The 56114-nt window shown below is 66.9% G+C and carries 56 protein-coding genes and 4 pseudogenes (1 of these 60 running past the window's edge); 15 read left to right on the forward strand and 45 right to left on the reverse strand.

The features are described 5' to 3' along the window. The 4 genes from F1643_RS05690 to F1643_RS05705 form a co-directional block, all read right to left on the reverse strand. On the reverse strand, positions 1-336 hold a 336-nt coding region (locus F1643_RS05690; RefSeq protein ID WP_206692359.1), incomplete at its 3' end, for a S9 family peptidase. A gap of 28 nt (positions 337-364) precedes the next feature. Then, positions 365-613 carry a hypothetical protein gene (locus F1643_RS05695; protein ID WP_194911675.1) on the reverse strand — a complete coding sequence of 83 codons (249 nt, stop codon included), beginning with the start codon at positions 611-613 and terminating at the stop codon, positions 365-367. 24 nt (positions 614-637) lie between these two features. Next, entirely contained in the window at positions 638-994 is a 357-nt protein-coding gene (locus F1643_RS05700) for a DUF5368 domain-containing protein (RefSeq protein WP_194911677.1), read from the reverse strand. Between the two features lie 15 nt (positions 995-1009). After that, on the reverse strand, positions 1010-2374 hold the full coding sequence (locus tag F1643_RS05705) for an FAD/NAD(P)-binding oxidoreductase (RefSeq protein ID WP_194911680.1): 1365 nt from the start codon (positions 2372-2374) through the stop codon (positions 1010-1012). A 204-nt stretch (positions 2375-2578) separates the two neighbouring features. On the opposite strand from F1643_RS05705, the gene F1643_RS05710 reads away from it, so the two are divergent. Next, positions 2579-2935: a helix-turn-helix transcriptional regulator gene (locus F1643_RS05710; RefSeq protein ID WP_194911682.1), complete on the forward strand. Its 357-nt coding sequence runs from the start codon at positions 2579-2581 to the stop codon at positions 2933-2935. On the opposite strand, the gene F1643_RS22370 is transcribed toward F1643_RS05710, so the two are convergent. The 19 genes and pseudogenes from F1643_RS22370 to F1643_RS05795 all read right to left on the reverse strand — a co-directional run bounded on the left by F1643_RS22370 (position 2920) and on the right by F1643_RS05795 (position 18990). Further along, positions 2920-3072 carry a hypothetical protein gene (locus tag F1643_RS22370; protein ID WP_255542453.1) on the reverse strand — a complete coding sequence of 51 codons (153 nt, stop codon included), beginning with the start codon at positions 3070-3072 and terminating at the stop codon, positions 2920-2922. The genes F1643_RS05710 and F1643_RS22370 overlap by 16 nt on opposite strands. 309 nt (positions 3073-3381) lie before the next feature. Then, positions 3382-4761 carry an exopolysaccharide Pel transporter PelG gene (pelG, locus tag F1643_RS05720; RefSeq protein ID WP_194911684.1) on the reverse strand — a complete coding sequence of 460 codons (1380 nt, stop codon included), beginning with the start codon at positions 4759-4761 and terminating at the stop codon, positions 3382-3384. 1 nt (position 4762) lies between these two features. Beyond that, the gene (locus F1643_RS05725) at positions 4763-4990 is read right to left on the reverse strand and encodes a hypothetical protein (RefSeq protein ID WP_194911686.1); all 228 of its coding nucleotides are present in this window, start codon (positions 4988-4990) and stop codon (positions 4763-4765) included. Continuing rightward, positions 4987-6321 (reverse strand): GT4 family glycosyltransferase PelF, encoded by a 1335-nt coding sequence (gene pelF / locus F1643_RS05730; RefSeq protein ID WP_194911688.1) that lies wholly within the window; start codon positions 6319-6321, stop codon positions 4987-4989. Before pelF ends, F1643_RS05725 begins: the two co-directional genes overlap by 4 nt. Then, positions 6318-7193 carry a tetratricopeptide repeat protein gene (locus F1643_RS05735; protein WP_194911690.1) on the reverse strand — a complete coding sequence of 292 codons (876 nt, stop codon included), beginning with the start codon at positions 7191-7193 and terminating at the stop codon, positions 6318-6320. Before F1643_RS05735 ends, pelF begins: the two co-directional genes overlap by 4 nt. Continuing rightward, positions 7151-7453 carry a hypothetical protein gene (locus tag F1643_RS05740; RefSeq protein ID WP_194911692.1) on the reverse strand — a complete coding sequence of 101 codons (303 nt, stop codon included), beginning with the start codon at positions 7451-7453 and terminating at the stop codon, positions 7151-7153. Before F1643_RS05740 ends, F1643_RS05735 begins: the two co-directional genes overlap by 43 nt. Further along, positions 7450-9147 (reverse strand): GAF domain-containing protein, encoded by a 1698-nt coding sequence (locus tag F1643_RS05745; protein ID WP_370540488.1) that lies wholly within the window; start codon positions 9145-9147, stop codon positions 7450-7452. Before F1643_RS05745 ends, F1643_RS05740 begins: the two co-directional genes overlap by 4 nt. After that, a complete protein-coding gene (locus F1643_RS05750; protein WP_194911694.1) occupies positions 9098-9523 on the reverse strand; it encodes a hypothetical protein in 426 nt (141 codons plus the stop codon). Before F1643_RS05750 ends, F1643_RS05745 begins: the two co-directional genes overlap by 50 nt. A gap of 45 nt (positions 9524-9568) precedes the next feature. Then, the gene (locus tag F1643_RS05755; RefSeq protein WP_194911696.1) at positions 9569-11122 is read right to left on the reverse strand and encodes a tetratricopeptide repeat protein; all 1554 of its coding nucleotides are present in this window, start codon (positions 11120-11122) and stop codon (positions 9569-9571) included. A gap of 181 nt (positions 11123-11303) precedes the next feature. After that, positions 11304-11729 carry a tetratricopeptide repeat protein gene (locus tag F1643_RS05760; protein ID WP_370540499.1) on the reverse strand — a complete coding sequence of 142 codons (426 nt, stop codon included), beginning with the start codon at positions 11727-11729 and terminating at the stop codon, positions 11304-11306. Then, positions 11668-14343: a tetratricopeptide repeat protein gene (locus F1643_RS05765; RefSeq protein WP_194911700.1), complete on the reverse strand. Its 2676-nt coding sequence runs from the start codon at positions 14341-14343 to the stop codon at positions 11668-11670. The genes F1643_RS05760 and F1643_RS05765 overlap by 62 nt, the downstream gene beginning before the upstream one ends. A 7-nt stretch (positions 14344-14350) precedes the next feature. After that, entirely contained in the window at positions 14351-15043 is a 693-nt protein-coding gene (locus F1643_RS05770; RefSeq protein ID WP_194911702.1) for a hypothetical protein, read from the reverse strand. Then, complete coding sequence (locus tag F1643_RS05775; protein WP_194911704.1) at positions 15013-16089, reverse strand: hypothetical protein; 1077 nt, start codon at positions 16087-16089, stop codon at positions 15013-15015. Before F1643_RS05775 ends, F1643_RS05770 begins: the two co-directional genes overlap by 31 nt. 32 nt (positions 16090-16121) lie before the next feature. Further along, a complete protein-coding gene (locus F1643_RS05780) occupies positions 16122-16613 on the reverse strand; it encodes a hypothetical protein (protein ID WP_194911706.1) in 492 nt (163 codons plus the stop codon). Continuing rightward, positions 16613-17473 (reverse strand): endo alpha-1,4 polygalactosaminidase, encoded by an 861-nt coding sequence (locus F1643_RS05785; protein ID WP_194911708.1) that lies wholly within the window; start codon positions 17471-17473, stop codon positions 16613-16615. The genes F1643_RS05780 and F1643_RS05785 overlap by 1 nt, the downstream gene beginning before the upstream one ends. Positions 17474-17565: 92 nt before the next feature. After that, positions 17566-17835 carry a hypothetical protein gene (locus tag F1643_RS22375; RefSeq protein WP_255542454.1) on the reverse strand — a complete coding sequence of 90 codons (270 nt, stop codon included), beginning with the start codon at positions 17833-17835 and terminating at the stop codon, positions 17566-17568. Positions 17836-17843: 8 nt separating this feature from the next. Beyond that, positions 17844-18319, reverse strand: a pseudogene (locus tag F1643_RS24490) (NAD-dependent epimerase/dehydratase family protein). Next, on the reverse strand, positions 18306-18446 hold the full coding sequence (locus F1643_RS22390) for a hypothetical protein (RefSeq protein WP_255542455.1): 141 nt from the start codon (positions 18444-18446) through the stop codon (positions 18306-18308). The pseudogene F1643_RS24490 and the gene F1643_RS22390 overlap by 14 nt, the downstream one beginning before the upstream one ends. 154 nt (positions 18447-18600) lie before the next feature. Then, a complete protein-coding gene (locus F1643_RS05795) occupies positions 18601-18990 on the reverse strand; it encodes a response regulator (protein ID WP_194911711.1) in 390 nt (129 codons plus the stop codon). 395 nt (positions 18991-19385) lie between these two features. Between F1643_RS05795 and F1643_RS22395 the strand changes: the two are divergent. Both F1643_RS22395 and F1643_RS05800 read left to right on the forward strand, forming a co-directional pair. Then, positions 19386-19454, forward strand: a pseudogene (locus F1643_RS22395) (glutathione S-transferase family protein); the annotation flags it as partial. 88 nt (positions 19455-19542) lie between these two features. Then, positions 19543-19956 (forward strand): glutathione S-transferase family protein, encoded by a 414-nt coding sequence (locus tag F1643_RS05800; protein WP_370540489.1) that lies wholly within the window; start codon positions 19543-19545, stop codon positions 19954-19956. A 188-nt stretch (positions 19957-20144) separates the two neighbouring features. Here the strand turns inward: F1643_RS05800 and F1643_RS05805 are convergent. The 7 genes and pseudogenes from F1643_RS05805 to F1643_RS05835 all read right to left on the reverse strand — a co-directional run bounded on the left by F1643_RS05805 (position 20145) and on the right by F1643_RS05835 (position 28915). Beyond that, positions 20145-21373 (reverse strand): annotated as a pseudogene (locus F1643_RS05805) (phenylacetate--CoA ligase family protein). Between the two features lie 195 nt (positions 21374-21568). After that, entirely contained in the window at positions 21569-22423 is an 855-nt protein-coding gene (locus F1643_RS05810; protein WP_370540490.1) for an ABC transporter ATP-binding protein, read from the reverse strand. Between the two features lie 91 nt (positions 22424-22514). Beyond that, positions 22515-23807, reverse strand: coding sequence for an ABC transporter substrate-binding protein (locus F1643_RS05815; RefSeq protein ID WP_194911712.1), 1293 nt, complete (start codon positions 23805-23807; stop codon positions 22515-22517). 53 nt (positions 23808-23860) lie between these two features. Then, on the reverse strand, positions 23861-24934 hold the full coding sequence (locus F1643_RS05820) for a branched-chain amino acid ABC transporter permease (RefSeq protein WP_194911714.1): 1074 nt from the start codon (positions 24932-24934) through the stop codon (positions 23861-23863). Positions 24935-24941: 7 nt separating this feature from the next. Continuing rightward, a complete protein-coding gene (locus F1643_RS05825) occupies positions 24942-25829 on the reverse strand; it encodes a branched-chain amino acid ABC transporter permease (protein WP_014187949.1) in 888 nt (295 codons plus the stop codon). A 227-nt stretch (positions 25830-26056) separates the two neighbouring features. After that, a pseudogene (locus F1643_RS05830) lies at positions 26057-28013 on the reverse strand (long-chain fatty acid--CoA ligase). Continuing rightward, positions 28013-28915 carry an ABC transporter ATP-binding protein gene (locus F1643_RS05835; RefSeq protein ID WP_206692360.1) on the reverse strand — a complete coding sequence of 301 codons (903 nt, stop codon included), beginning with the start codon at positions 28913-28915 and terminating at the stop codon, positions 28013-28015. Before F1643_RS05835 ends, F1643_RS05830 begins: the two are co-directional and overlap by 1 nt. A 200-nt stretch (positions 28916-29115) precedes the next feature. Between F1643_RS05835 and F1643_RS05840 the strand changes: the two genes are divergently transcribed. Then, positions 29116-30825 (forward strand): AMP-binding protein, encoded by a 1710-nt coding sequence (locus tag F1643_RS05840; protein WP_255542456.1) that lies wholly within the window; start codon positions 29116-29118, stop codon positions 30823-30825. A gap of 72 nt (positions 30826-30897) precedes the next feature. Then, a complete protein-coding gene (locus F1643_RS05845; protein WP_194911716.1) occupies positions 30898-31455 on the forward strand; it encodes a TetR/AcrR family transcriptional regulator in 558 nt (185 codons plus the stop codon). Positions 31456-31480: 25 nt separating this feature from the next. On the opposite strand, the gene F1643_RS05850 is transcribed toward F1643_RS05845, so the two are convergent. The 6 genes from F1643_RS05850 to F1643_RS05875 form a co-directional block, all read right to left on the reverse strand. After that, positions 31481-32506 (reverse strand): hypothetical protein, encoded by a 1026-nt coding sequence (locus F1643_RS05850; RefSeq protein WP_194911719.1) that lies wholly within the window; start codon positions 32504-32506, stop codon positions 31481-31483. Between the two features lie 23 nt (positions 32507-32529). After that, the gene (locus F1643_RS05855) at positions 32530-34128 is read right to left on the reverse strand and encodes a hypothetical protein (protein ID WP_194911720.1); all 1599 of its coding nucleotides are present in this window, start codon (positions 34126-34128) and stop codon (positions 32530-32532) included. A gap of 782 nt (positions 34129-34910) precedes the next feature. Further along, positions 34911-36404 (reverse strand): hypothetical protein, encoded by a 1494-nt coding sequence (locus tag F1643_RS05860; RefSeq protein WP_194911722.1) that lies wholly within the window; start codon positions 36402-36404, stop codon positions 34911-34913. Between the two features lie 270 nt (positions 36405-36674). Next, the gene (locus F1643_RS05865) at positions 36675-37169 is read right to left on the reverse strand and encodes an Lrp/AsnC ligand binding domain-containing protein (protein WP_194911731.1); all 495 of its coding nucleotides are present in this window, start codon (positions 37167-37169) and stop codon (positions 36675-36677) included. A 144-nt stretch (positions 37170-37313) separates the two neighbouring features. Beyond that, positions 37314-38924, reverse strand: coding sequence for a sensor histidine kinase KdpD (locus F1643_RS05870; RefSeq protein ID WP_255542457.1), 1611 nt, complete (start codon positions 38922-38924; stop codon positions 37314-37316). Further along, the gene (locus tag F1643_RS05875; protein WP_194911733.1) at positions 38905-39786 is read right to left on the reverse strand and encodes a response regulator transcription factor; all 882 of its coding nucleotides are present in this window, start codon (positions 39784-39786) and stop codon (positions 38905-38907) included. Before F1643_RS05875 ends, F1643_RS05870 begins: the two co-directional genes overlap by 20 nt. A gap of 1578 nt (positions 39787-41364) precedes the next feature. Here F1643_RS05875 and F1643_RS05880 point away from each other — a divergent pair. The 4 genes from F1643_RS05880 (at position 41365) to F1643_RS05895 (ending at position 43155) form a co-directional block, all read left to right on the forward strand. Next, positions 41365-42200, forward strand: a protein-coding gene (locus F1643_RS05880) for an IS5 family transposase (RefSeq protein ID WP_255542458.1) whose coding sequence is annotated in 2 segments (ribosomal slippage) — positions 41365-41749 and positions 41749-42200 — 837 coding nt in all. Because the reading frame shifts where the segments join, the coding sequence is not laid out codon by codon here. 96 nt (positions 42201-42296) lie between these two features. Next, complete coding sequence (locus F1643_RS05885) at positions 42297-42509, forward strand: hypothetical protein (protein WP_194911736.1); 213 nt, start codon at positions 42297-42299, stop codon at positions 42507-42509. Between the two features lie 8 nt (positions 42510-42517). Next, positions 42518-42676 (forward strand): hypothetical protein, encoded by a 159-nt coding sequence (locus F1643_RS05890; protein WP_194911739.1) that lies wholly within the window; start codon positions 42518-42520, stop codon positions 42674-42676. Positions 42677-42699: 23 nt separating this feature from the next. After that, positions 42700-43155, forward strand: a complete 456-nt coding sequence (locus tag F1643_RS05895; RefSeq protein WP_194911741.1) for a hypothetical protein — start codon at positions 42700-42702, stop codon at positions 43153-43155. A 95-nt stretch (positions 43156-43250) separates the two neighbouring features. Here F1643_RS05895 and F1643_RS05900 read toward each other — a convergent pair whose 3' ends face one another. The 4 genes from F1643_RS05900 to F1643_RS05915 are packed head-to-tail and all read right to left on the reverse strand — an operon-like array spanning position 43251 to position 45234. Continuing rightward, the gene (locus tag F1643_RS05900; protein WP_370540500.1) at positions 43251-44366 is read right to left on the reverse strand and encodes an IS5 family transposase; all 1116 of its coding nucleotides are present in this window, start codon (positions 44364-44366) and stop codon (positions 43251-43253) included. 40 nt (positions 44367-44406) lie between these two features. Next, positions 44407-44679 (reverse strand): hypothetical protein, encoded by a 273-nt coding sequence (locus tag F1643_RS05905; protein WP_194911745.1) that lies wholly within the window; start codon positions 44677-44679, stop codon positions 44407-44409. Between the two features lie 7 nt (positions 44680-44686). Further along, on the reverse strand, positions 44687-45046 hold the full coding sequence (locus tag F1643_RS05910) for a hypothetical protein (protein WP_194911748.1): 360 nt from the start codon (positions 45044-45046) through the stop codon (positions 44687-44689). An 8-nt stretch (positions 45047-45054) separates the two neighbouring features. Continuing rightward, a complete protein-coding gene (locus tag F1643_RS05915; protein ID WP_194912152.1) occupies positions 45055-45234 on the reverse strand; it encodes a hypothetical protein in 180 nt (59 codons plus the stop codon). Between the two features lie 477 nt (positions 45235-45711). On the opposite strand from F1643_RS05915, the gene F1643_RS05920 reads away from it, so the two are divergent. Beyond that, the gene (locus F1643_RS05920; protein ID WP_194911751.1) at positions 45712-46563 is read left to right on the forward strand and encodes an alpha/beta fold hydrolase; all 852 of its coding nucleotides are present in this window, start codon (positions 45712-45714) and stop codon (positions 46561-46563) included. A 125-nt stretch (positions 46564-46688) separates the two neighbouring features. After that, positions 46689-47093: a response regulator transcription factor gene (locus F1643_RS05925; protein WP_370540491.1), complete on the forward strand. Its 405-nt coding sequence runs from the start codon at positions 46689-46691 to the stop codon at positions 47091-47093. On the opposite strand, the gene F1643_RS05930 is transcribed toward F1643_RS05925, so the two are convergent. Further along, positions 47065-47652, reverse strand: a complete 588-nt coding sequence (locus F1643_RS05930; protein WP_194911754.1) for a sensor histidine kinase — start codon at positions 47650-47652, stop codon at positions 47065-47067. The two genes, F1643_RS05925 and F1643_RS05930, sit on opposite strands and share 29 nt — an antisense overlap. Positions 47653-47657: 5 nt before the next feature. On the opposite strand from F1643_RS05930, the gene F1643_RS05935 reads away from it, so the two are divergent. Next, on the forward strand, positions 47658-49184 hold the full coding sequence (locus tag F1643_RS05935) for a xanthine dehydrogenase family protein molybdopterin-binding subunit (RefSeq protein WP_370540492.1): 1527 nt from the start codon (positions 47658-47660) through the stop codon (positions 49182-49184). Here F1643_RS05935 and F1643_RS05940 read toward each other — a convergent pair. The 4 genes from F1643_RS05940 to F1643_RS05950 form a co-directional block, all read right to left on the reverse strand. After that, the gene (locus F1643_RS05940) at positions 49111-49608 is read right to left on the reverse strand and encodes an SDR family NAD(P)-dependent oxidoreductase (RefSeq protein ID WP_255542459.1); all 498 of its coding nucleotides are present in this window, start codon (positions 49606-49608) and stop codon (positions 49111-49113) included. The two genes, F1643_RS05935 and F1643_RS05940, sit on opposite strands and share 74 nt — an antisense overlap. A 129-nt stretch (positions 49609-49737) precedes the next feature. After that, a complete protein-coding gene (locus tag F1643_RS22400; RefSeq protein WP_370540501.1) occupies positions 49738-50184 on the reverse strand; it encodes a helix-turn-helix domain-containing protein in 447 nt (148 codons plus the stop codon). After that, complete coding sequence (locus F1643_RS22405; protein WP_255542460.1) at positions 50072-50524, reverse strand: hypothetical protein; 453 nt, start codon at positions 50522-50524, stop codon at positions 50072-50074. Before F1643_RS22405 ends, F1643_RS22400 begins: the two co-directional genes overlap by 113 nt. A gap of 197 nt (positions 50525-50721) precedes the next feature. After that, complete coding sequence (locus F1643_RS05950; protein ID WP_194911756.1) at positions 50722-51291, reverse strand: TetR/AcrR family transcriptional regulator; 570 nt, start codon at positions 51289-51291, stop codon at positions 50722-50724. A gap of 159 nt (positions 51292-51450) precedes the next feature. On the opposite strand from F1643_RS05950, the gene F1643_RS05955 reads away from it, so the two are divergent. From F1643_RS05955 to F1643_RS05965, 3 genes are all read left to right on the forward strand, one after another. After that, positions 51451-52665, forward strand: a complete 1215-nt coding sequence (locus F1643_RS05955; RefSeq protein ID WP_194911758.1) for an acetyl-CoA C-acyltransferase — start codon at positions 51451-51453, stop codon at positions 52663-52665. 2354 nt (positions 52666-55019) lie between these two features. Next, positions 55020-55772 (forward strand): ABC transporter substrate-binding protein, encoded by a 753-nt coding sequence (locus F1643_RS05960; RefSeq protein WP_194911760.1) that lies wholly within the window; start codon positions 55020-55022, stop codon positions 55770-55772. Positions 55773-55884: 112 nt separating this feature from the next. Then, positions 55885-56114: the 5' end (the start) of an ABC transporter ATP-binding protein gene (locus F1643_RS05965; protein WP_370540502.1), read on the forward strand. 475 nt of this gene lie beyond the right edge of the window; 230 of the gene's 705 nt are visible here — the first part of the coding sequence; its start codon is at positions 55885-55887; its stop codon lies off the right edge, out of view.

Raw genomic sequence — 56114 nt, forward strand, 5'->3', positions numbered from 1 at the left:
AGCCAGTGGCCGGTAAGGCACGCGATGCAGTGCGAGAAAGCGCCGCATGACGGCTTCCGGATGACGGAAGGCGGCCAGCGACACCACGGCGGCCGGCCTGCGCAGGCGCGCCGCCGTCAGCAGTGCCGCGGCGGCCCCCACCGAATGGCCGAGCAGGGCGATACGCCCCGGACCCGCCTCCGGCTGCCGTTCCAGCCAGTCGAAGGCGTGGGCCAGATCCTCGGCAAAGCGCGGCATGGAGGAATGGCCGTCCCGGTCGCTGCGGCCGTGGTTGCGCGCATCCACCAGCAGAACGCCATAGCCCGCCCCCTGCAACGGTGCGGCGACCGGCAGCATGTCCTCCGCATTGGCGCCCAGCCGTGCATCACCACCAGATGGGGAGCCGGACCGCCTCCCGGCGGCAGGATGTGCCACGCGAACAGACGGCGGCCCCGTTCCGTGACGATGGAGGCGACCGGTACGGCAGGCCGGCGTCGGCGGGCGTCCCGACCTCCGGGCGGCAGGGAATGCGGAATCCGCGATGCACCAGCGCCCGGACGGCCAGCGGAAGTCCGAGCGCCAGCGCCAGCGCGGCTCCGGTGCCGGGGCCGAGGACCGGTTCCACCCAGCTCATGGCGTCTTTCCGGTCACGCCGGCGTCAGTGCCCGTGCGGCGCCTTCCAGGCGAACAGTCCCTGGACCGCATAGGCGAGAATGGTCGCGCCGACCAGCCCCACACCCCAGATCAGGCCGACCAGCAGCCAGTCCACCGGCCCGCCGGCGTCGGAAAAGCCGGAGATGGTCACCATCGCCATCAGGCCGAGCGCGGCGAAGCCGCCCAGGACGCCGACTATCTCGGACCGGACCAATCGGCGGCTGACCAGCCCGCCTTCGTGCATCAGCACGGCGACGAAGGCGCCCAGCCCGGCGACGGCAAGCGCCGGCAGGATCCACAGAAGCGGGCCGAGCATTTCCTGGAACACCACCAGGAAGACCGCGAGATCGAATTCCTTCATGCTGTCGTCCTCCGCTTATGCCTGGCCGCGCAGCATCGACACATAGGTCGGCTTCAGCGCCATGGTCTTCATGACCCAGGTCACCCACAGTTCCTCCAGCGGCGCGATGACGCCGGGGAAGGAGGGAACGAGGTTGTCCTCGTAATCGAATTCCACGAGCATCGCCCGGCCCAGCCGCGTGATCAGCGGGCAGGAGGTGTAGCCGTTGTAGACGCTGGCCGAGGTCGTGCCCTGGATGCCGGCGATCAGGTGGTCCACCGCCACCGGCACCTGCCATTTCACGCTGGCCGCCGTCTTGCCCTTCGGGACGCCCGCCACGTCGCCGATGCCGAAGACGTTGGGGAAGCGCTTGTGCCGCAGGGTCGGCTTCTCCACCTCCATCCAGCCGTCGCCGGCCCAGACGCCCTCCTGCCAGCGCAGCGGGCTGTTGCGCACGGCGGCCGGGGCCCGCATCGGCGGGACGACATTGATGAAGTCGTACTTGAATTCGGCCGTGCCGGTCGGGGTCTTGTAGGTGGCGATCTTGCGGCCGGGATCGATCGCCGTCATCACATGCTCGTAGGCGACCTTCACCTGCCGGTCGCGGAACAGCATCCGCACCTTCTCGGAGACGATGGGAACGCTGAACAGGCCCTTGTTCTGCGCCGTGTAGACCAGCTCCGACCTGCCGCGCGTGCCATGGCGGCGCAGGTAATCGTCGGTGATGAAGGTGTACTTCAGCGGCGCGCCCGCACATTTCATCTCGGTGGCCGGACGTCCGAACAGCCCGACACCGCCGGTCTCGGCAAAGCGCGCCATCTCCTTCCAGGTCACCACGGCGGCGGCCGGACCGGCATAGACGCTGCCCAGCCCATCCTTGCCGATCAGATCGGTGTTCATGCCTTCGATGGCGGCATAGTCGAGATGCAGTCCCGTCGCCACCATCAGGAAGTCGTACCTGATGGCGCGGCCCTTGTCGGTGACGACCTTGTTCGCCACGGGGTCGAACTCCGCCACCTGCTCCTCGATCAGGGTGACGCCGCGGGGAAGATAGTCGGCGGTCGTCGAGACGACGTAGCCCTGCGGCTTCAGCCCGGCCGCCACAAGGGTGAAGCCCGGTTGATAGTAATGCTCCTTGCGGCGGTCGATCACCGTGATCGTCGCACCGTCCAGCCGTTCGGCAAGGCGGGCGGCGGCGGCCAGACCGGCGGCGCCGGCACCGGCGATGACGATGTGGGCCTTGGTCGCGACCTTCGGCGGCACCTCCGCCGCCCTGGCGGGTGCGGACGGCACCATCAGCGTCGCCGCGCCGGCACCGGACAGCGCCAGCATCCTGCGGCGGCTCAGCGGAGAGTCGAGGCCCGCGATCAGACCATCGCGCGGCGGGACTTCGTTCGTCATGCGCTTCCTCCGGAATTCAGTGTTGTCCGCGCGCCGGCCCGGCATGAGGACGCGCCTTTTATAAGAGAAATCTTATATTGCTGGATGGCAATACGATCAAGCGAATTCGGGTTAGGTCCTTATCGCTTTGCAGGTGGCTGCCCTTTGGATTAAGAGCGACAGCCTCACCGGTCCGCAGCCATCCCGAGCAGCCCCGAGCCATCGATGCCGATCGCCGATACCGAAATCGCGGACGTGGCCCGCCTGCTCGCCGTGCTGGGGGAGCCGTCGCGGCTGCGCATCGTCCGGGCGGTCTGGGAATGGCCGCAGGCGGTCAACCGGATCGTCGAAGCGACCGGGCTGAAGCAGGCGAACGTGTCGAAGCAGTTGGGTTGCCTCGTCGAGGCAGGCATCCTCGACCGACGCCGCGACGGCGTATCGGTGATCTACTTCATCGCGCTGCCGCTCGTCCGCGACCTCTGCCGGCTCGTCTGCGACGGCGTCCGGCAGATCGACGACGGGAAGGCACGGCTGGAAGAAGACGACGCCGCCGTCGCGCAGCGCACTCAGCCGCCGATGTAGTGCGGCATCAGCTTCGCCTGATCGCCGACCCAGACGCTGCAGCGGCTGTCCTGGTTGCGGAAGAAATAGACCTTGCCGGGCTGGCGCCGGTTTCTGCGGATCGACCAGATTGGCGCCGCCGGAAAAGGCGACGCCATACCGGTAATCCGGCGTCGCCGCCCAATAAAGGCCGTCGATCTCCTGCAGGAAGGCGCCGCGCCGGCACAGGTGCGACAGGGTGCGGTCGAAAGTGGCGAGGCCCTTCAATCCCTGCGGCAGGGCGTAGACGCGGCGGCTTTCGGTGCGGCGCAGGCGCGGCTCGTGACCGGGCGGCGGGGGCTCGTAGGCGCGGAACGGCGGGCGCAGATGGCCGGGGGCGGTCCGGTCGGTGGGCAGCACCTCCTGCGCTCCGGCGGACAGATGAGGCAGGAGGGCGGCCAGCGTCGCCACGGTCAGGAGGAGGCGGGTCATCGCACCGACGGGTTGTTGGCGACGAAGGCGAAATAGGGCAGCCGCCGCACCGCGTCGGCCACCATCAGATAGGCGACGGCGAAGGCGATCAGCGAGCCGAGGAAATAGCCGTAGCCGTACCATGGGAACCCCATCCGGCTGAACAGCAGGGTGAAGCCGGCATTGGCGGCCAGATAGACCAGCTGCGCCGTCAGGTTCCGCGCCCGCAGGTCGAAATAGGCGAGGATCACGGTGCAGAACAGGAACATCACCTGGAAGAAGGCGCCCAGCACGCCGAAGCGGAACATGCCGATCTGCTGGTACTGCAGGCCGATGGCGCCGATGATCGTCGGGGCGAGGAAGATGCAGACGGCGCAGACCGCCCCCTGCAGGATCACCAGATTGCGGCTGCTGTCTGCCAAGGCGGCGATGATGGCACGGTGGTTGCGGGCGATCTGGTCGAAGGTCGCGTGCTTCTGGATGTCGCGGTAGAAGCCCTGGTAATGCTCGAAGAAGCGGGTCTCGATGTTCACCGTGAACAGGGTCAGCGCCGGCAGTGTCGTCAGGTAGGCGACGAACATCGCGCCGTCATAGGCGCTGTAGATCGCCATGGCGCCCGAGACGATCTCGCGTTCCGGCGCGAACCACATGATCCATTTGTCGGTCCATACCGCGGCGTTGGCGAACAGGCCGATCAGCGCGAGATCCCAATAGCGGCGGAAATAGGTCAGGAAATCGAACAGCCGGCCGACGGGATAGGGATATTCGGCAAGCACCCGCGCGATCAATCCGAACTGGATCGCCGCCAACCCGGCGGAAAAGCCCCAGACCATGCCGGCGGCACCATAGCGGTCGCCCAGCAGCAGCGTGGCGGCCATGCCCACCGCCATGCCGACGCCGAAGGCGACGGTGACCGCCAGATAGTCCTTCAGCGCCGACAGGAAGATCGACACCACCCAGATGCCGCAGACCAGGAAGAAGTTCGCCAGCCCGCCCAGCATCACCGGCAGCGGCAGTCCGCTGAACAGAGGATAGAAGGGGCCGGCGGTCAGCCCCGCGATGGCATAGGCCAGCCCCAGCGTCGCCAGCAGCATGCCCGGCGCCGCCTCCACCTCCTTGGCATAGATGGCGTCGGCGAGATAGCGGGTGGCGACCATCACCAGCGGCCCGGTAAAGACCACCGAGAAGCAGAAATTGTAGATCACCACCACGCGGAACAGCGTCAGCTCCTCCATCCCCACCAGATCGCGGCCGATCAGGGTGATGCCGGCCAGCGCCAGGATGGTGAACATCCACGGCCCCGACGTGATGAAGGCGGAATGGGCATAGCCCTGGAGCACGCCCAGCAGATCGTCGCGCCGGGCCAACCGGCGGAGCGCGAAGCCGATGCCGGCCATCTCAGGCCGCTCCGCTCAGGTGGAAATCGGGCTGCTCAAGCGTCGGCCGGGTCGGCATGGCGATGTGCTCGTCATAGATGGCGCGGTAGATGCGGTCGATGGCGACCTTGTCGTAGGACTGGGCGACGCGCCGGGCGATGGCCTGGGCGCAGCGCTCACGCCAGGGGCGGTCGAGCAGAAGGGCGCGCAGTTCCCGCGCGGTGTCGAGCGGGCTTGCCAGCGGCGTCACCGCCCGCCCGGCCCCAGCGGCGGAACCTCGTCCGGACGGCCCAGCAGCAGCTCGGCGCAGGATCCCACGTCGGTCGCCACCGTCGGCACGCCGGACGCGCCGGCCTCCAGGATCACCAGCGGCTGCGCCTCGCTGACGCTGGTCAACGCGATGGCGTCGACCCGGCCCAGCCAGTCCGTCAGCTTGACCCGGCCGGCGAAGATCACCGTCTGCTCCAGCCCCAGATGAGTGACGATGGTGCGGCACTCCTCGACATAGCCGGGGTCCTCCTCCAGCGGCCCGAGGATCATCGCCTTCAGGTCGGGAATGTCCTCGCGCAGGATGGCGGCCGCGCGGATATAGGTCTTCACGTCCTTGATCGGCACGACGCGGCCGATCAGGGCGATGGTCGGCGGGCGCGGTTCCGGGTCGCGCCGTACCTGGGAATAGCCGGCATAGTCGATGCCGTTGGGCACGATCATCAGCTTGGCCGGATCGGCGCCCTGGCGGCGCTGGAACTCCTGGTTTCCGCCGTACAAGGTGATGATGCGGTCGCAGGCGTCGTAACAGGCCTTGGAGTAGCTGGCGAAGGTGTCCAACCACAGATCCCGCAAATCGCGCTTCTTCCTGTCGAGCACCAGGGAGGTGTCGCCGCCCTCGAACAGCCATTCGGCCATCAGGATCTCGATGCGCCGTTCGTTGGTGTAGATGCCGTGTTCGGTCAGCAGCGCCGGCCGTCCGGTCTCCAGCCGCGCCCGTGCGGCGAACAGCCCGGCATAGCCGGTGGAGACGGCATGATAGACGGAAGCCTGCGGCATCGGCACCAGCAGCGTGGCGAACAGCCCGCTCATCAGGGCGCGGCTGCCCCAGAAATACTCCAGGAAGGAGGCGTCCGGCAGGGCGGCCCTGCACATGCGCACCACCATCTGGAAGGCGTGCTCGGAGTTCAGCAGCGCCCGCTTGCCGACCCGGCCGCGCCGCGGCGCCAGCAGCCGCAGCACCTCGGCCACCTCCGCCAGCCCGCCGCCCTGCTGCAGCCGGCCGAGCGGCGTCTCCAGCGCCGCCACCAGCCGCGCCGTTCCGGGCTGCCAGCGCCAGCCGGCGGGCGGGTCCTGGAGATAGACATAGGTCAGGCCGGTGACGTTGGGCGGCAGCTCGTAGGCCAGCCGGCGGGCGCCGCGGTCGGCGACAAGGGCGACGATATGGAAGGTCAGGTCGGCGTGGGAGCGGATCAGGTCGTGGGTCCAGGTCGACACGCCGCCCGCGACATAGGGATAGGATCCCTCCATCAGCAGGCAGACGTCGGCCTTGGGGGCAAAGGGTGCTTCCGGCAGAGGCATGCTGCGGCTCATGCGGCAAGCTCCTTCGCGCCGGTCTCCGGGAATGCGGCCTCCGGTGGTGTCGGCGGCGGAACGTCGCGCCAGAGGGCGAAGACGTCGCGCAGCGTGTGGGCCAGTTCCGCCTCGTCGCCCAGCAGGTCGGGCCGGCGGCCGGGAAGCGCGCGCAGCTCGGCGAAGCGACTCAGCCGGAACAGGCTTTCGGCGTACCAGTAGAGGATGCGGCGGTCGGGCGTGCGGTCGACCAGCGGCTCCAGCCGCGCCGCCGCCTCCGCCGCCAGTCCGCAGCGCAGCAGCAGCCGGCCGAGGTCGAGGCGGATGGTGTCGTCGTCCGGGGCCAGATCCAGGCTGCGGCGATAGCCCTCCAGCGCTTTTTCCCGGATTTCAGCCTCGCGGTTGGCGTCCAGCAGACCGCAGAAGGCGTAATCGTCGAGATGGCGGGCGAGTGCGGCCAGGGCCTCCGGGTCCTCCGCCCGATCGCGCGCCGCATGGTCCAGCGCAAGCCAGCACTCGTTGAACTCATGCTCCACCCGCGCGGTGGCGGTGGCGGCCTGGACGCGGACGGACGGGTCGGCGTCGGCGAGGCCGGCCTTCAGCGCGGGCGTGAAGGCGGGACGGAAATGGCGGGCGACGAGCGCGATCACCGCCTGCTTCTGCTGCGGCGAGCCGATCCACATCACGTCGGTGAAGGAGTCGCCGGCGGCGAGATGCGCGTTCTCCCGCCCCGTCACGATCAGCTCGTACAGTTCGCGCGCCGGTCCGGTCTCGCTGTCGGGGAAGAGGGAGAGATACCAGTCCTGGAACCCGGTTGCATAGCGGCTGAACAGCGCCAGCAGCGCCGCGGTCACCACGGTGCAGGCGGCGCCGACCGGACCCAGCGGCACCATGGTGACAGCAGAAGCCCGGCCAGCCGCAGGTCCCGCCCGCGCCGCACCAGCCCGCGCAGCCACAGCCCGACCAGGGCGCAGAGCGCCAGATGCAGCGCCGCGCCGATCGGCAGGGCGAAGGGAAGACCCGAGAGGGCAAATGCCGCCACCGCGGCGTCGAGCAGACCGGCGGCCGGCGCCACCAGCAGCAACTCGCCCACGCCGGCGGATGGCCGGTCACCGGGAAGACCATCGAAAGCGGCGGGGGGCGAGGCGCTCATCGCACCTCCTGCCCGTCAACCCGGCTCTCCGCGGGGGCTTGGATCCGCCGGGTTGTGAAGCCGATGGTGATGTCGGCCAGTGCCGCCGGCAGCGCTTGCCGGACGGCGCGTTCAAGCTTCGCCTCCACCAGCCGGGCGCCGTCCAGCGGCGTGCCGGCCAGCACGACGCCGAAGGACGTGCCCTGATGGCCGAAGTCGCAGGCGAGGTCGGTGTCGCGCAGGCTGCCCCGCACCGCCTCGCCGATGGCGGCGGCAAGCTCCGCCCGCTGGCCCACCGACAGCCGCGCGATGCCGGTCGGACGGATGGTGATGGCCGTCGTCTCGAACCCCATGCGGCGACCGAGCAGGGCCAGGAACTCCGCCTGACGGCCGATGTAGCTGGAGGAATAGAGCGCGTCGTCGGTGAACACCCGCTGTTCGTTGGCGGCGCGGTACTGGCGCGCCTTGGCCAGTGCGGTGCCGATCCATTCGCACAGGATGCGGAAATTCTCGACCGTGTTGACGCTGAGGTCGGTGAAGCCCAGGCTTTCGATCTTCACCATGCCGACCACCTCGCCGGTGTCGCTGCTGACCAGCGGGCCGGCCAGAACGCCTTCGCCGGCCAGGATGCGCTCGTCCTCCACGCGGCTGACGCAGACCTGGCGCTGGCGTGCGATCACCTGCTGGAACAGGGCGGTGCCGCTGTCGAACCAGCGCGCATAGGTGTCGTTGTCGTCGTCCCAGCCCTCGTTCGTCACCGATTCCAGCACGTCGTTGTTCAGCAGGAACAGCGAGAACTTCTCCGGCTTCATGACGGTGCGGACGAGGTCGGCGACGCCCAGCATCACCTCCCCCTCGTCCAGCCGGTCGATGGACTTGGCGGCCTGATAGAGGGTGAAGACGGTGCGCAGCTGGCCGGCGACGCGGGTTTCCAGGCTTTCCTTCACCGATTTCAGCGCGCGGTAGGACCGGGCGATGGCCTCCGCCTCCTGCCGGGCGGTGGCAAGGCCGGCGCGCAGCTCCTCACGCTCGCGCAGCTGGCGCATGCGCAGCTCGCCGAACAGCACGGCGGCGACCAGCCACAGGATCGGTTCGCGCGTCAGGGTGAAGAGATGGTCGTACAGGTCCTGGGTGATGCCGGCGTCCGGCACGTTGCCCAGCCGCAGCGCCACCGACGCGGCCAGTGCCGCCAGCACGCCCTCGTTGGTGCCGTACTGGATCGCCAGCAGCAGGACCGGGATCCAGAAGGGATGCGGCTGCACCCCCTCGAACCGCAAGCCGGAGCCGAGCCAGACATCCAGCCCGAGCGCCACGGCGAAGAACAGCACGAGTTCCAGCAGTGCCACCGGACGCAGGCCGAGCCAGCGGCGGCGGGGCGCACCGTCGGCGGGGATCGTGGCTGCCGGGACGGCGGCGGGCTGGCTGCTCATCGTCGGACCGAGCCTCAGGGCGTGGCGGCGACAACCGGCCGCAGGCTGTCGATCATGGCGCGTCACCACGCGCTGGGCGACGTTGTTGACGCTGTCGCGGCTGAAATAGCCGCGTCCGGCCTCCGACTGGCTGGAGGTCCACAGAACGGCACCGTCGGATACCCGCACCAGCCGGGCGTTCAGCCCGACCACCGGCTCTTCCCGCAGGCCATGCTGATAACCGTATTCCGATACGCTACCGGCCAGCACCGCGTCCACCTCCAGCGCCCGGCCGGCGGCCTGCACGTCGAGCGGGGCATCGGCGGAAGTTTCGGTTGCCGTTGCCGCATCCGCGTCGGTGGACTTCAGGGCCGACAGGCGGCTGCGGACGCGGCCGGCCTCCACCGTGGCGGACGTTGCCGACGCCGTACAGCTCGGTGGAGACGAGATCGGCGGCGATCTGGCCGGCGTTGGGGTGGTTTGTCAGGTTCTCGAACGGCAGAACGGCGACGGTGGCGCCGGCCGGCAGCGTGGCACCCGGCTGGGCGAAGTCGCGGCTGTTGATACGCCCGACGCTGCACCCCGCCAGCAGCAGCCCGGCCAGCAGCAGCGCGCCGCAAGCCTGTATTCCCCTGGCTTTCATCCCCATGCCCGTCGGCCCCATCGCGTCACGCCTCCCCATTCCGCTGTTTCCCTTCCTTTAACCATGAAGACGTTGACACAACCGTCAATAACGCCAGACCAGAGTGACGCCTGCGCTGTTCACCGCACTGGCCGTGCCGCGGGCGGTGGAGCGGGCGTGGGCGGCGCGAATCCCCAGTTCCAGCCCGTCCGCCGGCTCCCAACCCAGGGAAACCGCGCCCTGCGGGCCGCTGCGCCCCCGCCGGTCATAGGCGTAGCCGAGCTGCGCGGCATAGCGGACATAATCGGTGACATGGTCCTCGACGTTGATCTGGAGCGCGTGGACCTCGCGCGTCGCGGCCGGCAGCGGGACATAGGTCTGTCCGTCCGCGTTCTGCCGTTCCTCGCGGTGACCGACATATTCGGCATCCAGCACATAGGCGACGCTGGCGAGCGGCCCGGCGGCGTTGAGGGTATAACGCAAGGAGCCCTCCACCGTGGCGCTGCGCGCCAGATCGGCGGCCCCGGCCAGCCCATAGCGGTTGTATCCGGCGCCGAGCGACAGCGACCAGCGCTCCGACAGCCGTTCCTCATGCTGCAGGAAAACCCGGTCGCGCCGTCCGCCGCCGACGATGCCCTCCAGGAAGGCGAAGTTGGGCTCGCTCCAGGCGAAGCCGGCGCGGGTTTCCGACTCCTCGTCGCGCCAGCCATGGGTGTAGCCGGCGCCCAGCGTCCGCGGCGCGGCGTAGATGGACAGGGTAGAGCGCTGCAGCTCCGGCCAATCATGGACCAGCGCCGCCTCCAGACGGGTGCGCACGCCGTGGAAGGGCTCCAGCCGGCCATCGGCGCGCTGGGCGGCGTCGACATCCACCTCGCGCCGTTCCAGCGCCCAGGTCAGGCTGGTGGAACGGCCAAGCTCCTGCACTCCGGCGAGCCGCGCGATGCGCTGCATGTCGGCGTTGCGCACCTGCTGCCAATCGACGTCCAGGCGAACGCGGTCGGCATTCGCATGCAGAAGCAGCGCCTTGGCCTGGACCAGCGACGGTTCGTCGGGCGTCAGCTCCAGCGCGCCGTCATAGGCCGTCGCCGCCTCGCGCCAGCGGCCGAGCCGTTCCTCCGCCTGGGCCAGCAGGGCGGTGGACTGGGCATCCCGCGGATCCTGGGCCAGCAGGTCGCGCAGCAGCACCCGCGCCGGACGGACCTCTCCGCCTTCCATCAGGGCCAGGGCGCGGAAATAGTCGATGCGACGCCCGGCCGCGCGGTCGGCCGCCGCGGCCTGCGGCGTCGGGCGCGCGGCGGGGGCGCGGGCCAGCGTGACGGTGACGCCCTTGGGGTCCGCCGCGATGTCGGCGGTGACGGCGGCGGCGAGGACCAGGACGACGCTGTCGTAGCCGTAGAGGATGTTGTCGATCCAGGACTCCAGCCGCTCCGGCACGCGGTCGAGCGCCACGTCGCCGAGCGGCCGGCTGAAGCGCAGCACGATCTCACGGCCGTTGCGCTCCACCTCGGTCACGACGGGAGCGGTCCAGCCCAGGGTGAAGCGGGCGGCGCGGTCCTCCCGCACGGTTTCGACACGGGCGGAGGGCCGCGCCGGCTGGGCGTGGATGGGGGTGGCGGCGAGGAGGAGGGCGAGGAGAACGTGAATGCCGAAGCGCTTCACCCCCTCTCCCGCCCCGGGAGAGGGAAGGGGCCCATGGCGCAAGCCATGGGAAGGGTGAGGGGTGATCCAAGGAACCATGCGGTTCGGGATTCTTGCCCCACCCCTCACCCTCCCCACTACGTGGGTCCCCTCCCTCTCCCGGGACGGGAGAGGGCAAATCGCGCGGAAGACGGTTAAGCCATCACGGAAGAGCCAGGACACGGCGGGCCTCCGGCAGTCGTCCGTTTTCGATCAGCATCGATGCATAGTCCGCCTTCAGCTGCCGGTCGCCGGGGCGGCGCTTGCGCAGGGAGTCGAACAGGACGACGGCGTCATCCACCTTGCCCAGCCGATTCAGCAGGTTCGCCTCCGCAAGAACCGCCGCGTCGCCCCGGCCGCCGCGGGCGCGGAGCTGGGCCAGCGCGGTGCGATAAAATGGCACGGCGGCGGCCGGGCGCTTCAGGGCGGTAAGCGCCTCGCCCAGGAAGTAATGCGCCTCGTAATCGTCGGGACCGCGCGCGGTGTAGCGGCGCAGCAGGCGCTCGGCGTCGGCGAGGCGGTTCTCGTCATAGGCCAGCATGCCCAGCTGGCGCAACGCGTCGGCATCTTCCGGCATCCGCGCCAGCAGAGCCGTCCAGGCTTCCCCGGCGGCAGCGCGCTGGCCGGTCTGTTCGGCGAGGCGGGCATAGCGCCGCAAGCGGTCGGGCGCGGTTTCCTCGCGCAGGGCGGCGCGGACGGCGACGGCCAGTTCCTTGCCCTTGCCGGCCGACGCCAGCGCCTCGATATAGGGCGCCTTCAGCGCCGGCTGAACCGGCGGACCGGCTTCCGTCGCGAGACCGGCGGCGACGCGGGCCCCGCCGCCGAGTTCGGCCAGACGGTCGTACCATGCCGCCTGTGCCGCCGGGCCGGCCGGCGCCTTGGCCCGCGCTTCCAGCCAGTCCAGCGCAGCCTGCGGCGGGCGCGGACCCCAAAGATAGGCCAGCTGCTTGAAATCCTCGCTCTGCGGCCCCTGCCCGGCCGCCAGCCGCTGCAAAGCTAGCGTTGCGCCCGCCTTGTCGCCGAGCGCCAGCAGGGCAGAGGCCGGTTCGCGCCGCCGATCCACCGGCAGGCGGTCGTCGCTGGCGCGGGCCAGCAGGTAGCGGCGCAGCTCCGCCTTGCGGCCCAGCGTCTCCAGCGTGCCGCGATAGAGCGAATCCTCCGCCTCCGCCAGCGGCGCGTCGGCGGCCTGCCGTTGCAGCAAGGCAGCAAGGTCGGGCAGCGCGTTCGCCTTGGCGGCGGCATCGGCATAGGCCGCCAGCCAGTCGCCGCCCAGCCGTTCCGCCCGCGCCCGCAGCAGCGGCAGCGCGGCGCGGTAGGCCTTGTGGTCGAGCAGCAGGTAGGCGATGCCCTGCTCCTCCGCATCGGTCAGGCCGCCCTTCGCCAGCTTGGCGGTGAGATGGCGGGCCAGTTCCTCCGACCGGCCGGCACCGTCGAGCGCCGCGATGTAGGGCGGCCTCCACCTCCGCACCGCCCTGGTCGAGCAGCGGGGCCAGCAGCGGCAGCGCCGCGGCCGGCTTTCCCGTCGCGGTCAAGGCGGCGGCGACGGCCAGACGGCTGCGCGGCGAGGGGTCGAGCGCGAAGGCGCGCTGCGCGGCGGCCAGCGCCAGCGGAGCGGCACGCCGGTCGGTGACCGCCCGTTCGGCTGCGCTGCCGGCGATGTCCTGCAGCAGGGCGGCGGGCAGCACCGGGCGGGTGGCCAGCCAATCGGCGACGGCAACCGGATCGCCGGCCTTGGCCGCCAGCCTCGCCCAGCCATGGTCTGCCGCCGGAGAGGGCTTGCCCTGCCGGCGCGCGACGAACCAGTCCAGGCCGGCCGGCGCGCGGTCGAGGTCGATGTACAGGACGGCCAACTCCTCCAGCTGGTCGTCGGGCAACTGGCCGTCGGACAACTGGCCGTCGGACAACTGGTCGTCGGGGAGAGAGTCCGACAGCACCAGACGGTCGAAGGCCGCAGCCGCGGCGTCACGACGCCCGGCGCGGTCGAGGATGCGGATGGCGGCCAGACGGTCGCCGAGGGTCAGCGCGCTCCCGGCCAGACCACGCTCTGCCCAGCGCGCGGCGGCATCGGCATCGCCGCGGCCGAGCGCGATGTTCGCCGCCAGCACCGGATAATCGGTCAGGAACCCCTCGCCCAACTCGCGATGCAGGCGGTCGAGGAAGGGGCGGTCGCCGTCGCGCAGAGCCGTCTCGGCCAGCCCGGCCAGCACCCAACCCGGCGCCAGACGCAGATCGCGGCCCTTGGCGGCCCGCAATGCCTCCTGCGCCTGCCCGGCACTCATCTCCAGCGCCAGCAGCCGGCCGAACTGGGAATCCTCCACCGGGCCGGACAAAGCCGACAGACGGGTCCGCGCCTCCTCCCGGCGGTCGGCGGCGATCAGCAGGTCGATGTAGGTCAACTCCAGCGCCAGCGGAGGTTTTTGACCGGTCACCTGCGGCCCGATCACCTGCGGTTCAAGCAGCCGCAGGCCCAGGTCCGGCCGGGAGGCCGCCGCCAGCTGGCTCGCCAGACCGATCATGGCGGCGATGGTCGGCCGCTCGCCGAGCCAGCGCCGGGCGCGGCCGAAGGCATCCTCCGCCCGGCCGAGGTCGATCAGCAGGCTCATCAGCAATTCGCGGCTGTCGGCGCCGATGTTGCCCCGGGCGCGGTCGTCGGCGCGCAGAAGCCGGTCCACCGCGCCGGCATGGTCGCCACGCGCCGCAAGCAGGGCGGCCAACTCCTGCTGGGCCTCGACATCCTCGGGCGCCAGCGCGCAGTAGCGGGCCAGCGCATCGGCCTTCAGCACCATCCGGTTGCGGAACCCGGCGGCATAGGCCAGTTCGCGGTAAAGGTCGGCGCTGTGCCGCAGCTCCGCCAGGACCGTCAGGTTTTCCAGGTAATCGCCCGGCCGCTGGGCATCCTGGAAGAGGCGGTTCAGCAGCTCGCGCGCCTCGATGGAGGACGGCTCGGCAGCGACGAACTCCTCGGTCAGGGCGATGGCGCGCTCCACGTCGCCCTGCGCCAGCGACAGGCGGGTCAGCGGCATCACCGTGGCGCCGCCGCGCTCGCCGGCGGCGTAGCGCTCCTCGTAGACGGCGCGGGCGCTGTCGTAATCGCGGTCGCGGAATTTCTGCAGGGCAAGCTCGGCGCCGCGCGGAATCAGCAGCAGGCTGGCGCCGATGCCCGCGAGCAGCACCAGCAGGACGACCAGGATGTTCGCGCGCATCGCCGCCCTACCCCGCCACACCACCGGTGGGGCGAAGCCGCAGCAGCAGCGGGGCGATGCCGGAAACCGGAACGGTCAGCGTCAGACGGCCATCCTCATCCGCAGTCGCGCTGCCGGTCCACAGAACCGCGCCGTCGCGTTCCGCCGTCACCGTCCAGGGACCGGAACGGGGAACCCGCCAGACCATGGAGCCCTCGCCATAGCCGGTGGCGGCGACGCGGAAGCCTGCGCCCTCCCCCGCCAGCGCCGAGAAGGCCCAGCGCCCTTCGACCAGATAAGGCACGGACGCGGGCGGATCGCGGTCGGCGCGGTCGACCTCGGCGAGCGCCACCACCGGCTCCGCCACCGCGGGATCGAGCGCGACATAGAGACTGCCCTGGCTGTGGCGCTGGCCCAGAACTCCGGCGGAACGGGAGAAATCGACCGCGGTGGCGCTGGCCCGGTCGAAACGCAGCGTGTTCAACGCCCCACGGTCGCGCACGCGCCAGCGCCGCCCGCCCTCCAGCGGTTCGAACCGCGCGGTGTAGAAACCTTCGGCGATGCGGGCATAGGTGGAGGCGGCGACCGGCGCCAACTCGGTCGCGCGGGCGGCGGTCAGCACCGAAACCAGCGCGTTCAGGCTGGCCGCCTTCTGGCCGCTGTACATGTGGTAATAGACGTTGAAGGGCTTCAGCCGGATCGGACCGCCGGCATGCCGCATGGTGTTGACCAGATTGCGGTAGCCGTAGAAGCGGTTGGTCCACAGGTCGGTGTAGGTGTTTTCGTTGCTGCGGCGGCATAGATTTGGCGCTCCGCCCCCACCGGCAGGCCGACGGGCGGCAGGCCGGTGATGGACGGGAAATCGGCGTCGAACCGGGCGTCGCCGCCGTTCATGTTGACGCCGCCCGCCTTGCGCACCGCCGCCAGCGCCGCCTCGAACGGGGAGGTGTCGCCCGACCATTGCACCAGAACCGCCCGCTTGCCGGCGGGCGCCAGCCGGGTGAAGTAGTCCAGCGCGCCGCCGATTTCCCGGTCCAGGTCGAAGGGCTGCTGCAGATAGGCGCGCGGAACGGCGTAGCGGCCGATGTCCGACACCTCGCCCGCCGTCTCCGCCGCATGCTCGTCGCCCTTGGCGGGGCGGTAGGTGCCGTCGCGGTCGAGGAACGGGGCTTCCTTCTGCCGGCTGTAATCCTTGAAGAAGGCCCATTGAAAGGGATGGGTCCAGGTGTGGCTGGCCGGTTCGACCTGCGGCAGGGTGAACAGCCGCTTCGCCGCTTCAACGGATTGCGGCGTGCCGCTCCAGGTCGGGTCGAGGTCGCCGACGATGGGGGCGACGGTCACCGGCAGATCGGGAAAGGGCTCGATGGCGGCGATGCGCACCATGTCGGCGGACAGGACGCGCTTGGCGGCATGGGGCGCCACCTCCGTCACGTTGCGCCAGCCGTCGCCGTCGATGTGGCTGAAATAGAGCCGCCGGCCCGACAGCGTGGTGACATCGGGCTTCGGCAGGTCGTCCGTGGCGAAGGCGTCGCCGAAAAAGGCGAAGGGATCGACGATCCATTGGCGCCGGTTGTACTCGGCGTCGAAATGGCGGCTGTAGCCTTCGGCCGCCAGCCCGCCGGCCGGGCCGGTCACCACCAGATGGCTGTCGCTGGCCGGATCGTCCGCCCGCCGCATCACCAGATGGGAGACAACGCGCGTGTCGGTCTTGCGGAACAGCGGGTAACCGGGCAGCACGCCCGACAGCGGCCGTTCGAAACCGATCATCCCATCGGCCAGCGCCGGCTTGGATTTATAGGTCAGGTCGAAAAGCCGTCGTCGTCGCGCAGCCCGAACCTGGCGAAGAAGCGGTTGGCGAGCGCCAGCGGCACCTGCCTGCCGCCGCTCTCCTGCCGCACCCCCGGCTGGCCCAGCACGGCGAAGCGGACGCCGCGGTCCATCGCCCGCCCCACCCAGTCGATGTAGGCACCGACATCGGCGAAGGGATCCCCCGCGAACCAGGTGACGACGCCGCGAAGGCTCGGATAGCGCGACAGGTCGGGCAGGCCGTCGGCGACGTTCCAATAGACGACGGACAGGCCCAGATGGTTCAGCGGAAGCTCCGCCATCGTGTGGATGCGGCCGAGGCGGATCGTTTCCTCCTCGCGCAAGTCCACCAGTGCCAGGATGGTTCGCGGCATCTCCTGCAAGGCGGTTGCGGCCGCAGGCGGCGCGCCGGCCGCCATGGCGGGCGCGGCCCACGGCAGCAGCAGGCCGAGCGCCAATGCCGCCGTCACTCTGGTGATGCGCATCACCGGGGCGGCTCCGGGATCAGGCGGTCGAGTTCGACCGTCGAGACATAGGGGGAAAAGCCGTTGGCCCGCTGCAGAGCATAGATGGCCCGGACGCCCGCCGTATCGGCCGGATCCCAGTAATCGAGCGTGAGCAGGCCGAGCCGCGGGTTCAACGCGCCGGCGGACTTCAGCGCATCCACCTGGAACCGGTAATCCTCGGCGTTCTGGCGGTGCGGGCGCTTGGCGGCGAAATCCCAGCCGGCATAGACGCTCTCCCCCAGCACATGGCTCAGCAGCGGCGCCGTCTGCGGCAGGATCTCGTAGGCGCGGTTCTGCATCAGGCCGATGTCCGGCCAGTTGCGGCGGATGGCCCGCACCAGGGCCGCCGCCGCATCGGTCATGCCACGCCAGCGCTTAGGCTCGGTACGCTCCAAATGCGGCGGATTGTCGAGCGTGTCGAGGAAGACGCCGTGAAAGCCTTCGCGCAGGATCGCCGGCACCAGTTCCTCCACCACCAGCTTGACCCAGCGGCGGTCGCGGACATCGACATAGAAGCTGCCGGGCCAGTTGGGGTTCTCCTGGTCCAGGATGCCCCAGCCCTTCACCCGGCCGAACCAGGGACGGTGCGTCTCCACCTCCCCCACGCTGAGATAGCCGAACAGGGTCTTGCCGCGGTCGGCCAGCGGCTGGAGCGGCGGATGGGTGCGGCTGTCCAGAACCAGCAGCCGATAGGGTTGGAAGGCCGACAGCGGGGCGGCATCGGCGTAATAGACCGCCCAAGGAGAGTTTGAGGATGAGCGGCGGAGGATAGAGAGCCGGAAGCTTGGCCGGTTTCGGCGGCCCGCAGGGGCGGTTGGGCAACGCCAGCGACGCCGCACCCGACACGAGCCCCACGGCGACAGCGCGCCGCCCGATCAGACCACCGATCACGCCAGCCGAACCCTTCCCGACGCTTACCCGACCTGAACGGTCAGCCCAGCCACGCCAGCGTCTCGCGCAGCCCGTCCTCCAACGGCGTGTCGCAGCTCATGCCGAAGGCGGCGACGAGGCGCGACGGATCGCCGATGGACACCCGGATGTCGCCCGGCCGCGCCCCACCGTATCGGCGGTCGAGCGGCCGGCCCGACAGCTCCGCCAGCACCTCCGCCAGCCGATTGACCGAAGTCGGACGGCCGGTGCAGACGTTGAAGACCGGTGCGCCGGACCTTGGGTTGTCCATCGCCGCGGTCAGGTATCGCACCAAGTCCTTTACAAGATGAAATCGCGGACCTGTTCGCCGTCGCCGTTGATGGTGATCGGCTCCCCCCTCACGATCCGGCCGGCGAAGATGGAAATGACGCCGGAATAGGGTGATTTCGGGTCCTGGCGCGGCCCGTAGACGTTGAAGAAACGGAAGCCGGTGGTCGGCACGCCGTGCACGATGTCGGCCACCCGCGCATGCAGTTCGCAGCCCAGCTTGTCGGCGCCATAGGCGGACAGCGGCGGGTCGCCGCGTCCTCGGTCAGCGGAATGGCCGGGTTGTCGCCATAGACCGCGGCGGAGGAGGCGTAGACCACCGGCACCGGCCCCTTCGCATTGGCGCGGCGGGCGGCGTCGAACACCGCGACGGTGCCGGACAGGTTGGCATGGTGGGTTTCCAGCCACGCCTCGCGCGAGCGGTCGACGGAGGCGACGGCGGCCAGATGGAAACAGCCGTCGACGCCGCTGCCGTCAGGACCGGCCATCGCCGCTTCGACCACCGCGGGCGTCGGCGACGTCGCCGACCGTCACCGCCACTGACGGAGGCAGGTTCTCGCGCTTGCCGGTGGACAGGTCGTCCAGGACCCTGACCTCGTGCCCGGCGTCCAGCAACCGCTCGATCAGGTGCGAGCCGATGAAGCCGCAGCCGCGGTGACCAGATAACGCGCCATCGCTGCGGCTCCCTCCGCTTTTGAGAATTTGGTGGAAATTTCGCGAGGATCGGGATGGCGGACCTCATGCCACTGCGGAAATCGCGTGGACCCGCTCAGGCAGCGGCCAGGAATCCGGCGACCGAAGCCTGGAATTCCTTGGGCTTGATGGGCTTGGAAACATGACCGTCGAACCCGGCATCCGCCAGCCGGCGCTTGTCGGCGGGGGTGGCGAGGTTGGTCACCGCCAGCACCGGGGTTGCGGCGAGGTCGCCATCGGCGCGGATCTGCTTGATCAGTTCCAGCCCCGACAGGCCGGGCATGACGATGTCCATCACCACCAGATCCGGCGTCATTTCGCGCATCAGCGCCAGCACCGAGGTGGCGTCCGACGCCTCGACGACGGCGAAGCCGCCTTCCTCCAGGCAACGGACGAAGAGCTTGCGCATCAGCACATTGTCTTCGACCACCAGGATCGTCCGCGTCTTTTCGACCGTGTCCACCATCTCGCCATCCGGACCTTGGTTCCGCGCCCCGTGCCGCCTTGCCATGCGGCGCCGACCGGCGCACAGGACCACACACGGCATATCCACGCGGTATTTCACATGTAACTCAGTATCTACGGCTTTCGGTTTCGCCGGTCAAGCAGCCCACAGCTTTGGAGAAGGGCACTTTTACCGATGTTGTGTGAAACTTGTTGCAGGAGTGCCATGAATAGTGGGGCTGCGCTTTCCACTGGCGCGGCCGGTCCGGTTGAGGCCATCCTTCCGGCAAAGTCGGAGATCGATTTTCCGCAAGATCATCCGGCGGGACCATCCGGGTCCGCAAACCAGGGAGACCGAGCATCGTGACAGCGCCCTTCATCCTCTACGGCAACGTGAATTCCCAGCCGGCGACCCGCGTGGCGCTGTTCTTCCGGCTGGCCGGCATCCCGTTCCAGTACCGGCATGTCGATCTGCGCAATGGGCAACAGAAGTCGCCGGAATACCAGGCGATCAACCGCTTCGGCCGGGTGCCGACGCTGGTGCATTGGCGACCATTCGATTTCCGAATCCAGCGTGATCCTGACCTATCTGGCCGAACAGACCGGGCAGTTCGGTGGTCGCGACGACGCCGAGAAGCTGCGCATCGCCGAATGGCTGAGCTGGCTGGCCGACGTGCTTCTGCCGGTCCAGCGCGCCCGCGCCGTGCGCAAATTCAACGGCGACGCCAACGCCCTGCCCTGGCTCGACGCTTCCGCCGCCAGCGGCATGAAGCTGTTCGACGAGCATCTGGCCGGCCACAGCTTCATCCAGAGCGAACGGCTGACCATCGCCGACATCTTCGCCTTCCCCTGGATCGACCTGCTGAACGAATCGGCCATCGAGGCGAAGGACTACCCCAACGTCCAGGCCTGGGCCGACCGCATCCGCGCGCAGCCGGGCTACAAGCCGCAGTACGAGCTGATGCCGTCGGCGGATGCGGAGTGCTGAGGTAGGATTTTCTTGCGGCGTAAGCCCCCCACCTAACCTCCCCCGCTCTCGGCAGACCTATGGTCCGCCTGACGCGTCAGCACAAAGCATAGCTTTGTGCGAGAGCTGGGCGGGGAGGGACTGCCGCCGCTTTACCAAACAGGCGCTTGTCCCCTCCCCGCCCAGCGGGGGAGGGTTGGGGTGGGGGTCTAACTCCGCGTATCGTCGATCACCTTGCCGTCGTTGGGCAAACTCCCCGGCGGTACGAACTCCACCGCCCCTTTCAGCTTGGTCACCGACGACAGCGTCTCGCGGATGGCGGCGGCGAGAGCGTCTCCGGTCTCCTCCGCCTCGCAGCGCAGGGTCATGGTGTCGCTGGCGTCCCGGCGCCCGACGACGAGGCGGCCGCGGAAGAGCTGGGGATGGCGGCGCAGCACCTCGGCGACCTGTCCCGGATGGACGAACATGCCCTTGACCTTGGTGGTCTGGTCGGCGCGGCCCATCCAGCCCTTCAGCCGCATGTTGGTCCGGCCGCAGGGGCTGGTTCCCGGCAGCACCGCCGACAGGTCGCCGGTGCCGAAGCGGATCAGCGGATAGGCCGGGTTGAAGATGGTCACCACCACCTCGCCCACCTCGCCGTCCGGAACCGGGTCGCCGGTGCCGGGGCGGACGATCTCGACGATGCAGCCCTCGTTCACCACCAGACCCGACCTTGCGGCGGTCTCGTAGGCGACGATGCCGAGATCGGCGGTGCCGTAACTCTGGTAGACCTCCAGCCCGCGCGCCTCGTAGAAGGCGCGGGCGTCGGGCAGATAGGGGCCGCCCGACACGGCGGCGATACGGATCGACGACACGTCCAGCCCCAGCGCGTCGCCCTTCTCCAGGATGATCTTCAGGAAGTCGGGCGTGCCGATATAGCCGCGCGGCTTGAGGCTGGCGACGACCTGCGCCTGCATCTCGGTGTTGCCGTGCCGGCGGGGATGACGGCGCAGCCGACGGCGTGCGCGCCCGTCTCGAACATCGAGCCGGCGGGGGTCAGATGATAGGCGAAGCAGTTGTGGGCGAGGTCGCCGGGGCGGAAGCCGGCGGCGAACAGCGCACGGGCGCTGCGCCAGGGATCGACGCCATGCGGCTCCGGATCATGGATCGGGCCGGGCGAGGCGAAGACGCGGGCCAGCCGCCCGATCTCCACCGCCGCCAGACCGCCGAAGGGCGGGTTCGCCTGCTGCAGCGCGATCAGGTCGGCCTTGCGCGTCACCGGCAGGGTGGCGAGCGACGCGCGGTCGTGGATCGCCGCCGGATCGATCTCCGCCAGCAGCCGGCGGAAATAGGGAGCCGCATCCCTGGCATGGTGCAGGTGGGCGGGCAGCGCCGCGAACTGCTCGGCCTCGCGCCGGTCGGAGGAACGGGTTTCGAGGTCATCGTAGAAGTCGGTCATGGTCGTTCGTCCGTTCAGGGGTCGGCCGAGGTGACGCGGGGGGTGCACGTGCTTGCGCCGGCTGCCCCCTCCCCATCCCTCCCCCGCTTCGCGGTGGAGGGGTAGGAGCTTTGCAGGAGTGCGGCGGAGTTCCCTCTCCCGCGGAAGCGGGGGAGGGTTAGGGAGGGGGCATCGAAGCCGACGCCTCCGCTCCCCTCAAATCCAGCGCTTGCGCCGCTTGAAGCTCTTGAGGTTCTTGAAGCTCTTGCGCTCTTCGTTGCCGCCGCCGAGGTAGAATTCCTTCACGTCCTCGTTGTTGCGCAGCTCTTCGGCGGTGCCGTCCAGCACGACCTTGCCGTTCTCCATGATATAGCCGCGGGAGGCCGCCTGCAGCGCCATGCGGGCGTTCTGCTCCACCAGCAGGATGGTGACGCCCAGATCCTTGTTGATCTGCTGGACGATGCTGAACACCTCCTTCACCATCAGGGGCGACAGGCCCATGCTGGGCTCGTCCATCAGGATCAGCTTCGGCCGGGCCATCATCGCGCGGCCGATGGCCAGCATCTGCTGCTCGCCGCCGGAGAGATAGCCGGCAAGGCCGGTGCGTTCCTTCAGGCGGGGGAAATAGCTGAAGACCATGTCCAGGTCGTCCTTCACACCGTTGTCGCGGCGGGTGTAGGCGCCCAGGCGCAGGTTTTCCAGGCAGGTCATGTCGGCGATGATGCGGCGGCCCTCCATCACCTGGAAGATGCCCTTGCGGACGATCTGGTCGGGGTCGATGCCGTTGATGCGCTCGCCATTGAAGGTGATGTCGCCGCGGGTGACCTCGCCGTCCTCGGTCTTCAGCAGGCCGGAGATCGCCTTGAGCGTCGTCGACTTGCCGGCGCCGTTGGCGCCCAGCAGGGCGACGATCTCACCCTCCGGCACCTCCAGGCTGAGGCCGCGGAGCACGAGGATCACGTCGTTGTAGACGACCTCGATGTTGTTGACGGACAGCATCATCCGCTTCGCAGCCGTGACGGGCGGTACAACGGGTGCGTTGGTCGAAGCGGCCGTGGCGGTGGTCTGCATGCGGCACCTGAACTTTCCGAAAGATGGACCGGTCGGAAGAAAGGGGGGCGCCCCCGCCGGAAACGAGCGGAGGCGCCGGGTACTCAAGGACTTACCAGCCCAGCCATTCCGGCTTGCGCGGGACGTCGACGGTGGTCAGCTTGTCCAGCTTGATCGTGCCGGCCTTGACCAGCTCGTCCACGCCGGCGCCGGTGTCGCCGCCGACCTTGGCGCGGTAGATGTTGACCGCCGTCATGCCGCGGTGGTCGTTCTCGGTCCAGGTCGAGGGAACGCAGACGCCCTCGAGACCGGCCGGGACCCAGTCCTTCTTCTGGTACATCGCCTTGCGGATGTTCGGACCGGTGACGCCGCCGTTCGCCGCCGCCCAGTCCATCGCCTCCTTCATGTAGAAGGCGGTGCAGACGCCGGCCATGTAGTGCACCGGGCGATAGGCGGTGCCGGCCGCGTCGGACATCTTGGAAATGTCCTTCAGCGTCTTCATGCCCGGCACCTCGGCGTTCCAGGTCACCGCGGTGCGCATCGGGAACACCACGCCGTCGGCGGCGGCGCCGGCGGCCTTGGCGGCGTTCTCGTCCATGCCCCAGACATTGCCCATGAACTGCACCTTGGCGCCGACCGTCTGGCAGGCCTTCAGCACCGAAATGTTGGAGCCGGCGGTGTTGCCGAGATAGGCGTAGTTCACGCCGGACTGCTTCAGCGTCAGGCACTGGGCGGTGTAGTCGCCGGGGGTCAGCGCGAACTGCACGGCCGGCAGGACTTCGAAGCCCAGCTCCTTGGCCAGCTGCTCGCCGGCATCCTTGGGCGCGTTGGGATAGGGGTGGTTGGCGCCCATGTGGACGTATTTCGGCTTGCCCTGGCCGCCCTGCTTCTTCCAGTCCTCGGCCGCCCACATCAGCATGCCACGCAGCGCGTCGGAATAGGACGGACCGTAGAAGAAGTTGTAGGGCGCCGGCTTGGAGCCGTGCGGGCCCTTGCCGGTCGGATCAGTCAGGTGACCGGAGTAGGAGCCGGAATAGGCCGGGATCTCGTCCTTGCCGACGAAGCCGGTCAGCGCCTCGGTATCGGCAGTGCCCCAGCCCTGCAGGGCCGCGATCTTGTCGCTGCCCGACGACCATTTCTTGTACTGGCTGATCGCGCGCGGCGCCTGATAGCCGTAGTCGACGCTGTCGACCGCCAGCTTGGTGCCGTTGACGCCGCCCTTGGAGTTGATGTAGGCGAGCGCGTCCGACACGCCCTGCGCATAGGGCACGCCGACGTCGGAGGTGGCGCCGGACTGGTCCGCCAGATGGCCGACCGGGATGTCGGCGTAAGCAGTGGCGGAGGTCGCCAGCAGGAGCGCGCCAGTAACGGCAGTGGTAGCGAAAAGCGCGGTCTTGATCGACATGGTGCGTTGACTCCCCATTCTATTCTGTTTGTTGACCGGCAAAGCGTCGGGACTTAGTGCGAGAAGGGATAGAGCTTCCAGTACGCCTTGATCTGCTTCCAGCGGTGGGCCAGCCCGTCGGGCTCGAACACCAGGAACAGGATGATGACGAGGCCGATCGACATCTCGCGCAGGAAGGCGATGTTGTCCTTCAGGTTCAGCGCGGTATCGATGGCGGTGCCGCTGACCATCTTGGTGAGCGCCTGCATCGCCTCCGGCAGGAAGACCATGAAGGCGGTGCCCATCAGCGTGCCCATGATCGAGCCCAGCCCGCCGATGATGATCATGCCCAGGAACTGGATCGAGAAGAGGATGGTGAACCCCTCGACCGACACGAACTGCAGGTAGTGGGCGTACAGCGCGCCGCCGATGCCGGCATAGAAGGCGGAGATGCCGAAGGACATCGTCCGGTACTTCGTCAGGTTGATGCCCATGATCTCGGCGGAGAGATAATGGTCGCGCACCGCCACCAGGGCGCGGCCGTCGCGGGTCCGCATCAGGTTGGTGGCGAGGATGTACATCACCACCAGCGCCACCAGGGCGACGTAGAAGTAGCGCTCGTCGGTGTCGAAGGCGAAGCCGAAGATGGTCAGCGGCTCGGCGATGGTGCCGGCGGTGCCGCCGGTGAACCAGTCGGCGCGGGCGAAGAAGTCCTGAAGGATGTACTGCGCCGCCAGCGTGGCGATGGCGAGGTACAGGCCCTTCAGCCGCGCCGCCGGCATGCCGAACAGCAGCCCGACCAGTGTGGTGACCACGCCCGCCAGCGGGATGGCCAGCGCCACCGGGACGCCGACACTGTTGTTGAGCCAGGCCGAGGCGAAGGCGCCGAAGCCGAAGAAGGCGGAATGGCCGATGGAGATCTGGCCGGTGAAGCCGACCAGAATGTTCAGGCCGAGCGCGGCGATGCCGAGATAGCTGATCTGGATCAGCAGGCTGAGCCAGTAGCGGTCCATGAAGGCCGGGCAGGCCAGGAGCAGAACCACGCCCAGGATCGCAAAGTTGCGGCTGGTCTTGGTCGGGAAGATGGTGGTGTCGGTCCCGTAGGACGTCTTGAAATCGCCGCTCGGGATGATGCTGATGTTCGCCATTTGGGCCTCACACGCGCTCGATGTCTTTGGTGCCGAACAGGCCGTAGGGCTTGATCATCAGGATGGCGATCAGGACGTAGAAGGGCGCGATCTCGTACATGTTGCCCCAGTTCAGCCACTGGCTGTCCAGGTAGTGCGCCATGTTCTCCAGCACGCCGACGATCAGGCCGCCGACCACCGCGCCGATGACGCTGTCGAGACCGCCCAGGATCACCGCCGGGAACACCTTGATGCCGAAGAAGGACAAGGCCGACGACACGCCGTTGACCACGCCCACCGTGACGCCGGCCACCGCCGACACCATGGCGGAGATCGCCCAGCTCATCGCGAACATGTGGCGGACCGAGATGCCCAGCGACTGCGCCACCTGCTGGTCGAAGGCGGTGGCCCGCATGGCGAGGCCGGTCCGCGAGTATTTGAAGAACCAGCCGAAGCCCGCCATGATCAGGATCGAGATCAGCAGCGACATCACGTAGACGGTCTGCACCTCCAGCCCGAACAGGTTCATGGTGGGGCTGGCGAAGATCGGCGGGAAGGGCTTGGCGAAGACGCCGAACATCCACTTCATCGCCGCCTGGAAGACGATGGACAGGCCGATCGTCACCATGATGACGGAGATGATCGGCTCGCCGATCATCGGCCTCAACACGACGATCTGCAGGATGACGCCGAAGGCCAGCATGAAGACCAGCGTGATCGGGAAGCCGATCCAGAAGGGCAGCTGCCAGCTGGTCAGCAGCCACCAGCAGGTCCAGGCACCGATCAGCAGGAATTCGCCCTGCGCGAAGTTGACGATGCGGCTGGCCTTGTAGATCAGCACGAAGGACATGGCGACCACGCCATACAGCGCGCCGACGATCAGGCCGTTGACGAGAAGCTGAAACAGAAGGGTCATGGCGTGGCCTCGCCGAGATGGGATCCAAATCCCCCTCTCCCCCCCGGGGAGAGGGTCGGGGTGAGGGGGACGCGCGGCGAGGAGCGTCCGGCAGGCGGAACCCCCTCACCCATCCTCTCCCCGCTTTCGGCGGACCGAAGGTCCGCCTGTCGCGTCAGCGCAAACTTCGTTTGCGCGTGAGCGGGGGGGAGAGGGGTTTTAAGCGGTTGCATCGCTACGCAATCTCCTCACGCCGCGACCGGCTGCCGCGGCGCCGTGGCGGCGGTCGGAGCCAGGTCGATGACGGTCAGCGTGGTGCGGATGCGCTGCTTGGTGCCGTCCTGGAAGGCGATCGTGGTGTCCACGTCGATCTTCGGCTGGCCGGCATAGATGCTGTCAATGATGGTGCCGTATTTCTCGGCGACGACGCCGCGGCGCACCTTGCGGGTGCGGGTCAGCTCGCCGTCGTCGGCATCCAGCTCCTTGTACAGCAGCAGGAACTTGGAAATGCGCTGAAACTCGGGAAGCGTCTGGTTCACCCGCTCCACCTCCGCCCGCAGCAGGTCGTAGACCTCCTGCTTGGACGACAGGTCGGAGTATGTGGTGAAGGCGATGCGGTTCTTTTCCGCCCATTTCGACACGATGGAGAAGCGGATGCAGACGATCGCCGACAGATACTCGCGCTTGTCGCCCAGAATCACCGCCTCGGCGACATAGGGGCTGAACTTCAGCTTGTTCTCGATGTATTGCGGGCTGAAGCGGTCGCCCTGGGCGGTGGTGGCGATGTCCTTGATGCGGTCGATGATGACCAGATGGCCCTTCTTGTCGAAGAACCCGGCATCGCCGGTGTGCATCCAGCCGTCGCGCATGTCGGCGACGGTCGCCTTCTCGTTCCGGTAATAGCCGGCGAACATGTTGGGGTGGCGGGTGACGATCTCGCCGACGCCGTTATGGTCGGCGTCGATCACCTTCACCTCGATGCCGTCGTCGAACGGCACGCCGACCGTGTCGAAATCCACGTCGGTGCCGCGATGGACGGTGTAGGCGCCCATCGTTTCGGTCTGGCCGTAGATCTGGCGCAGCGGGACGCCCAGCGCCTGGAAGAACTTGAAGGTGTCGGGGCCGAGCGCGGCACCGCGGTCGCCGCCGATGTCAGGTTGGTGAAGCCCAGCCGGTCGCGCAGAGCCTTGAACAGGATCGCGTCGGCCACCGCCGACCGCTGCCCCTTCGCCAGCGCCTCCAGCCCCAGCTTCATGCCGAGTTCGTACATCTTCTGCTTGAAGGGCGAGGCGTCCATCATCCGGGCGCGCACGTCGGCGGCGATGGCCTCCCACAGGCGCGGCGCGAACAGGACGAAGGTCGGCCCGATCTCGCGGAAGTCGTGCATCATCGTCTCGGCTTCCTCGACGAAGTTCACGCGCATCCGCGACACCACCCCCATGCCGACCGCATAGACCTGCTCCATGATCCAGGACAGCGGCAGGACCGAGACATACTCGTCCTCCGGCCCCTTGGGATCGGCGGACAAATAGCTGGCGACATGGCGGATCAGGCGTCCCGCCGGCAGCATCGCCATCTTCGGGTTCGAGGTGGTGCCCGACGTGGTGCAGAGGATGGCGACATCCTCGCCCTTGGTCTCCGCCACCATGCGGTCGTAGAGGTCCGGCTGCGCGGCCAGCAGCTCCTCGCCCATGCGGATCAGGTCGGTGACCGGCATCAGGCGGGGGTCATGGTATTTGCGCATGCCGCGCGGGTCGGAATAGATGATGTGCTGGAGCGTCGGAAGCCGGTCGGCGAGGTTCAGCAGCTTGTCGACCTGCTCCTCGTCCTCGGCGAACACCACCTTCACGTCGGCATAGGTGATGAGGTAGGCGACCTCCTCGTCCAGCGCATCGCGGTAGATGCCCAGGCTGTAGCCGCGCAGCGCGTGGGTCGCGATCTCGCCCATCACCCAGTCGGGACGGTTGTCGCCGAGCAACCCGACCACCTCGCCCGGCACGACGCCCAGCTTGTCATGCCCAGCGCGAAGGCACGGACGCGGGCATGCACCTGGCCCCAAGTGAAGGTCCGCCAGATGCCGAAATCCTTCTCGCGCATGGCGATGTCGCCGCCATGGTCGCGGGCGTGCAATGCCACCAGCTTCGGCAGGGTGTCGTAGACTCTCAGATCGGGAAGGGCCAGATCAGGCAGAGTGAGGTTCGACATCACGCGACCTCCTTGCGCGGCGGCACGGCCGCGGCAGGAGCCGCCGGCGCCTCTTCCTCGTCGTCCTCGCCCAGATAGGCGCGGCGGACGCGGGGATCGGCCAGGACCTCTTCCGGCCTGCCTTCGGCGATCTTCTTGCCGAATTCCAGCACCATCACCCGGTGCGAGATGTCCATGACCACGCCCATGTCGTGCTCGATCATGACGACGGTCATGCCGAACTCCTCGTTCAGGTCGACGATGTAGCGGGCCATGTCCTCCTTCTCTTCCAGGTTCATGCCGGCCATCGGCTCGTCCAGCAGGATCAGGTCCGGCTTCAGCGCCATGGCGCGGGCCAGTTCGACCCGCTTGCGCAGGCCGTAGGACAGGGTGCCGGCGGTGGCCTTGCGCACATGCTGGATTTCGAGGAAGTCGATGATCTCCTCCACCTCGCGGCGGTGGGACAACTCCTCCTTCCTGGCGCCGGTCAGCCAGTAGAGCGACCCGGTCAGGAAGTTGTTCTTCAGCAGGTGGTGGCGGCCGACCATGATGTTGTCGAGCACGGTCATGTGCCCGAACAGCGCCAGATTCTGGAAGGTGCGGCCGATGCCGAGCGAGGCGCGATGGTTCGGGGTCATCCCCGTCACGTCGCGGCCCTTGAAATAGACCTTGCCGTCGGTCGGCCGGTAGCGGCCGGAGATGCAGTTGACCATAGAGGTCTTGCCGGCCCCGTTCGGGCCGATGATCGAGAACAGCTCGCCCCTGCGGATGCCGAAGCTGACGTCGGTCAGCGCATGGACGCCCCCGAAGCGCAGGTTGACGCCCCGAGCCTCGAAAATGGTCTCCGCCTGGGTGGTCGGCGAATTTTGGCCAAGGGAATTTTGGCCAGGGCCGGGGTGTGGTGCGACGGGCGCGCCTGACATTTCCTCCTCCGTTGCTGTTGGTACCGCTTCTCGGGGTCACGACCCGGCTCTTTGGTGGCCGGCGAGGTCCATATTGTGGACCGTTTCATGAGCAACTTCCGCACTATATACCGGGTTCCGGTCTGTTTTCAACACTGACATTCCGCCAGTGCATGTTTTTTGACGCGACAAGCCGCCGCGCGGTCCATATGATGGACCTCATGAGCAGTCACGCCGACATCGCCACACCTTCTGCCGTTCCGAGCGCGGCGGGCGGCACCCAAAGCCTGGAACGCGCCATCGCCCTGCTGCGCGCGGTCGCCGACGCGGGCACCGACGGCGCGCGGCTGGCCGACCTGATGGCCGGGGTCGGGCTGTCGAAGGCGACCGCCCACCGGCTGCTGATGGCATTGGCGCGCGAAGGGCTGGTCGAGCAGGACGGGCGCAGCAAACGCTACCATCTGGGGCCCGATCTGGTGACGCTGGGCGATCTGGCGGCGCTGCGGCACCGTCCCCCTGCCGCCGTGCTCCCCACCCCTGCCGCGCCCCCCCCGCCGCCCGCCCTGATGGTGCGGCCGTCTGCCTTCCTGCGGCCGGAGTATCGCGGCCTGTCCATCGCGCTGGCTTCGCTGTTGTGCGACCGTCATGTCCGCGCCGCCGACGGCGCGCGGGCGGCGCTGCTGCATGAAAGCGTCGCCGGACAGACGACGGAGCTGAGCTTCGCCCGCCTCGCCCATGATTCGGCGCGCTTCGCGACCGTGCTGGCCGGCATGGGGGTGGGCCAGGGAGATCGGGTGGCGGTGCTGCTGCCGAAGGGTCCGGAACTGCTGATCACGGCATTGGCGATCTGGCGGCTGGGCGGCGTCTACATGCCGCTGTTCACCACCTATACCGCATCGTCCGTGGCCTACCGGCTGGCCGACAGCGATGCGCGGGCCATCGTCACCAACGGCTTCCTGCGCCGCAAGGTGCCGCGCGACAACACCCGGCCGGTTGTGACGGTGGAGGGCGACGAGGCCTTCGGCCCCGACGCGGTGCCCTTCTGGTCGTCGCTGCACGAGGCCGCACCGCTGGCCGAGGTGGCGCGCTATCGGGAAGGCGACGCCTTCGCCCTGATCTACACGTCGGAATCCGAGCCGACGCCGCTGGGCGTCTCGCTTCCGGTCAAGGCGCTGTCGGGGATCGAGCAGTACATGCGCATCGGCCTGGACCTGCGCGACGACGACATCTATTGGAACATGGCCGACCCCGGCTGGGCCTATGGCGCCTATTACGGGCTGGTCGGGCCGCTGCTGCTGGGGCGGACGACGATCTTCTGCGACGGCCCCTACGACGTGCGGCAGGGCTATCGGATGCTGACCAAGTTCGGCGTCACCAACCTGACCGCCGCGCCGTCGCAGATCCGCGCCTGGCACGGCGCCGATCCCGGCGTGTCGCACCAGTTCGCGCTGCGCATCCTGTCGGTGGTGGGCGAGCCGCTGCCGCCCGACCTGATCGCCTGGGCCAACCGGACGGTCAAGGTCCCGCTGCTCGACCAGTATGGCCAGCGCGAGACCGGCATCTTCATCGTGAACCGCTACGATCCCGATGGAATCGGCCGTTACGAGTCCGAGGAGGTCGATGGCGGCGAGCCGGCCCAGCCGCCCAGCGGTTCGCTCGGCCGGCCGATGCCGGGATTCCGCGTCGTCATCCTCGACCCCGACGGGCGGGAGGCGCCGGTGGGTGGCGCCGGCGAGATCGCCATCGACGTGGACCATTCGCCGCTGTTCTGGTTCGAATCCTACGCCAACAACCCGGAGCGCACCGCCCAGCGCTTCCGTCATGGCCGGCGCTATTACCTGACCGGCGACCGCGCCTTCCTGGATGGCGACGGCAACATCCATTACCGCGGCCGGGCGTCGGACGCGATCCAGATGCAGCAGGGCGAATAGTCATGGACCGCCCTTTTCGGGTATAGATCGCCTCCGGAGATGCGGCAGCCGGAAAAAGCGCGAAGGACGGGTATGGAATCCAAGACGAAGAACCGCGAATCCTGGCTGGCCGCCGCCTTCGCGGCGCTGGCCGAAGGCGGCGCCGACAAGGTGCGGGTGGAAGTGCTGGCAAAGGCCCTGAAGGTCACCAAGGGCAGCTTCTATTGGCATTTCCGCGACCGCACCGACCTTATGAACGCCCTGCTCGACAGCTGGAAGCTGGGCCGCATCGCCGCCATCAAGGAACAGACCCGGCTGGACGGGCGCGAACCGGCGCAGCAGCTGCGCGACCTGCTGGCGCTCTATGGCGGCAGCAAGCCGCGGGGCATGGCGATCGAGTTGGCGGTGCGCGACTGGGCCCGGCGCGATCCCGAGGCGGAAAGCGTGATCGCCGAGGTCGACCGCGAGCGCCTTCACAGCGTCGCCGGCCTGTTCGTAGCGCTGGGCCTGCCCTCCGACCAAGCCTTCGCCCGCGCCTATCTGTTCTACGCCTTCGCCTTCGGCCAGGGGCTGCTCGCCCCCGGCGCCGCGGCCGACCGCGCGGAGGTGGTGCGGGCGATCTGCGCCGACGTGCTGGTGCCATCAGGGTGAACAAAGGCACCCTCAAGGAACTCCGTTAGAAAATGCCGGTTCTTGGTTCGTAGTAATAAAAGTACTCTCCGACAGTCCAAAGCATTTTCTTGTACATCGCCTTGTCAGTCGCACCCGTTTGGTCAAAAACACGAACAAAGAAACGGCAATCATGCTCCTCTCCCCACCGTTGCAAAGGGAGAGCAGCAGCGCGAAATTCAGATACGGTTATTTCATTCAAGTACTGGAAGCCATGGATGGACAGCGCTGCCTGCTCGTCGGCTCTTTGAGGAAGCGCGTTGTCCCGTACGACCACCCCACCGGTACGAAGAGCAACATCGAAGATATATTCTGGCTTGCCGGCCTTCGTTGCCCAGCAGGCTGGCTTCTCCGTCCCACGCCCGGCATCCGCGAACATTTTTTTCATCTGCGCCAGCTGACCCTGAAAGTTGTCGGCCCTGCGACGCTCTTCGGCGGCGGCCTTCGCCGCCTCCGCGATCAACTTCGAAGTATCCTTACCCTCTCCTGCGGCACGCTCCGCCACCATGCCGAGCGTCACAAGTTCAGCAAGCCGGCCCGCTAACGTGTCTGGTGGAAAGCGTGGCTCTCCCATCGCTTGTTGAACTCTACGGACGATCTGGTCATGAGCTTGGAGTTCCTGTACCTGCTTTTCCAGGTCTTCTGCCCTGGCGGCTCGCTCCCTCACCGCCTCAACGCTCTTGGCCTTTTCCGTTAAGCCAGCAATTTCATTACGGAGCCGAATGTTTTCCTGCTTAGCAAGCACAAGGCTCTTAAATTCTTCATCAAAGCTGTTCAGGTTGGAAAGATATTTTCGAAGTGGCGCAAGTTCTTCCAAGGCTTCCGACTTCTCCTTCTCAGCCGCCTCCGCCCGTTGCTCTGTCTCTGTTATCCTGTCTTCCAGAGATGCGATCTGATGTTCCTGCTTTTCCATCTTGACCGCAAGCGCGAGCAGCAAGGCGAAGAGGACCAGAATGACCACCTCGGCCATCGTCAGCCCAAGCACCACGCCACGACGGTAGGATTTCTCCTGTTCCAACAGATTGACTGACATTCGTCGCCTCCTACAATCGGCCGTTATAAGCGCCAGAAGCGCGAACCGAATGTCCGTGGATCCTCTGTGGCCTGACGCTCGATATGGCGGAGCAACTCGTCCACCCGGTTGGAAGTCGATTGGGTGGCGGCGATTTGCTGTTCAATTGCCTCACGAAGCCTGTCGACCGCTGACACCGACTTCTTCACCACGTCGGCGGCTGTCACGGCAAGCATCTCCTGTCGGGTGTTGGCAACGTCCATCGTCTTTGCCAATTCAACCGTCGCCGCAGCCAGCGCTCCAGCGGCGGCAGCCATCTGCTTTGCTTCCGCGGAAGCGGCAGCATCCAGCTTCTCCTCCGCAATCTGCCGCTCCCGTTGTCGCCGCAGTTCCTCCATGCCATCGGTGGCCCTCCGGGCGGCGGCAACCTGCTGCTCGATAGCCCCACGGAAGCTGTCCACGGCGGATGCCGAGCGAACCACCGCGTCGGTGGCGGATTCGGCAAGCATATCCTGCCGGTTCTTCGCATCGGCCGTCGTCTTTGCCATTTCTGCTGTGGCGGCAGCCAGTGTCGCGGCGGCGGCAGCGAGCCGCTCCACTTCCGTAGCGGCCGCTGCCTCGCGCTTTGCCGCGGACCGGATGGCGTCGCTCACCTCTCCGACCGCACCACGCAAATCGGCAAGCATCGCCTTGGTTTCGCCGATCTGATCCCGTCGCGATGCATCCATCGCTCCCATACCCAATTCCAGGCGCTTCGCCGATTCAACCATGGATGCCAATGCGGCGTTCAACTGTTCGACTTGTCCGGCTTGACCGGCAACCCTGCGCTCCGCCGTCTCAACGATCCGGGCGATCCCCTGGGTGGCCGGTTCAATCTTTTGCTCCAGAAGATCTTCCGGACTTCGGATGGCATCCACACGATCGGCCAAACGACCGACGGCCGCAACTGTCTTGCCGACGGCCTTGTTGAGGGAAGCGGCCTCTCCCGAAAAGTCTCCAAGTGTCTTTTTCAGGTCCGCGGCAAGGCTATCGGTGGTTTCCTCAAGTTTTTTGGCATGCTCCGTCAGCAGGGCGTTTACTTTTTCCGCCATCTCGTCCATTCCTTCCTGAAGAGACTGCTGCGTGCTGCGGCGAAAGCTATTGAGATCCACGACCGAGTTGTCCAGTTGTCCCTTCAGCCGGGATACGGCGTCGCTCAAAGCCATTCTGGCTTCGCGCTCGACCTCCACCGGATCCTGACGCATCTGCGAAAGAATGACGCGGGCAGCAACCCCGGCGATCGTCGTGGCCAGGGCGATGCCGAAGTTCGTGATGATCCCCCTGGTGTCGGCGTCACGAGAACCGAATTGCCAGAGGGACATCGCTAGCGACGTCAGTGTGTAGAGAAATCCCAGATAGTACGCATTGTCACCAATCCGATCCTCCCGGAGGCGATAGCTGCGCGTGAACCGGGCGATGAGCACGTAAGCGACGAGTACCACGACAGGCACAGCCGTAATGACGAACTGCTCATAGCTCAAATTCTTCAGGGCAATGATACTGCCACTTCCAAACAGAAGTGCGACAAAGAATAGATTTTTGTCTACGATGTCCTGGAGGCGGTCCAGACGTGGAAGGCCAGGCTGTTTGCTGATCGATGACATCGGAAATCAACCCTCCACCGCGTCCACAGCGGTCAGTACGCCGTTGGACTCTTTTATGAATTTCTGCCAGAACTCCACGAGCGCCTTGCCCTGGATAGTTTTTTGCGGTCTCGCGTCGAACCAGCAGGACTTCGACGCGCGCGCCATGCAGGTCCGAGCGCAACTGCCTGAAAGCTACGGCGTTGCGGGACTGTTCGAAGTTCGGCACGCCTTTGTAGACACTTGCCACACCTGAATGTTGGAGCATGTCCGACACGATGATCAGTCGCTTCTCCCGATCATGCGCGTCATGATCGGAGAACGCTGTAATCGCGAGCGACTGGATGCTCTCCATGATCGGAGACGAACTGGCCTCGTCGGGCGAGACGGCACTGACGAAAACCTGATCCACTTTATCGGCGAACCGGGCACGCCAGAGGCGCTCAGCCATTCTCTGATTGTCTGTCCATTTCGACGCATCCTTGGGATTGCCGGGATTGCAGACCTTGATCTCGGGAGAAAGAACAGCCTTTACGACGGGCGCGACGACATAGACTTCGATGGCACCATGCTTTGGCACTTCGCGTTTGACATGCTCCAGCCGCTTGCGAATCTCCGCCTGCTGTACCGGATTGAAAGCATCGGTGCGGTCGATCAATACAGCTGTAATGCTTGTAGGGCCGCTGGTGGGGCAGAGCGTCTGATCATTGAGCGGTACATGTGCCTGAATGGCGCTCCAGTAGAAATACCCGATGGTAGTGGCGGCTACTAAGGCAATGGCCAGCAGAATTTTACCGAGCCGATCAGCACGCTTCTTGCGCTGCTGGTTGCTCAACGGCTTTCTGACTGCCGTTCGTCCGGCCATTATCCATATCCTCCGCGGTCAAATGCTCAATCTGTTCGAATGTCGCCACGGCATGGTCGAAAGCGGAATGAACAGTGGTACGCCGGGCTTCGAATTCTTCGAGTGCTCTCACGATCTCAGTTTCCGGCGCGGTGTCCGGCGCGGCATCGCCGGCTATGTTTGGCCGGGCCATTTTCCAGCGTTCTGAGAAATGCCGCGGCGCTGGGGTCGGACGGGCACGCCTGTTGGCTTCCCGATAGGTTTGCAGGAGATCGTTTCCGACCTGTTCCAAGTGAGACAGGTATTCGTCGAACTGTCGGAACAGGCGGATTCGCCCCTCTTTGATGGACCGAAGTTCACCCTTGCGCTCGTCGATCTCGCCCGCCGCATTGGACATCTCTTCGAGCGCATTGTCGCGGGTTTCAGTCAAACCATCGAAGATTTCAGACTTGGTCGCGTAATAATTTTCCGCATCGGCTTCATGCCTACGAGAAATCCTGCCATATCCTGGATAAGGATCATCGAATTTCCACCCATCAATGGCGGCAATGATCCAGAATGTGAGAGTCATCAAGGCCAGGAGCCATGATTCCATCGTACCTAGACGAACCATGTCGGCGGAAAACGCGATGCGCTGGATCAGTTCGACGGCGTATTTTCCTGGGGCATCCAAGGGTCCTGACACCATGGCATCGCGGTAGTGCGCGACGACCAAAGCCAGAAACAACTCCACCGTCACCATCACGGGAAGGCTGAGAAATCCTAAAACGCGTTTCCACATCCCCACACAAATCGTAAGCGGAGCGATCCAGCGGCCGACGGCAAAGCCATAGGCGAGGTTCAACGCCGCGATCAGCCCGGCAAGAATCATACCCCCAACAAGGCCGAACTCGTTGCCTTCCGCAAGGAAAGAGCCGTTCATGATTGTTTCAACAATAACGATGGTAAATATAACCCCTATATGAAAAATCCATGAGTGGGGGTGCCGCGAGTGCCTTGTCAGTCGGTGCTTCGTACGGAAACGTTCCAGTTCACGCGAACTCAGCACGACGGCCTTGCGCGCTTGATAGAGCCGGTCCCGTTCCAGGTTCTCCAGTTTCTTCAGGTCGCCAACCGCCTTGTCCGCTGCGGAAGCAAGCTTGTCCAAACGCTGGCGGAAGCCGAGATTTGCGGCGCGTTCCCGATAAGAGCGAAGTTGGTCGATATAAACATTGTGCGACTCGCGCCGATCCGTCTCGATGCGCGTGACGATTTCCTGCTCAACATCGTCAAACCCAGTCATATCCTCCGGAGGGCTTTGCTGGGTGCCGCGCTCCTTGCCCCTCTGTTCAAGGCGCATGCCCTTCTTCAGGGCGACAATGTCGAGTTCGTCAAATGCCCCCGGCGCACCGGCATAATCCGCCCTGTCGGGCGTGGCACCTGATCTGGAGCCGAACAAACCGAAAAAATTCACTGACCACAGCCCCCGGCATGGTGCGTGTGCCTTGCGTCCAATGCACCCGGTCATACGACCGTGCGGGCGCTACCTAGACGACAGCAGCGTCGATCATGTTAGCGAATTCAATCTAAAATTAAAACTATTTCTTAATCGAATACGTAAAGGTGAACTTACCCGGTGACGATCAAGGCGATAGGTCTCGCACAAGCCCCCCACGGCACATCGGCCAGTCGCGATTTGGTCAAAGCGTTGGTTGTGCGGGACGAGGCGGTGCCATCCGCCCGGTCAGCTGCGCAACGAACCTGCGGACAATCCATCGAGCGGAATCGCGGTGACGCTTTTGACCTCTTCCATCACCGCATAGGTATGGGTTTCCCGCACGCCGCGCGCGGTGGACAGCAGTTCGCCCAGGAACAGGCGGTATTCGTTCATGTCGCGCACCCGCGCCTTGACCAGATAGTCGAAGCCGCCGGCGACCATGTGGCATTCCATGATCTGCGGCATACGCAGCACCGTGGCCTTGAAGTCGTCGAAATTGTCGGGCGTGGTGCGGTCCAGCACCACCTCGACGAAGACCAGCATCCCCGCTTCCAGCCGGTGCGGGTCGAGCAGCGCGACATAGCGCTGGATGATGCCGTCCGCCTGCAGCCGCTTCACCCGCTCCAGGCAGGCGGCCGGGCTCAGGTTGATGCGGCGGGCCAGCTCGACATTGCTGAGGCGTCCATCCTCCTGCAGTTCACGCAGGATCTTGATGTCGGTGGAATCGAGGCTGCGGTCCATCGGCGGCTCGGAATGCTGTTCGGCAGGCCGCCCCGATCTTCGGGCAAAGAACGGGGCCACCCCGGAACCGACCATAGCAGGAACGGCGCCGACCGCGCCACTCCGAAGCCTGTTTGCCGGTGACGGCCCCCGTCATGCGCGCCGTCACGCCGCCAGCGGCAGCATCACCGTCATGCGCAGTCCGCCGGTCGGGCGGTTTTCGGCGCTGACGCGGCCGCCGAAGGCGTCGATGTTGCGGCGGACGATCCACAGGCCGATGCCGAAATGCGCAGCCCCCGCCTGATGGGCGGCCGATTCGTCCTCCGGCATGCCGCGGCCGGGTTCGCGGTGGGAGAAGTAGCGCTCGAAGATGCGTTCCAGGTTCGCCGGATCGACGCCCGGTCCCTCGTCGTCCACCACCAGCTCGGCCCAGCGGCCGTTGCGGGTCAGGCGGACGCTGACGGCGGAGTCGGCCGGCGAGAAGCTGACGGCGTTCTCCACCAGATTCTCGACGATGGTTTCCAGCGTCTCCTCGCTGGCCCGCACCACCAGCCCGGCATCGATGCGCGAGCGCATGTGCAGGCGCCGTTCGGCCAGCAGACCGGTATAACCGCCGGCCATCCGCTCCACCAGCGACGACAGGTCGACGCGGCGGCGCGAGGGGGCCAGCAGGTCGGCCGCCGCCTCGTCCATGCGGCGGGCGAAGGACACCAGGCCGTCCAGCTTGTCCAGCGACTTCTCGATCATCGTCAATGCGCGCTGGCTGCGGGCGTTCTCCGCCGGCAGGGCGCGGCGCAGCGGCTCCACCGACTGGCGGATGACGGCGATCGGCGTCTTGAAGGCGTGGGCGTTGTCCTCCGCCGCACCGGCGCAGCGACTGGGCGCTGTCGCGCAGCGTGGAAACGAGCCGGTCGAAATCCTCCGCCACCCCGGCCAGTTCCGGCACGGTGTTGCGCGCGGCGAAGGAGGCGTTTCGGCCTTCCTGGTCGGGCACCATCCTCGCCGCCGACGATGCGGCGGGCCAGATCGCCGAAGCGGTTCAGGTTGCGCCAGACGCCGGCAAGCACGGCCAGCACCAGGGCCGCCATCGCCAGATAGATCGCCGCGGCGGCCTGGACCGCCGGCGTGCTCCAATAGGGACGGCCGATGGAGGAGGAGATGTAGGCCTCGGTCGCATGGCTGGTCACCAGCGCCCAGCAGCCGAAGCTGGTCTTGATCGGGGTGATGGAGGACAGCACCTCCTCGCCGCCTTCGGCATGGGGAACACGCATCGCCAGCGTGGAGTTGCCGGCACAGCTCGACCCCAGCCGGTCCAGCCACGCCCTGTTCGAGCAGCAGGCGCCGTTCGGCATCGATGTCGGCGGTCGACAGGCTGGGCGCCGCCGCGACATAGAAGAAGGGTTCCGGTCCGGTCCTGAGCGCCGCGGCCCCGGTGGCCGCCACGCGCGGACGCACCAGCAGCTTCAGCCGCGTGCGGTCGTCGCCGTAGCGGGCCAGCGCGCTGCTGAGGCTGGGAAGGGCCGTGCGGTCGACGCCCAGAAGTTCCGGCTCCAGCGCGCGGGCGATCAGTTCACCCTGGCGCTGGGCGCTTTTAAGCAGGAGCTGCTGCGAGGCCTCGTCGGCGCGCTGGAACTGGTCGTAGAGCAGAACCGGCACGGCGACGAAGACGACGGTGAGCAGCACCAGGCGGCTCGCCATCGAACGCCACAGCCAAAGCAGGCGGGCGGACGCTTGTCTGGGCGCCCGCATCGCGAGGTCACTCGGCAGCAGCGCCATTGATCAGCATGTCCTCGCTCATTCCACCGCGCTGGCCACCGCGCTGGCCATTGCGCGTGCCGTTGCCCGGGGCAGTGTCCACGCCGTCCTCGTCGCCGCCCTGGGCCGGGTTCTCACCCTTGCCCCAGCGATAGCCGAAGCCCGGATAGTTCTCGATGCAGGCGAAATTGGCGTCGACCGAGCGGAACTTCTGGCGGATGCGCTTGATGAAGGCGCGGACGTTGGCGCGGTAGCCCGACGGTCCGTAGCCGGCGACGAAGCCCTTGCCGTGGACGAGGTCGTAGATCTCGCGGTAGGACACGTCCTCTTCCGGGCGGGTCGACATCAGCTTGACGATGTTGAACTCGGTCAGCGTCAGGTCGATGCGCTTGCCCTTCCAGAAGGCGCGGCTGTTGTCCAGGCGCAGTTCCAGCTCGCCCAGGCGATGCATGGTGGCGTTGCCGCCGGCCTCCGCATCCTCGGCACCCTTGACCGCATCGCCCTTGGTGCCGTCCAGGATCAGGCGCATGCGCTTCAGCAGGATCGACAGGCTGCGCGACTTCTCCACGAAGTCCAGCGCGCCGCCGGCCAGCGCCGCCTCTTCATAAATCTGGTCGGACAGCACGGTCAGGAAGATCACCGGGGTGGCGATGCCGCGGGCGCGCATCTGGCGCAGGACGTCGATGCCGTCGAGCTTTGGCATGCGCCAGTCCAGCAGGACGATGTCGACCGATCCGTCGGCGGCGAAGAAATCGAGCGCCGGCTCGCCGCGGTCGAAGGTGATGACCTCGTATCCCTCGTCGCCGAGGTTGAGGCTGAGCGACTCACGGAACAGATCGTCGTCGTCCACCAGAGCGATGCGGGCAATGGTCGGTTCGGTCATTGCGGACATTCCCTTGTTCGACTCCGCCTTACTGAATCCCGGGGCGGACAGGGCGCCCTGCGTCAGCGTGAGCGAGGAGTTGGGCGAAGCATCGGTGGTCGGCGTCAGGGACATTTTGGCTGCTCTTCATATCGTAGGAGAGGGCGCGGAAGTCCTGGGACGAGGTCATATCCATGAAGAAGAAGACCTTGAGGGTGCAGTCACCCTTGGAATACCGCCAGATCTTGGCGGGAGGCGCCTCTTCCCTTGCAACAGGGGACCCCAGGAGGTTGAGAGTCTGGACTTCGTCCAGCCCGACAAGACTGTCGGGGTCGGCGTTGGTGGTTGGCGGGAGGGGTGGGCGTCAGCCCCACGGCCGGCCCCACGGCCGGCATGGCCGAGGCGTTCGCCGTCCGGGGGTCGATGGCCGCCAATTGGGTGGCGGCGGTATTGGCGTCGGTGCTGGCCGCCGCCACGTCGCCGTTCGTCACCGGCGGGCCCGGCTGCGGCATCGGCAGGTTCGGCGCCAGCGATGCGGCGTCGGCAATCTTGCGGACCGGCTTCTGCCTGGGCACCGGCGGGGAAGCCGGACGGGCGTTCGGGTTGGCGCCGACATATCGGGTCCGCCCCATCCCGGCCCGGCCGTGTTGGCCGGGCAGCCGGCCAGCAGCAGGACCGCGACCAGCAGGCCCGCATGTCGGCCCCGGCCGGCGGCGTAGGCGCCGAACTGCGCCACATCGCGGAGGACTGCCGGCACGGTCATGGGGGCGAGCCTTTCAAATGCTGGAGGGCAAACACTGGAGGGACGAACACGAGATGGTCGGCTATAGCGGCATTAACACGGAACCGGCCGTTTCCATCTGACCGCAAAGTTTACTTCGCGTCTGAGTTGGAGTTGACCGCGTCTGATGACCCTAAACTCAGTCCATTCTGGTTAATGGCGCGTTAAAGCCACAGCAGATACCCCCATTTTGCGAAAACCTACCAATATTTTGCGGATTTTCGTTTGAATTTCGAGCGAATGCGTCAGGAGAACTCCCTGTGCTTTGCTCAAAAGTGGTACATAATTGGGTCAGGTCCATTCTGCGTCGACCGCTTTGTGGGGTACAGGCGGAGAGCGACAGGACGTGACAGGAATGAGGCAGGAAGATGGCCGGGATCGGACGGGAATGAGGCCGTCGTGGGCCAAAGCCCAAAAAAACAATCGGCGGCGGAGCCACCCGGGTATGGCTCCGCCGCCGCTCAGCCGGACGGGCAACAGGTCATGTGGCGGCGCGCATGACAGCGGCCGCAGGGTGTTGCCTCTGGAACTCCAGCCGTGGTTCCGGCCGGCCGTCAAGCCGGTCGGCGTCGTGGGAACAATGCATTTTCGGCACCATCCATCACGGTCGCCATCATGCGCCGAACGGACGGCGCAGTCAAGTTTGCATTACGTACAATTTAGTATTTCCATTATTCGGGCGGTTTGGGGAGTTGGACTTTGATCTTGCCCTGGCTTCGGTGGACACGGGTTCACGCAGATCTTAGAGCCCGTCCGAGAAGAAGTTGAATCGGATGAATCAGTTGTGATTCAAAGGAGCCTCCAAGACGGAGGTGAGGATGTGGAGGCCGGAGAAGCGGGAGCGCCATAATCGTAGCATGCTGCGTTACCCGAGCGACCTGAGCGATGAGGAATGGCGGATCGTCGAGCCGCTGATCCCGCCGGCACGACGCGGTGGCCGGCACCGCAGCGTCGACGTCCGGGCGGTGCTGAACGGTGTGCTGTACGTCTTGGAGACGGGTTGCCAGTGGCGCCACCTTCCCAAGGACCTGCCGCCGCGCAGCACGGTACACGGCTATCTGCACCTGTGGGCCTGGGATGGCACGCTGGAGCGCATCCATCATGACCTCTACCAACAGGTCCGCGAACGGGAAGGCCGCGAGGCCAGCCCGACCGCCGCCGTCGTGGACAGCCAGAGCGTCCGCACGGCGGAAAAAGGGGGCCTGCGGCGGACCCGGTCGGCTATGACGCGGGCAAGAAGATCAAAGGCGTCAAGTACCACATCCTCGTCGATACGCTAGGCCTGCTCCTGAACGTCGCCGTCCACCCTGCCGACATCCAGGACCGCGACGGCACAGCCCTGGTCCTCGACAAGGCAACCCGCGCGCTGTTCCCCTTCATCCAGGTGATCTTCGCCGATGGCGGCTACCAAGGAGAGGTCGCGGCCACCAAGGTGAAGGAGGCCGGTAACTGGCAGTTGGAGATCGTCAAACGCTCCGATCAGGCCAAAGGCTTTGTCGTGCTCCCAAAGCGATGGCTGGTTGAGCGAACGCTGTCATGGCTCACCCGCTGCCGACGCCTCGTCCGACATTACGAGCAGTACCTCCGCACCTCCGTTGCTTTCATACGCATCGCTATGATCCGCCTGATGCTCCGGAGGCTTGCTCGGAAATAATCTTTCAGGACAGACTCTTAGAGCGTCTCGCCTGAAATCGGGATCGAGGGTTGCGTTTGGACGGCTGTCATGATTCACCGTCGTTGGAGGTGGATCATGGGTCGCAGCTATTCGCCGGACCTTCGGGTCCGGATTTGCGGAGAGATCGAGCAAGGCGGTTCGCGTCGGGCGGCGGCGCACCGGTTCGGTGTGAGCGCGAGCACGAGCATACGGCTCGCCCAGCGGATGGCGGCGACGGGTTCGCTGGAACCGGCCCGGCAGGGGGTCCGCCCGGTGGCGGCAAGCTGGCGCCACATGCCGATTTCCTGATCGGCTGGGTGGAGAAGCAAGGCGACATCACCATGCCCGAACCGGCGGTCAAGCTGAAAGCCGAGCGTGGCGTCACGGCCCACCCGGCTTCGCTGTCGCGTTTCCTGCTCACCCGTGGCTACAGCGTCAACAAAAGCGCTGCTGGCGAGCGAGGCCGGTCGCGCTGACGTCGCAGAGGACCGCCTTCACCTTGGCGCGTGCCGCCTGCGCCTCCGGCGGCAGCTTCGCCCTGGCCCCGTTGCGCGCCCAACTGCTGGAGGGCGATCTGCGCTGCCTCTATCTCGGGTGGCTGCTCGCCGTGCAGCGCGGCGAGGTGGGTGAGGACGATGCCGAAGCGCCTCGGCCTCCAGGCCTATCGCGGCTCGACGACGCCTTGCGCGCCTTCGTCGAGTACGTCCAGCTGGATCAGGATCTGCTCGCTTCAGCGGCGGAGGGAGACGAGCAGAGCACCGACCCGCTCGCCGATGGGGCGCTCGGCGTATTCATCCAGGCTCTCCCCGTCGCTGAGAAGGACGCGCTTCTGACACGGCAGGCGCGTGGCGACGGCGCGACGCTGCCCAGTGAACTGCGCCGCCGCTGCCGGGAGGCTCTAGCAGGGCGCGGAAAAACGAACATATTCGGGCCTTTTTCCCCCGCTGCGGCTTGAGAATGGGAGTTCTGACGCCCGTTTTCATCAGAATAGAGCGCCTTTTCGCGCTCTGCGGCTCCCGGAACCGCCATTCAGGCGGATTCCGGGCGTGATTATGCCGCCGCCAGCAGCTTGGGCAATCGGATCAGGTTGTAGGCGGTAGCGGTCAGGGTGAACATCCAACCGACGCGGGCCGTGCCGCGATGACGCGTCTTGCGCAAGCCGGCTCCCTTGATCCAGCCGAACACCTCCTCGATCCGTTTGCGGACTCTCAGGCTGACGGCGTAGCCGGGGTGGCGGGTGGTCCGGCCGTCGATCGCCGAGCGGCGGTTGCTCGTGTTCTGCGCAACATGCGCAGCGGCGCCCAAGCTGCGCATGTTCGCCACGAAATCCTTGGTGTCGTAAGCCTTGTCGGCGCCGACTGTGATGCGGTGGCGGCCGGGGATGGCCTCAATCATGGACACCGCCGCTTCGCGTTCAGCCAGACCGGTGGCCGCGGTGAGCCGGACATTCACCACCAGGGCGTGACGGTTCTCCATCAACGCATGGCCCATGAAGGCCAGCTTCGCCGGCTGCCCGTTGCCCTTGCGGTACAACCGCGCCTCGGGATCGCTGGTCGAGGCATGGGTCTCGTTGGACCGCTTCTCGCCATGAAAGTCGCGGTCGCCGTTGCGCCCCGGCCCCGGCGGCTCGCCGCTGCCGTCCTTGGGCCGAAAGCTCTTCACGCTGGCCCAGGCTTCGATCAGCGTGCCGTCCACCGAGAAGTGCTCGTCCGACAGCAGCGCCTTGACCTTCGGCTGACCCAGCACGGTGGCCAGGAACGTGGCCGCCACATCCCCGGCCAGCAGACGCTCACGGTTCTTGGTGAACACCGTAACGTCCCATACCGGGGCGTCCATCGACAGGCCGACGAACCAGCGGAACAGCAGGTTGTAATCGAGCTGTTCCATCAGCTGGCGTTCCGAGCGCACCGAGTAGAAGGCCTGGAGCAGCAGAGCCCGCAGCAGCTTCTCCGGCGGGATCGACGGCCGCCCGATCTTCGAGTACAGGCCTTCGAAGGCGGGCGACATCACCTCCAGCGCTTCATCCACGATGGCCCGGATCGGCCGCAGCGGGTGATTGGCCGGAACCCGCGCCTCACAGCTCACGTAGCTGAAAAGACCCTCGCTGCGTTCGTCCGATCGCGCATCATCCCCTCTCCGACCGCACCCTGTGCCAGCAGAGAGAATCACGAGAGCCCGCCGCAGCACAGCCTTTTTCCGCATCCTGCTAGGCGGCACATCCGATCCGGCACCGCCTGCACGCTGTGTCGGCGATCTGCTGTCCGCGGCGGAAGCCCGTGCCGTCGACGGCGCCTTGACGGCCTTCATCGCGTCGATCGACGCCCTGCGGCAGGAGGAGAGGCGCCTCGCCGCGGAACAGCACACCACCGCGTTGGCAGCCCTGCAGAGTGACAGCGCGGCTTGCCGGAGCGAACTTCACGCTCTGACGGCCGAGATCGCCGAACAGGAGCAGGGCTACGAGGATTTGGCGCAGGAGCATGACCGGATCACGGAAGACCGCAACCAGCCGGCGGTGACGGTCGCTCGCCAGCGCGGTCCAGACGACGAAGGGACGGCGCCGGTCCAGGCGATCCGAAAGAAGCCCGGCCAGCGGAAGCCACCGCCAGCATCGTCGCCCCCGCGACGCAGCCCGTCAGGAAAGCGGTCTGGGGCGGCAGCCCGACCATCCGGATCAGGTAGGTCGGCATGAAGAAGATGTTGACGTAGGTGGAGGCGGTGCCGCCCATGATCGTAAGAGCGCCGATCAGCAGCTTCGCCCGGTGACGGGCCAGCAACTCTGCCAGGACGGCGTGGCCGGGATCGGGCCGTGCCGTTTCCGGAAGCAGGCGGCGCAGATGGAGGCCCACCGGAACGATCAGCAGCAGCGACCGAACTCCGATTGGACCGGGAAGAACAGTTTGCCGATGGTCAGGGCGAAGAAGCTGTAGATGGTGAAGTCGTAAAGCTCCACCGCATTGCCGATCGACAGCGCCAGGATGGCGGCGGGACGCGATGGCGCGGGCGGACTGCCGCCAGCGGAATTCGACGATGCCATATCCCTTCCCCCTCTTTCGACCATCCGGAGCGTGCGAAGCATTCATAAGAATTCCGTCAATTAGCCTTCGCAAAAAAAGGGAGCGGCACATCTGAGATACCGAATGGAGAGCATTGCATCCCTTTTTGCAGCAGATCTGCAAATCAAGACACAAAGCAATCTATATCAACCCCTTGGACATCCCGGTTATTTCCCTGGAAATATTAGTAATACCTAGGGATAGCTTTGAAAAGCGCCCAATTCCTGTAGCCATTGGAGCACCGGCGAACCGCGGCGCCAATCAGCCGAACCGTTGACGCACATATGAGGACTTGAACCACGCGATCCGAAGACACGACGTCGGCGCAGGATGCCACGCGCCGCAGCTTCATCGTCGGCACCGCGATCGCCGCGGCTGCCGTCGCGACCACCGCCGCGGCGGCCGAACGCCAGCCCGCCGGCAACAGCTCTGTCCAGCAAAGGGAAGGGAAACGGACGATGACCATAGGCAAGACCGAAGACGGGTTCGTCACCGCCAAGGACGGCGTCTCGATCTATTACAAGGATTGGGGACCGCGCGACGCCCAGACGATCATGTTCCACCATGGCTGGCCGCTGACCGCCGACGACTGGGACGCGCAGATGCTGTTCTTCCTGAACCAGGGCTACCGCGTCGTGGCCCATGACCGGCGCGGACATGGCCGCTCCACCCAGACGGCGACCGGGAACGAGATGGACACTTACGCCGACGACGTGCTGGCCGTCGTCACCGGGCTGGAACTGAAGAACGTCTTCCATGTCGGCCATTCCACCGGCGGCGGCGAGGTCTCGCGTTATCTGGGGCGCCACGGCACCTCGCGGGCGGGAAAGGCGGTTCTGCTTGGTGCCGTTCCGCCGATCATGGTCAAGACCGAGGCCAATCCCGGCGGCCTGCCGCTGGAGGTGTTCGACGGCTTCCGCGCAGCGCTGGCCGCCAACCGCGCCCAGTTCTTCCGCGACATCCCGTCCGGCCCCTTCTACGGCTTCAACCGCGACGGCGCCCAGGTCTCGCAGGGCGTCATCGACAACTGGTGGCGGCAGGGGATGATGGGCGGCACCAAGGCCCACTACGACTGCATCAAGGCCTTTTCGGAGACCGACTTCACCGAGGATCTGAAGAAGATCGACATCCCGGTCCTGGTGATGCACGGCGACGACGACCAGATCGTGCCGATCGCCGATTCCGCCCTTCTGTCTTCCAAGCTGCTGCCGAAAGGCACATTGAAGGTCTACAAGGGCTTTCCGCACGGCATGGCGACCACGCATGCGGAAACCATCAATGCCGACCTGCTGGCCTTCTTCAAGGCCTGAAGCTGCTTCGCCCCCGCAGGGCCGCGCCCGGCGCTGCGGGGGGTCAACCCATACGCAGGTATGAATGCCGCATCCTGCTCCACCTGTTGAAATGAGTCGGCCGCAAGGGAGGTTGTTGACGGGCCGTGCCGCGGCTGGAGTGCGATGTTGTGCTGAGTGTTCCCACCATCTGTGTCGTCGACGATGATGAAAGCATCCGGGAGAGCTTGGACAGCTTCTTGCGGTCGGTCGGAATGCAGGTTCGCACCTTTTCCTCGGCGGAGGAATTCATCGCCTACGACGACAAGGCGGACTGCCTGATCACCGATCTGAACCTGACCGGCATGGATGGACTCAGCCTGCATATGGTGCTGCTGCAGCAAGGCCGCAGCCATCCCGTGATCGTGATGACCGCCTTCGCCACGCAGGCGGCCCGCAGCCGCTCGCTTGCACAGGGGGTCAGCGCCTTTCTGACCAAGCCGCTCGACCCGGAAAGCCTGCTCGTCCTCATCGAAAACGTCCTCAAGACCGAACGGGACCGCGCCCAATGACCGGCCAGCCTTGCCGCAGCGACACCACCGCCGGAGGATACCACTTCGCCGGCTGAGCCGGCCCCGCCACCGGCAACGAAAAGGACAGGCTGGCGCCGCCCGGCGCGCCGTCACGACCGTTGGTCGCCCACAGCCGTCCGCCATGCTCCTCCACGATCGTCTTGCAGATCGACAGGCCGAGCCCCATCCCCTCCTGCTTGGTGGAGAAGAAGGGATCGAAGATCCGCGGCAGCACGTCGTCCGGAATGCCGGGTCCGCTGTCGGTGACGGTGAAGGTCACGGCATCCGCCCCGTCCGCCGCCGCGGCGATGGCGATACGGCGCTCCGGCGACTTCGCCGCCTGCATGGCCTGGATCGCGTTGTAGGCGATGTTGACGATGACCTGCTGGATCTGCGTGCGGTCGCCGATGACGGGCGGCAGATGCGCAGGCACGTCGATGGCGATCCTGGTCTTCTGCCGACAGGCTTCATGCTCCACCAGAGTGACCGCGTCGGCGATGCAGTCATGCGGCTTCATCGGCGTGGTGGACAGTTCCCCCCGCCGCGCAAAGGAGCGCATTTTTCGTGACGACCCGCACCGCATGCTGCGTGCTGGCGGTGATGCGGTTCAGGCTGGTGGTCGCCAACGAGGCCGCGGTGGCGGCGATGCCCGGCGTCCATTCCGTCCACAAGCTGCCGGGTGCGGTGGCGGTCGCCGCCGACAGCTGGTGGCGCGCCCGCAAGGCGGTGGAGGCGCTGTCGGTGAGCTGGTCCGCCCCCGCCACCACGGGATTCGACACGGTGGCCGCCGACTATGCGTCGGACGGGCTGCTGGCCGCGCTGAAATCCTCCACCGAGGCCGGGCTTCCGGCGGAGACGGAGGGCGACGCCGCGGCCGCCTTCGCCAAGGCCGCCAAGGTGATCGAGGCGGACTACGACGCCCCCTATCTGGTCCACGGCCAGCTGGAGCCGCCCTCTTCCATGGCGCGCTTCAACCCGGACGGCACGCTGGAGCTGTGGGCACCCAACCAGATGCCGGAGCTGTTCCAGTCGGTGGCGGCCCAGACCGCCGGGCTGGCGCCGGAGAAGGTGATCCTGCATTCGCCGATCCTGGGCGGCTTCTTCGGCCGGCATTTCCTTTATGGCAGCGCCAACCCCTTCCTGCAGGCGATCCAACTGGCGAAGGCGACCGGCCGGCCGGTGAAGGTGCTGTGGTCGCGCGAGGAGGAGTTCCGCATGGACGCCTTGCGCCCGCTGAGCTTCAGCCGCTTCCGCGCCGCCATCGGTGCCGATGGGCGCCCCACCGCGATCCAGGCGCGCACGGTCGGCGAAGGGTCGCTCGGCCGCAGGTTCGGCGCGGTGTTCAAGGACCCGGTCGACAGCTCGGCGGTGGAAGGCATCACGGAAAAGCTCTACGCCATCCCCAACCGGCGGATGGAGTACGTCAAGTTCCCCCATCCCGTGACCATCGCCTTCTGGCGCTCCGTCGGCCATTCGATGAACGACTTCTTCTATGAAGGCTTCCTGGACGAGATCGCCGATGCCGGCGGCCAGGATCCCTTCGCCCTGCGGATGGAGCTGCCGAAGGACAAGCCGCGCCATGCCAAGCTGCTGGAGACCGTAGCGGCGATGTCCGGCGGCTGGAAGCGCGGCCCCTACGAAGTGGACGGCAGCCGCCGCGCCCGCGGCGTCTCCATGGCCTCCCCCTTCGGGTCGGAGACGGCGACCATCGCCGAGGTGTCGGTCCAGGGTGGCGAGACGCAGGTCCACAATGTCTGGGTCGCCTTCGATCCCGGCAGCATCGTCAACCCCGCCATCGTGAAGTCGCAGGTGGAATCGGCCGTTGCGCTCGGCCTGTCGGCCACGCTGTTCGAGGAACTCGTCTACAAGGACGGCGTCCGCCAGTCGCACAATTTCGACGACTACCCGATCCTGTCGCGCCGCTCCATGCCCGCGGTGCATGTCGAGATCGTGGAAAGCGGCGCCCCGATGGGCGGCGTCGGCGAGCCCGGCCTGCCCGGCGTCCCGCCGGCGGTCGTCAATGCGGTGGCGGCACTGACCGGCCTGCGCATTCGCAGCCTGCCGCTGGCGAAGAACAAGATCGGGGTCTGAGAACGTCCCTGCCCCGCCGCGCGTGAATCACCGCCCGCGGCTGCGCCTTCAGATGCTCGATCAGTGCCGAGGTCATGCGGAAGGGACCGAGCAGGTTGGTGGTGATGATCGACTGGGCCTGCGTGTCGTCGATCGGGCCGGAGGCATCGTCGAACGGCATGATGCCGGCGTTGTTGATCAGGACGTTCAGCGTCGGGTTCTCGGCGACCAGCCGTTCGGCGGCGGCCTGGATGCTGATCGGGTCGGTGATGTCCAGGTCGATGCCCTTCATGCCGGGATTGGCGGCGGTCACCTGATCCAGCAGGGCCTTGCGCCGGCCGGCGATGATGACCTTATTGCCCAGCTTGTGGAACGCCTCGGCCAGACCGCGGCCGATGCCGGAGGTGGAGCCGGTGATGAATATGGTGTTGCCGGTGAGTTGCATTGAGTAAAGCCCGTCCTTGTTTGAATTTTGGCAAGGGACGGCATTCGGGGAACGGAAGTATTCCCCAAGGAAGCTCTGTCCTGGATGATCTGAAAATCTACCGCACCCGGCGTCCCGGCGGAGCCATATCTAGGTATTAGCCGCCTCGGCACAGGTCCGGACGCCGCTTACTCCAGCGCCGAAGTGCGACTGCTCTCCACAGCGCGGCGAACCACCTGCGGCGGCTGGCCGTAGGCGCGCAGGAAGGCGCGGCGCATGCGCTCGCGGTCGGCGAAGCCGGTTTCGCGGGGCGATGACGTCCATCGAATGGCGCCCCTCCTCCATCATCACGCGCGCCGCCTCCAGCCGCAGATGCTCGACCGCCTTGGCCGGGGTCTGGCCGGTCTCCTGGCGGAACAGGCGGCTGAACTGGCGCGGGCTGAGATTGGCCACCTCCGCCAGCTCCTCCACCGACAGCTCGTTTTTAAGGTTCTCCTTGGCATGGACCAGCGCCCGCCGCACGCGGTCGGACCGCGGCTCCAGATCCAGCAGGGCGGAGAATTGCGACTGTCCGCCGGGCCGGCGCAGATAGACCACCAGCTTGCGCGCCACCGCCTTGGCGACAGGCTCCGGTGCAGATGCCGGCGACCCGGCGCGGCTCCCCCGCCGCCTCGCGCAGATAGGCCAGAAGGCCGGGGGTGGACGGCTTGACCCGCAGCGAGCCGATGGTGACGGTGGTGTCGAAGAAGCCGTTGCCGAAGGGCCGGGTTTCCACGGCAAAGCCCAGCGAGTTGCGCACCGGTCCGCCCTGTTCCGACAGGACATGGACCTGATAAGCCGGCCGGCCGAGCACGAAGTTCGCCATCTCGAACGCCGACAGCGCAGCCAGTCCCATCACCTGGAAATCGTCGAACACCAGGAAACCGATGGTGAGCATGTCCCGCCCCGCCTTGTCAGCCTTGTCATGCCCGCAAGCCGCAAGCCTGTGGATGCGGCGGGACCCAGACTATGCCGCAGTCGTCTTGTCTGGAATGTCAAAGATACCACGATTCCAGACATCGCCGCCGGACGCGTTTTCCCGAATTGCTCTGTCCCGGCCGAGGCGGCGGATTGCCCGGATCGCCCGCTCAGGGCTCACGGCTTGGTCAGGCTGGTGCGTGCCGCCTCCAGGATCTCGTCCGACAGGTCGGGGTCGTCGACGGCACGGGCGAGGATGAGGGCGCCGACCATGCCCGACAGGGTGGCGAGCGCCGCCTTGCGCTTCGCCTCTTCCGAGCGGCCCGGCACCAGACGCTGCAGCATGTCGATGAAGGGGCGCAATCCGCGGGTGAAGGCGCTGCGCGCCACTCCGCCCTGCCGGGCCACATCGACGCCAAGCGCCGCGATGGGACAGCCGGCGGCACTGTGGGCGCGGTGACGCGGCGACAGATAGCTTTCGAGCATCACCGCCAGCCCGTCATCGCCCTTCGTCCCCGGCGCCTCGGCCCAGCGCCGTGCCGTCGCCTCCATCGCGCTGGCGCAGGCCTCCGCAGCCAAATCCTCCTTGGACGCGAACTGCCCATAGAAGCCGCCATGGGTCAGTCCGGCCTCCTTCATCAGGTCGGCGACGCCGATCCCGTTGAAGCCGCGTTCGCGGAACAGCGCGCTCGCCACCTCCACGACCCGGCGCCGGTTCTCCGCCGCCTGTTCCTTGCTCACCCGCATGATTCACCTTCCGTAGCCGGAGCCCGGCCGGTGTCTCTCGCAAAAATCTCTCCGGGCTCCATCGCAAAATTATATGACGGCCATCATCAATTATGCAAACATGATGATCATCATGTAAAACTCCGCCCACGGGGCTCGACCGATCCGGAGACCGCGATCATGCAGAACGACCTCAGCCGATCCCTTTCCATCCAGGACCCCATCGTCATCGTGTCCGCCGTTCGCACGCCGCTCGGGCGGTTCCAGGGGGACTTGGCGGCGCTGCCGGCAACCTCACTCGGCGCCCGCGCCATTGCCGCGGCGGTGGAACGCGCAGGCCTGCCGCCCGCCGGCATCGACGAGGTGCTGATGGGCTGCGTGCTGCCCGCCGGACAGGGACAGGCGCCGGCCCGGCAAGCGGCCCGTGGAGCTGGACTGCCCGATGCGACGGGCGCCACGACGATCAACAAGGTGTGCGGGTCCGGCATGAAGGCCACCATGCTGGCCCATGACCTGATCCGTGCCGGATCGGCCGACATCGTGGTGGCCGGCGGCATGGAATCGATGTCCAATGCCCCCTATCTGCTGACGAAGGCGCGCGGCGGCTACCGCATCGGCCACGACCGGCTGCTGGACCACATGATGCTGGACGGGCTGGAGGACGCCTATGAGGGCGGCCGCGCCATGGGCGACTTTGGCGAGGCAACGGCCGATTCCTACGGATTCACCCGCGCCGAACAGGACGCCTATGCGGCCGAGACGCTGACCCGCGCCCGCAAGGCGGTGGAGAGCGGCGCCTTCGCTGCCGAGATCGTGCCGGTCGCCGTCCCGGCCAAGGGCGGGGAGCGGGCGGTCGAACAGGACGAGAACCCGCTGAAGGTCTCCCCCGACAAGATCCCGGCGCTGAAGCCGGCCTTCCGCCGTGATGGAACGATCACCGCCGCCAGCTCCTCCGCCAATGCCGACGGCGCCGCCGCGCTGGTACTGACCCGGCGGTCGGTTGCCGAAGCGGCCGGCCTGCCGATCCTGGCGGAAGTCCGCGGCCATGCCACCCACAGCCAGGACCCTGCCTGGTTCACCACCGCCCCGATCCCGGCGATCTCCAAGCTGCTGGACAAGGTCGGCTGGTCGGTGGGCGATGTCGACCTGTTCGAGATCAACGAAGCCTTCGCCGTCGTCGCCATGGCCGCCCGGCGTGACCTGGGCATCGCGCCCGACCGCCTGAACGTCAATGGCGGTGCCTGCGCGCTTGGCCATCCGATCGGTGCCACGGGGGCGCGGCTGATCGTGACTCTGCTGCACGCGCTGGCCGCACGCGGGTTGACCCGGGGTGTCGCGTCGCTGTGCATCGGCGGCGGAGAAGCCACGGCCATCGCCATCGAAAGGGTCGGATGAGGCGCCCGGAACGGCGTCCCAAAGACGGGCGCATCCTTCTATATCTCGCCTGCACCGGGACGTAGCGTGGCCCCACCAAGGCGAAGCACAGGGAGAGCGTATGGCCCGACGCCAGCGCTTGCTCCACCGCTTCGTGGATCGCCTCCCGCGCCCGGTCCGGATGGCCCTGGATCCAGGATATGCGCGCCATATGGGTGTGGGAGACGATCCGCTGTTCGAACTGGTAGCCTCGCAGACTCGATCCGGTGGTCGGGGCCGGTGCACTCAGGCACCGCTCGGCGAAACCGCGTGCACGGTCGAACTCGCCCACCGTGAGGAGGCCGAGGGCCATCATGCGCTGATGCATGGACTCTGCCCCCGGATCGACGGGCGTTCCCAGGAGTTGGCCGAAGCGCTCCGCCGCCTCCAGCGCTTCCTGGTCCTTCTCGAGGGCCAGATAGCAGAGCCACAATCCCCACAGGGCGCGGCGCTGGTATCCGTTATTGCCGAGCTGCTGCGAAAGCTCAACTCCACGCAGGAGCACGGCCTTGACCTCCGGTGCCGGGCCGAGCGAATTCCAAAGCGCCGGGCCCAGATGCGCCGTGATCGACATTTCGGACTGCAAGTCCGGTTCCGGTTGTCGCCGGACGGACTGCAGCACCGTCTCGGCGTGCCGGCGGAATTCATCGGTCAGCGACAGCTGGAACCACATCGGGGCCGACGCGACGGTCAGGTCGACGGCGGTCGCCAAATCGCCGGCAGGCGACAGGGACCATTCCAGTGCGCTGCGAACATCGTCCACCCGGGTCCCGTACACGACGTTCCAAGCCATCGTGTTCGTCGACTGCGACCCGGCCAGCATCCGGCACAGATGCCGCGCCCGATTGCGGAAGACCACGTCAGCCTCGCCGCTTTCCTGAAGCCGCTCCGCCGCATATTGGCGCGTGGTTTCGAGCAGGCGGAACTGCACGCTCTGCAGCCGGTGCTCGACGGACAGCAGCGACTTCTTCGACAGCTCCGATATGCCCTCGACGACGCCCTCCTCCGAAATCGCGCCGAAGGCCGCGACGCCGATGGCGAGGTCGCCGGTGAAAGCCCCGCGGATAACCGAAAGCCGGCGCAGGACAACGCGTTCGCGCTCGTCCAGCAGGCGGTGGCTCCACTCCAGCGTCGCCCGAAGGGTCTGGTGACGGGGCAGTGCCGTGCGACGGCCGCCGCGCAGAACGTCGAAGGCCCGGTCCAGACTCGCCGCCAGACCATGGATGCCCGGCAGGGGCACCCGGGCCGCCAATTCCAGCGCGAGCGGAACACCGTCCAGGTGGCGGCAGAGCTCCGCGGCGACCGGTGCGTCCGCATCCGACAGGCGGAACATGCTATCCCCGGACGACACCCGTTCGACGAACAGCTCCACCGCCGGGAAGGTCAGTGCCTGCTCGGCAGTCAACGTGCTTTCCTGCCCCGGCGGAACGGACAAGGGCGGCAGGCGGTAAACCCACTCGCCTTGCGCGCGCAGGATCTCGCGGCTGGTCACCAGGATGTCGATGTCCAGAGCCGTGGCCAGGATGCCCTCGACAACGATGGCGACCTCTTCGATCAGATGCCCGCAGTTGTCGAGAATCAGCAGGGCATCCAATCCCCTGACTGCCCCGAGGAAACCGTCCAGGGCACCCTTGCCGCCACCGGGCAGATTCATCACCTGGGCGATGGTGGTGCACACCAGCGTCGGGTCCGACAGCGTGCTCAGATCCACGAAATGGACGCCGTCCCGGTGGCTGCTCGCTGCAACCTGCGCCACTTCGATGGTGACGCTCGTCTTCCCGATTCCACCGACGCCGGTGATGGTGACGAAGCTCTTCTCCGCCAACTTCCGCACGATGTCGTCGATCGTCTCGTCGCGACCGATCAGCCGGTCGATATTGCGGGGCAAGAGAGTCGAAAGGTCCGCAGGCGGTGCGGACGGATGCGCGACAACCCCCTCCGCGGCCTCCTGCGGGAAAGGCGTCCGGATGGTCCCGACGAACCGGTAACCCTGCGCCGGGATGTTCTCGATGTAGTCCGTGCCGAGGTCGTTCTTGCCCAGCCAGGCGGACACCGACCCGCTCCGCCGTCCAGACGCCGGTTACCGCATCGACGGACGTAGGAGACGTAGGTGTTGATCTCCAGCTCGCCGAATGCGTGTGGCTGCATCGCAAAAGCTTCGGCTTCGGACCAGGTCTGGTGCGGCGACATCGACGGCGCACCAGCGTCATGGGCGGAAAGGTGAGCCATGGCCCCTGCTCCTGTCTGAGTTGTTCTGAGGAGAGTGTGGCCGGGCGGCGGCCCGTAAGCGAATAAAGCGTTGTAAAGGCCACTGCCCCTTTACGCGCATCGGCGCCATGGTCCTCATGCTTCCGAAGGAGCTTGGCAATCAGGCCGAAGCTCCGCAATATCCTTTTGTATGCAAGCGCCAACGGGATCCCGACTCTCCCTGGTTCGTGGTGAGCTTGCAGGACAAGCCGGTGACCGGGCCGCAGGATATGGCGAACCGGACCATTGGCATCCAATCGGTCGGCGGAACCACGGAAACGCTGCTCGACATCATGCTGGCCGCCCGCGGCGTCGATCGCGCCGGCGTCCGGAGGGTGGTCGTGGGCAACTCGCCGGCTGGGGTCGATCTGATCCGCCAGGGCCGGATCGACGCCTATCTCGTGACTGCCAGCATCGCGGTGGCACTACAAAAGAGCGGCCAACCCGTTCACCTATGGAACACGGACACGGTCGCCCCGACGCCGGGCTTCTGCTACTCCGGCAAACGCGACGTGATCGAGCGGCATCAGCCGTTGATCCAGCGCTATTTTCGCGCCGTCCGCACGGCACTGCTCGACCTGATCGACGGCAAGGTCGCCATCGCCGATGCACTGAAGGCCATGGAGCGCTACGATATGGCCGAAGCCCGGAATCCGGAGCTTGCCGCCGCCATTTACAGGGAGAACATCGCCTTCCTGCTGGCGGACGGCCGGGAGAACCTTCTGCGCAACGTACCGGTGCGCTGGCAGAGCGCCTACGACCTCATGGTTTCCTGCGGGTTTGCACCGCCCAACCTGAAGCAGGAGGAACTTTACACCAACCGGTTCATCGACGCGCTGTGACCGGGACCGGCGGCAGCAGCGGGCGGGCGGCCCTGATCGCCTTGACGGAGATCGGCAAGACCTTCGATGTCGGCGACGGAACGGCGACGGCGCTCCTGCCCAGCAGCCGTCGATTGCCGACGGCGAGTTCGTCGTGTTTCTCGGGCCGTCGGGCTACGGCAAGACCACCCTGCTGCGCATGATCAGCGGGCTGCTGGAGCCGACCTTCGGAACCATCGCCATTGCCGGAAGCCCCCTGTGGGACAAGGGCCGCTGCCGGAAGGACCTCCGGTCCCGACTGGGGCTCGTTTTCCAGGAATCGTCCCTGCTCCCCTGGCTGACGGTGGAGGAGAATGTACGGCT

It is taken from the genome of Azospirillum sp. INR13, assembly GCF_015390205.1.
Taxonomy (GTDB): Bacteria; Pseudomonadota; Alphaproteobacteria; order Azospirillales; family Azospirillaceae; genus Azospirillum.

Excerpts from the sequence above, each read along its gene's own strand:
- F1643_RS05870 (WP_255542457.1), bottom strand. The coding sequence starts at position 38,924 with ATGGCGCTGCTGCCGAGTGACCTCGCGATGCGGGCGCCCAGACAAGCG.
- F1643_RS05955 (WP_194911758.1), top strand. The coding sequence starts at position 51,451 with ATGCAGAACGACCTCAGCCGATCCCTTTCCATCCAGGACCCCATCGTC.
- F1643_RS05850 (WP_194911719.1), bottom strand. The coding sequence starts at position 32,506 with ATGTCAGTCAATCTGTTGGAACAGGAGAAATCCTACCGTCGTGGCGTG.
- F1643_RS05845 (WP_194911716.1), top strand. The coding sequence starts at position 30,898 with ATGGAATCCAAGACGAAGAACCGCGAATCCTGGCTGGCCGCCGCCTTC.
- F1643_RS05885 (WP_194911736.1), top strand. The coding sequence starts at position 42,297 with ATGGGTCGCAGCTATTCGCCGGACCTTCGGGTCCGGATTTGCGGAGAG.
- F1643_RS05795 (WP_194911711.1), bottom strand. The coding sequence starts at position 18,990 with ATGGTGGACACGGTCGAAAAGACGCGGACGATCCTGGTGGTCGAAGAC.
- F1643_RS05940 (WP_255542459.1), bottom strand. The coding sequence starts at position 49,608 with ATGCAACTCACCGGCAACACCATATTCATCACCGGCTCCACCTCCGGC.
- F1643_RS05765 (WP_194911700.1), bottom strand. The coding sequence starts at position 14,343 with ATGCGCGCGAACATCCTGGTCGTCCTGCTGGTGCTGCTCGCGGGCATC.
- F1643_RS05810 (WP_370540490.1), bottom strand. The coding sequence starts at position 22,423 with ATGCAGACCACCGCCACGGCCGCTTCGACCAACGCACCCGTTGTACCG.
- pelF (WP_194911688.1), bottom strand. The coding sequence starts at position 6,321 with ATGAGCCGCAGCATGCCTCTGCCGGAAGCACCCTTTGCCCCCAAGGCC.
- F1643_RS05825 (WP_014187949.1), bottom strand. The coding sequence starts at position 25,829 with ATGACCCTTCTGTTTCAGCTTCTCGTCAACGGCCTGATCGTCGGCGCG.
- F1643_RS05780 (WP_194911706.1), bottom strand. The coding sequence starts at position 16,613 with ATGCGCATCACCAGAGTGACGGCGGCATTGGCGCTCGGCCTGCTGCTG.
- F1643_RS05815 (WP_194911712.1), bottom strand. The coding sequence starts at position 23,807 with ATGTCGATCAAGACCGCGCTTTTCGCTACCACTGCCGTTACTGGCGCG.
- F1643_RS05770 (WP_194911702.1), bottom strand. The coding sequence starts at position 15,043 with ATGCGGCATGCCGGCGGTCCGATCCGGCTGAAGCCCTTCAACGTCTAT.
- F1643_RS22370 (WP_255542453.1), bottom strand. The coding sequence starts at position 3,072 with ATGGCGTCGCCTTTTCCGGCGGCGCCAATCTGGTCGATCCGCAGAAAC.
- F1643_RS05700 (WP_194911677.1), bottom strand. The coding sequence starts at position 994 with ATGAAGGAATTCGATCTCGCGGTCTTCCTGGTGGTGTTCCAGGAAATG.
- F1643_RS05875 (WP_194911733.1), bottom strand. The coding sequence starts at position 39,786 with ATGACCGAACCGACCATTGCCCGCATCGCTCTGGTGGACGACGACGAT.
- F1643_RS05710 (WP_194911682.1), top strand. The coding sequence starts at position 2,579 with ATGCCGATCGCCGATACCGAAATCGCGGACGTGGCCCGCCTGCTCGCC.
- F1643_RS05735 (WP_194911690.1), bottom strand. The coding sequence starts at position 7,193 with ATGGTGCCGCTGGGTCCGGTCGGCGCCGCCTGCACCGTGGTGACCGCG.
- F1643_RS05835 (WP_206692360.1), bottom strand. The coding sequence starts at position 28,915 with ATGTCAGGCGCGCCCGTCGCACCACACCCCGGCCCTGGCCAAAATTCC.
- F1643_RS05930 (WP_194911754.1), bottom strand. The coding sequence starts at position 47,652 with ATGCGCTCCTTTGCGCGGCGGGGGGAACTGTCCACCACGCCGATGAAG.
- F1643_RS05960 (WP_194911760.1), top strand. The coding sequence starts at position 55,020 with ATGGTCCTCATGCTTCCGAAGGAGCTTGGCAATCAGGCCGAAGCTCCG.
- F1643_RS05950 (WP_194911756.1), bottom strand. The coding sequence starts at position 51,291 with ATGCGGGTGAGCAAGGAACAGGCGGCGGAGAACCGGCGCCGGGTCGTG.
- F1643_RS05915 (WP_194912152.1), bottom strand. The coding sequence starts at position 45,234 with ATGGCATCGTCGAATTCCGCTGGCGGCAGTCCGCCCGCGCCATCGCGT.
- F1643_RS05775 (WP_194911704.1), bottom strand. The coding sequence starts at position 16,089 with ATGATCGGTTTCGAACGGCCGCTGTCGGGCGTGCTGCCCGGTTACCCG.
- F1643_RS05695 (WP_194911675.1), bottom strand. The coding sequence starts at position 613 with ATGAGCTGGGTGGAACCGGTCCTCGGCCCCGGCACCGGAGCCGCGCTG.
- F1643_RS05705 (WP_194911680.1), bottom strand. The coding sequence starts at position 2,374 with ATGACGAACGAAGTCCCGCCGCGCGATGGTCTGATCGCGGGCCTCGAC.
- F1643_RS05905 (WP_194911745.1), bottom strand. The coding sequence starts at position 44,679 with ATGCTCCTGCGCCAAATCCTCGTAGCCCTGCTCCTGTTCGGCGATCTC.
- F1643_RS05865 (WP_194911731.1), bottom strand. The coding sequence starts at position 37,169 with ATGGACCGCAGCCTCGATTCCACCGACATCAAGATCCTGCGTGAACTG.
- F1643_RS05855 (WP_194911720.1), bottom strand. The coding sequence starts at position 34,128 with ATGTCATCGATCAGCAAACAGCCTGGCCTTCCACGTCTGGACCGCCTC.
- F1643_RS05740 (WP_194911692.1), bottom strand. The coding sequence starts at position 7,453 with ATGAGCGCCTCGCCCCCCGCCGCTTTCGATGGTCTTCCCGGTGACCGG.
- pelG (WP_194911684.1), bottom strand. The coding sequence starts at position 4,761 with ATGGCCGGCATCGGCTTCGCGCTCCGCCGGTTGGCCCGGCGCGACGAT.
- F1643_RS05920 (WP_194911751.1), top strand. The coding sequence starts at position 45,712 with ATGACCATAGGCAAGACCGAAGACGGGTTCGTCACCGCCAAGGACGGC.
- F1643_RS05840 (WP_255542456.1), top strand. The coding sequence starts at position 29,116 with ATGAGCAGTCACGCCGACATCGCCACACCTTCTGCCGTTCCGAGCGCG.
- F1643_RS05750 (WP_194911694.1), bottom strand. The coding sequence starts at position 9,523 with ATGGGGAGGCGTGACGCGATGGGGCCGACGGGCATGGGGATGAAAGCC.
- F1643_RS05820 (WP_194911714.1), bottom strand. The coding sequence starts at position 24,934 with ATGGCGAACATCAGCATCATCCCGAGCGGCGATTTCAAGACGTCCTAC.
- F1643_RS22405 (WP_255542460.1), bottom strand. The coding sequence starts at position 50,524 with ATGCTCACCATCGGTTTCCTGGTGTTCGACGATTTCCAGGTGATGGGA.